Annotated in this window: 60 protein-coding genes (2 of these 60 cut by a window edge); 41 read left to right on the top strand and 19 right to left on the bottom strand. The window is 37.0% G+C overall.

Annotated features, from left to right (window positions below):
• The 3 genes from EV201_RS01420 to EV201_RS01430 all read left to right on the top strand — a co-directional run.
• On the top strand, nucleotides 1-588 hold the 3' portion of the coding sequence (locus EV201_RS01420; protein WP_130305619.1) for a hypothetical protein. 258 nt of this gene lie to the left of the window's left edge; only the last 588 of its 846 coding nucleotides appear in the window; its start codon lies off the left edge, out of view; it ends in the stop codon at nucleotides 586-588.
• Nucleotides 589-896: 308 nt separating this feature from the next.
• Nucleotides 897-1472 (top strand): type 1 glutamine amidotransferase family protein, encoded by a 576-nt coding sequence (locus EV201_RS01425; RefSeq protein ID WP_130305620.1) that lies wholly within the window; start codon nucleotides 897-899, stop codon nucleotides 1470-1472.
• Nucleotides 1473-1684: 212 nt separating this feature from the next.
• The gene (locus tag EV201_RS01430; protein ID WP_130305621.1) at nucleotides 1685-2407 is read left to right on the top strand and encodes an SDR family oxidoreductase; all 723 of its coding nucleotides are present in this window, start codon (nucleotides 1685-1687) and stop codon (nucleotides 2405-2407) included.
• Between the two features lie 128 nt (nucleotides 2408-2535).
• Here EV201_RS01430 and EV201_RS01435 read toward each other — a convergent pair whose 3' ends face one another.
• The 3 genes from EV201_RS01435 to EV201_RS01445 form a co-directional block, all read right to left on the bottom strand.
• On the bottom strand, nucleotides 2536-2937 hold the full coding sequence (locus EV201_RS01435; protein ID WP_130305622.1) for a (deoxy)nucleoside triphosphate pyrophosphohydrolase: 402 nt from the start codon (nucleotides 2935-2937) through the stop codon (nucleotides 2536-2538).
• 14 nt (nucleotides 2938-2951) lie between these two features.
• Entirely contained in the window at nucleotides 2952-4121 is a 1170-nt protein-coding gene (locus EV201_RS01440) for a DUF819 family protein (protein ID WP_130305623.1), read from the bottom strand.
• 132 nt (nucleotides 4122-4253) lie between these two features.
• Nucleotides 4254-5294 (bottom strand): ATP-grasp domain-containing protein, encoded by a 1041-nt coding sequence (locus tag EV201_RS01445; protein WP_130305624.1) that lies wholly within the window; start codon nucleotides 5292-5294, stop codon nucleotides 4254-4256.
• A 164-nt stretch (nucleotides 5295-5458) separates the two neighbouring features.
• Between EV201_RS01445 and EV201_RS01450 the strand changes: the two genes are divergently transcribed.
• A complete protein-coding gene (locus tag EV201_RS01450) occupies nucleotides 5459-5971 on the top strand; it encodes a DinB family protein (protein ID WP_130305625.1) in 513 nt (170 codons plus the stop codon).
• Nucleotides 5959-6675, top strand: coding sequence for an NRDE family protein (locus tag EV201_RS01455; RefSeq protein ID WP_130305626.1), 717 nt, complete (start codon nucleotides 5959-5961; stop codon nucleotides 6673-6675). Before EV201_RS01450 ends, EV201_RS01455 begins: the two co-directional genes overlap by 13 nt.
• 86 nt (nucleotides 6676-6761) lie before the next feature.
• On the opposite strand, the gene EV201_RS01460 is transcribed toward EV201_RS01455, so the two are convergent.
• Together EV201_RS01460 and EV201_RS01465 are read right to left on the bottom strand one after the other, a co-directional pair.
• Nucleotides 6762-8420 carry a phosphoenolpyruvate carboxykinase (ATP) gene (locus tag EV201_RS01460; protein WP_207224361.1) on the bottom strand — a complete coding sequence of 553 codons (1659 nt, stop codon included), beginning with the start codon at nucleotides 8418-8420 and terminating at the stop codon, nucleotides 6762-6764.
• Nucleotides 8421-9231: 811 nt separating this feature from the next.
• On the bottom strand, nucleotides 9232-9750 hold the full coding sequence (locus EV201_RS01465; RefSeq protein WP_130305627.1) for a DUF6155 family protein: 519 nt from the start codon (nucleotides 9748-9750) through the stop codon (nucleotides 9232-9234).
• 103 nt (nucleotides 9751-9853) lie between these two features.
• Between EV201_RS01465 and EV201_RS01470 the strand changes: the two genes are divergently transcribed.
• From EV201_RS01470 to rimO, 7 genes are all read left to right on the top strand, one after another.
• Nucleotides 9854-10360 carry a hypothetical protein gene (locus EV201_RS01470; RefSeq protein WP_130305628.1) on the top strand — a complete coding sequence of 169 codons (507 nt, stop codon included), beginning with the start codon at nucleotides 9854-9856 and terminating at the stop codon, nucleotides 10358-10360.
• A 194-nt stretch (nucleotides 10361-10554) separates the two neighbouring features.
• Nucleotides 10555-11160: a MarC family protein gene (locus EV201_RS01475; RefSeq protein ID WP_130305629.1), complete on the top strand. Its 606-nt coding sequence runs from the start codon at nucleotides 10555-10557 to the stop codon at nucleotides 11158-11160.
• A 255-nt stretch (nucleotides 11161-11415) separates the two neighbouring features.
• Nucleotides 11416-11658, top strand: coding sequence for a 50S ribosomal protein L28 (rpmB, locus tag EV201_RS01480; RefSeq protein ID WP_129254293.1), 243 nt, complete (start codon nucleotides 11416-11418; stop codon nucleotides 11656-11658).
• Between the two features lie 12 nt (nucleotides 11659-11670).
• The gene (gene rpmG / locus EV201_RS01485; protein WP_125032072.1) at nucleotides 11671-11853 is read left to right on the top strand and encodes a 50S ribosomal protein L33; all 183 of its coding nucleotides are present in this window, start codon (nucleotides 11671-11673) and stop codon (nucleotides 11851-11853) included.
• A 9-nt stretch (nucleotides 11854-11862) separates the two neighbouring features.
• The gene (locus tag EV201_RS01490; protein ID WP_125032073.1) at nucleotides 11863-12015 is read left to right on the top strand and encodes a DUF4295 domain-containing protein; all 153 of its coding nucleotides are present in this window, start codon (nucleotides 11863-11865) and stop codon (nucleotides 12013-12015) included.
• Nucleotides 12016-12230: 215 nt separating this feature from the next.
• Nucleotides 12231-13181, top strand: coding sequence for a signal recognition particle-docking protein FtsY (gene ftsY / locus EV201_RS01495; protein WP_130305630.1), 951 nt, complete (start codon nucleotides 12231-12233; stop codon nucleotides 13179-13181).
• A 278-nt stretch (nucleotides 13182-13459) separates the two neighbouring features.
• Nucleotides 13460-14758: a 30S ribosomal protein S12 methylthiotransferase RimO gene (gene rimO, locus EV201_RS01500; RefSeq protein WP_130305631.1), complete on the top strand. Its 1299-nt coding sequence runs from the start codon at nucleotides 13460-13462 to the stop codon at nucleotides 14756-14758.
• 507 nt (nucleotides 14759-15265) lie between these two features.
• On the opposite strand, the gene EV201_RS01505 is transcribed toward rimO, so the two are convergent.
• Nucleotides 15266-15568 carry a Dabb family protein gene (locus tag EV201_RS01505; protein WP_130305632.1) on the bottom strand — a complete coding sequence of 101 codons (303 nt, stop codon included), beginning with the start codon at nucleotides 15566-15568 and terminating at the stop codon, nucleotides 15266-15268.
• Between the two features lie 216 nt (nucleotides 15569-15784).
• Between EV201_RS01505 and EV201_RS01510 the strand changes: the two genes are divergently transcribed.
• Both EV201_RS01510 and EV201_RS01515 read left to right on the top strand, forming a co-directional pair.
• Nucleotides 15785-17824, top strand: a complete 2040-nt coding sequence (locus EV201_RS01510; protein WP_207224362.1) for a M3 family metallopeptidase — start codon at nucleotides 15785-15787, stop codon at nucleotides 17822-17824.
• A gap of 376 nt (nucleotides 17825-18200) precedes the next feature.
• Complete coding sequence (locus EV201_RS01515) at nucleotides 18201-19115, top strand: YitT family protein (RefSeq protein WP_130305633.1); 915 nt, start codon at nucleotides 18201-18203, stop codon at nucleotides 19113-19115.
• Between the two features lie 81 nt (nucleotides 19116-19196).
• Here the strand turns inward: EV201_RS01515 and trpB are convergent, their stop codons facing one another.
• On the bottom strand, nucleotides 19197-20405 hold the full coding sequence (gene trpB, locus EV201_RS01520) for a tryptophan synthase subunit beta (RefSeq protein WP_130305634.1): 1209 nt from the start codon (nucleotides 20403-20405) through the stop codon (nucleotides 19197-19199).
• Nucleotides 20406-20755: 350 nt separating this feature from the next.
• Between trpB and EV201_RS01525 the strand changes: the two genes are divergently transcribed.
• The 3 genes from EV201_RS01525 (at nucleotide 20756) to EV201_RS01535 (ending at nucleotide 22491) form a co-directional block, all read left to right on the top strand.
• Entirely contained in the window at nucleotides 20756-21181 is a 426-nt protein-coding gene (locus tag EV201_RS01525; protein ID WP_130305635.1) for an N-acetyltransferase, read from the top strand.
• A 133-nt stretch (nucleotides 21182-21314) separates the two neighbouring features.
• Complete coding sequence (locus EV201_RS01530; protein WP_130305636.1) at nucleotides 21315-21989, top strand: spondin domain-containing protein; 675 nt, start codon at nucleotides 21315-21317, stop codon at nucleotides 21987-21989.
• 109 nt (nucleotides 21990-22098) lie between these two features.
• Entirely contained in the window at nucleotides 22099-22491 is a 393-nt protein-coding gene (locus tag EV201_RS01535) for a DUF302 domain-containing protein (protein WP_130305637.1), read from the top strand.
• Between the two features lie 54 nt (nucleotides 22492-22545).
• On the opposite strand, the gene EV201_RS01540 is transcribed toward EV201_RS01535, so the two are convergent.
• Both EV201_RS01540 and EV201_RS01545 read right to left on the bottom strand, forming a co-directional pair.
• Nucleotides 22546-23172: a YqaA family protein gene (locus EV201_RS01540; RefSeq protein ID WP_130305638.1), complete on the bottom strand. Its 627-nt coding sequence runs from the start codon at nucleotides 23170-23172 to the stop codon at nucleotides 22546-22548.
• 194 nt (nucleotides 23173-23366) lie between these two features.
• Entirely contained in the window at nucleotides 23367-23660 is a 294-nt protein-coding gene (locus EV201_RS01545) for a hypothetical protein (RefSeq protein WP_130305639.1), read from the bottom strand.
• Nucleotides 23661-23918: 258 nt separating this feature from the next.
• Between EV201_RS01545 and EV201_RS01550 the strand changes: the two genes are divergently transcribed.
• From EV201_RS01550 to EV201_RS01600, 11 genes are all read left to right on the top strand, one after another.
• Nucleotides 23919-24746 (top strand): adenine nucleotide alpha hydrolase family protein, encoded by an 828-nt coding sequence (locus EV201_RS01550; RefSeq protein WP_130305640.1) that lies wholly within the window; start codon nucleotides 23919-23921, stop codon nucleotides 24744-24746.
• Nucleotides 24747-24765: 19 nt separating this feature from the next.
• Complete coding sequence (locus EV201_RS01555; RefSeq protein ID WP_130305641.1) at nucleotides 24766-25710, top strand: universal stress protein; 945 nt, start codon at nucleotides 24766-24768, stop codon at nucleotides 25708-25710.
• Between the two features lie 220 nt (nucleotides 25711-25930).
• Nucleotides 25931-27181, top strand: a complete 1251-nt coding sequence (locus tag EV201_RS01560; RefSeq protein WP_130305642.1) for a sensor histidine kinase — start codon at nucleotides 25931-25933, stop codon at nucleotides 27179-27181.
• Between the two features lie 22 nt (nucleotides 27182-27203).
• Entirely contained in the window at nucleotides 27204-27857 is a 654-nt protein-coding gene (locus tag EV201_RS01565) for a response regulator transcription factor (protein WP_130305643.1), read from the top strand.
• A 222-nt stretch (nucleotides 27858-28079) separates the two neighbouring features.
• The gene (gene nhaA / locus EV201_RS01570; RefSeq protein WP_130305644.1) at nucleotides 28080-29414 is read left to right on the top strand and encodes a Na+/H+ antiporter NhaA; all 1335 of its coding nucleotides are present in this window, start codon (nucleotides 28080-28082) and stop codon (nucleotides 29412-29414) included.
• A gap of 184 nt (nucleotides 29415-29598) precedes the next feature.
• Nucleotides 29599-29991: a DoxX family protein gene (locus EV201_RS01575; RefSeq protein WP_130305645.1), complete on the top strand. Its 393-nt coding sequence runs from the start codon at nucleotides 29599-29601 to the stop codon at nucleotides 29989-29991.
• A gap of 3 nt (nucleotides 29992-29994) precedes the next feature.
• Entirely contained in the window at nucleotides 29995-30573 is a 579-nt protein-coding gene (locus EV201_RS01580) for a TetR/AcrR family transcriptional regulator (RefSeq protein WP_130305646.1), read from the top strand.
• An 11-nt stretch (nucleotides 30574-30584) separates the two neighbouring features.
• Nucleotides 30585-31226, top strand: a complete 642-nt coding sequence (locus EV201_RS01585; protein WP_130305647.1) for an NAD(P)H-binding protein — start codon at nucleotides 30585-30587, stop codon at nucleotides 31224-31226.
• A 99-nt stretch (nucleotides 31227-31325) separates the two neighbouring features.
• Complete coding sequence (locus tag EV201_RS01590) at nucleotides 31326-32318, top strand: NADP-dependent oxidoreductase (RefSeq protein ID WP_130305648.1); 993 nt, start codon at nucleotides 31326-31328, stop codon at nucleotides 32316-32318.
• Nucleotides 32319-32369: 51 nt separating this feature from the next.
• Nucleotides 32370-33530, top strand: coding sequence for an iron-containing alcohol dehydrogenase (locus tag EV201_RS01595; RefSeq protein ID WP_130305649.1), 1161 nt, complete (start codon nucleotides 32370-32372; stop codon nucleotides 33528-33530).
• A gap of 65 nt (nucleotides 33531-33595) precedes the next feature.
• Nucleotides 33596-34279, top strand: coding sequence for a type 1 glutamine amidotransferase domain-containing protein (locus tag EV201_RS01600; protein ID WP_130305650.1), 684 nt, complete (start codon nucleotides 33596-33598; stop codon nucleotides 34277-34279).
• A 79-nt stretch (nucleotides 34280-34358) separates the two neighbouring features.
• On the opposite strand, the gene EV201_RS01605 is transcribed toward EV201_RS01600, so the two are convergent.
• A complete protein-coding gene (locus EV201_RS01605; RefSeq protein ID WP_130305651.1) occupies nucleotides 34359-36485 on the bottom strand; it encodes an ATP-binding protein in 2127 nt (708 codons plus the stop codon).
• Between the two features lie 381 nt (nucleotides 36486-36866).
• On the opposite strand from EV201_RS01605, the gene EV201_RS01610 reads away from it, so the two are divergent.
• The 8 genes from EV201_RS01610 to EV201_RS01645 all read left to right on the top strand — a co-directional run bounded on the left by EV201_RS01610 (nucleotide 36867) and on the right by EV201_RS01645 (nucleotide 43501).
• On the top strand, nucleotides 36867-37430 hold the full coding sequence (locus EV201_RS01610) for a lipocalin family protein (protein WP_130305652.1): 564 nt from the start codon (nucleotides 36867-36869) through the stop codon (nucleotides 37428-37430).
• A 129-nt stretch (nucleotides 37431-37559) separates the two neighbouring features.
• Nucleotides 37560-39359 carry a DAK2 domain-containing protein gene (locus EV201_RS01615; protein ID WP_130305653.1) on the top strand — a complete coding sequence of 600 codons (1800 nt, stop codon included), beginning with the start codon at nucleotides 37560-37562 and terminating at the stop codon, nucleotides 39357-39359.
• A gap of 10 nt (nucleotides 39360-39369) precedes the next feature.
• Nucleotides 39370-40146, top strand: coding sequence for a DUF1295 domain-containing protein (locus tag EV201_RS01620; RefSeq protein WP_130305654.1), 777 nt, complete (start codon nucleotides 39370-39372; stop codon nucleotides 40144-40146).
• Nucleotides 40147-40149: 3 nt separating this feature from the next.
• Nucleotides 40150-40890, top strand: a complete 741-nt coding sequence (locus tag EV201_RS16475; RefSeq protein ID WP_207224363.1) for a peroxiredoxin — start codon at nucleotides 40150-40152, stop codon at nucleotides 40888-40890.
• Nucleotides 40890-41489 carry a glycerol-3-phosphate 1-O-acyltransferase PlsY gene (plsY, locus tag EV201_RS01630; RefSeq protein ID WP_278043098.1) on the top strand — a complete coding sequence of 200 codons (600 nt, stop codon included), beginning with the start codon at nucleotides 40890-40892 and terminating at the stop codon, nucleotides 41487-41489. Before EV201_RS16475 ends, plsY begins: the two co-directional genes overlap by 1 nt.
• A gap of 18 nt (nucleotides 41490-41507) precedes the next feature.
• Nucleotides 41508-41969 carry an SRPBCC family protein gene (locus EV201_RS01635; RefSeq protein ID WP_130305656.1) on the top strand — a complete coding sequence of 154 codons (462 nt, stop codon included), beginning with the start codon at nucleotides 41508-41510 and terminating at the stop codon, nucleotides 41967-41969.
• 390 nt (nucleotides 41970-42359) lie between these two features.
• Nucleotides 42360-42971 (top strand): NUDIX hydrolase, encoded by a 612-nt coding sequence (locus EV201_RS01640; protein ID WP_130305657.1) that lies wholly within the window; start codon nucleotides 42360-42362, stop codon nucleotides 42969-42971.
• Nucleotides 42972-43135: 164 nt separating this feature from the next.
• On the top strand, nucleotides 43136-43501 hold the full coding sequence (locus EV201_RS01645) for a group I truncated hemoglobin (RefSeq protein WP_130305658.1): 366 nt from the start codon (nucleotides 43136-43138) through the stop codon (nucleotides 43499-43501).
• Nucleotides 43502-43558: 57 nt separating this feature from the next.
• Here EV201_RS01645 and EV201_RS01650 read toward each other — a convergent pair whose 3' ends face one another.
• From EV201_RS01650 to EV201_RS01685, 8 genes are all read right to left on the bottom strand, one after another.
• Entirely contained in the window at nucleotides 43559-44290 is a 732-nt protein-coding gene (locus tag EV201_RS01650; RefSeq protein ID WP_130305659.1) for an AAA family ATPase, read from the bottom strand.
• A 155-nt stretch (nucleotides 44291-44445) separates the two neighbouring features.
• Nucleotides 44446-45126 carry a dethiobiotin synthase gene (gene bioD, locus EV201_RS01655; protein WP_130305660.1) on the bottom strand — a complete coding sequence of 227 codons (681 nt, stop codon included), beginning with the start codon at nucleotides 45124-45126 and terminating at the stop codon, nucleotides 44446-44448.
• 58 nt (nucleotides 45127-45184) lie between these two features.
• Nucleotides 45185-45958: a malonyl-ACP O-methyltransferase BioC gene (bioC, locus tag EV201_RS01660; RefSeq protein ID WP_130305661.1), complete on the bottom strand. Its 774-nt coding sequence runs from the start codon at nucleotides 45956-45958 to the stop codon at nucleotides 45185-45187.
• Nucleotides 45959-45976: 18 nt separating this feature from the next.
• Nucleotides 45977-46642 carry a DUF452 family protein gene (locus EV201_RS01665; RefSeq protein WP_130305662.1) on the bottom strand — a complete coding sequence of 222 codons (666 nt, stop codon included), beginning with the start codon at nucleotides 46640-46642 and terminating at the stop codon, nucleotides 45977-45979.
• Between the two features lie 37 nt (nucleotides 46643-46679).
• Entirely contained in the window at nucleotides 46680-47807 is a 1128-nt protein-coding gene (locus tag EV201_RS01670) for an aminotransferase class I/II-fold pyridoxal phosphate-dependent enzyme (RefSeq protein ID WP_130305663.1), read from the bottom strand.
• 52 nt (nucleotides 47808-47859) lie between these two features.
• Nucleotides 47860-49146: an adenosylmethionine--8-amino-7-oxononanoate transaminase gene (bioA, locus tag EV201_RS01675; RefSeq protein ID WP_130305664.1), complete on the bottom strand. Its 1287-nt coding sequence runs from the start codon at nucleotides 49144-49146 to the stop codon at nucleotides 47860-47862.
• Between the two features lie 82 nt (nucleotides 49147-49228).
• Entirely contained in the window at nucleotides 49229-50527 is a 1299-nt protein-coding gene (locus EV201_RS01680; protein ID WP_130305665.1) for a dicarboxylate/amino acid:cation symporter, read from the bottom strand.
• A gap of 152 nt (nucleotides 50528-50679) precedes the next feature.
• Nucleotides 50680-51408 (bottom strand): pseudouridine synthase, encoded by a 729-nt coding sequence (locus EV201_RS01685; RefSeq protein WP_130305666.1) that lies wholly within the window; start codon nucleotides 51406-51408, stop codon nucleotides 50680-50682.
• Nucleotides 51409-51668: 260 nt separating this feature from the next.
• Here EV201_RS01685 and EV201_RS01690 point away from each other — a divergent pair, with 260 nt between their 5' ends.
• From EV201_RS01690 to EV201_RS01700, 3 genes are all read left to right on the top strand, one after another.
• Nucleotides 51669-52751 (top strand): hypothetical protein, encoded by a 1083-nt coding sequence (locus tag EV201_RS01690; protein ID WP_130305667.1) that lies wholly within the window; start codon nucleotides 51669-51671, stop codon nucleotides 52749-52751.
• A 116-nt stretch (nucleotides 52752-52867) separates the two neighbouring features.
• Nucleotides 52868-53320, top strand: coding sequence for an IS200/IS605 family transposase (tnpA, locus tag EV201_RS01695; RefSeq protein ID WP_130305668.1), 453 nt, complete (start codon nucleotides 52868-52870; stop codon nucleotides 53318-53320).
• 808 nt (nucleotides 53321-54128) lie between these two features.
• Complete coding sequence (locus EV201_RS01700) at nucleotides 54129-54389, top strand: cysteine-rich small domain-containing protein (protein ID WP_130305669.1); 261 nt, start codon at nucleotides 54129-54131, stop codon at nucleotides 54387-54389.
• A gap of 350 nt (nucleotides 54390-54739) precedes the next feature.
• On the opposite strand, the gene EV201_RS01705 is transcribed toward EV201_RS01700, so the two are convergent.
• A complete protein-coding gene (locus tag EV201_RS01705) occupies nucleotides 54740-55372 on the bottom strand; it encodes a hypothetical protein (protein ID WP_130305670.1) in 633 nt (210 codons plus the stop codon).
• A gap of 976 nt (nucleotides 55373-56348) precedes the next feature.
• On the opposite strand from EV201_RS01705, the gene EV201_RS01710 reads away from it, so the two are divergent.
• Both EV201_RS01710 and EV201_RS01715 read left to right on the top strand, forming a co-directional pair.
• Complete coding sequence (locus EV201_RS01710) at nucleotides 56349-57167, top strand: Hachiman antiphage defense system protein HamA (protein WP_130305671.1); 819 nt, start codon at nucleotides 56349-56351, stop codon at nucleotides 57165-57167.
• Nucleotides 57157-57671, top strand: partial view of a DEAD/DEAH box helicase gene (locus EV201_RS01715; RefSeq protein ID WP_165389557.1) — the start only. It continues 2611 nt past the right edge of the window; only the first 515 of its 3126 coding nucleotides appear in the window; it begins with the start codon at nucleotides 57157-57159; its stop codon lies off the right edge, out of view. Before EV201_RS01710 ends, EV201_RS01715 begins: the two co-directional genes overlap by 11 nt.

Below are 57671 nucleotides of genomic sequence, written 5' to 3' on the forward strand. Positions count from 1 at the left end.
AGTAATGCATACTATACAAGCCTCAATGCAAAAGGAGGTGAATGTGTTGATTCTTTGTTTGTAGCACAAGAATGTAATTGTGATAAGGTTAGAGAGAGCATTACCGAGTATTATTGTAATGACAGTGTTTTTGCAGGAATCTTCAATACGGCTTTTTCATCTTATTATATGAATAAAACGGAAACTAAACAAAAAAAGACTTGTATTGGAATAGACAGCTTGTTGCAGATTTCTTTTGCATATATTGATATTGCCGGATATATTCCGGATAGAGGTTTTGCTTTTCACTTTGGATGTGGAGCACCACCTTTTGCTTACAAACTAGAAAATAAAGTTAACTTTTTAATTGCCGGATTCTGTCAGGAAGCATTGAATGATCCAAAGTTGCGAAAGGTACATCTTCAAATCATGAAGAGTTTAGGTGAGAAGATTGAAGCTGAAGAAGGGAGTATGAAAAATCCGGATGAAATATGTAAAAAGTATGAAAAAGAGCTTTATAGAATGCTTATAGAAGATGGAACGCTTAAAAAAACGCTCTTAGAATATTACGAAACCAGAAAAGATATTGAGCCCTTTGAAATTATTTAGGAATAAGATGAAATTGTTTCGCTTAGTAACTTCATTATCATGCCCCGCTACCGCACGATTTTATCGTGTGGTAAGTAATAAAAATAATAAATTTTAGTAGTTAAAAGTAAATTGTAGGTTTACTATGAGTCGTAATTATAAATGTCATCATTCGGAATCCATTACCCCAAACCCATGAAGGCGCTTAAGTTAGATCTCCTTTAGGGGACTTAGGGGTCGGGAACTGAGCTCAGCGAAACTCATCGTTCAGAACATTAAAAAATAAAGCGAAAAATATTAGATTAGCTTAAAATATAAAAGAGATTGTAATGAATAAAATACATGTATTCCTTTTTGACGGTTTTTCAGATTGGGAAATCTCCTATCTGACATCAGAAATTAATAAGAGTGAAGCGTTTGAATTGGTATACTTTTCCAAAGATGGGAATCCGGTAATTTCAATGGGAGGATTACAGATTATGCCAAGGACATCGCTTGCAGACTTGAAATCCAATGATGTTGATTTGTTGATCTTACCCGGAGGAACAGCTTGGGAAAAAGGTGAAAATAAAGAAATAGAAAAATTGACGATAGAGCTATTTGAATCAGGAAAACCCCTTGCTGCAATTTGTGCTGCAACCGCTTTTCTTGGACAATTGGGGCTGTTGGATCATGTGAAACATACCAGTAATGATTTAAATTATTTAAAAGCCGTTGTGCCAACATATCGCGGAGATAAAATGTATCAAAACGTATTGGCATTTACGGATGAAAATATTATTACTGCCAATGGAATTGCTCCCATAGAGTTTGCGAGAGAAATTTTTAAGACGATTGATTTGTATTCAGAAGAAAGAATTGAAAAGTGGTTTCAATTGTTTAAAAACGGCGTTTGGTCTGAATAAATAAAGCACCTCCTTTTAGTGTGTGATTGATTTGTCTCCACTTGGTTTCGCTTATATCGTGTGGGAGTGGAGCATATTTCGTGAATATAGACCAAGCGAGCCTGAATATGCGATTCTCGTTTCGGATAAGAGTAGAGGAAAGCTTTAGATGAGGCTTGTTTCAAAATTCAGAATTAATGTATTTTTGCAGAGAAGCTATTTAAGATAAGAATATGAAAACCAAAACAGCATTAATTACAGGATCGGCCAAACGAATAGGAAACGAGTTAGCTCTTCATTTGGCGAAGCAGTCGTGGAGTCTGGCACTTCATTACAATACCTCGAAAGGGGAGGCGATGGCTTTGAGAGATTACCTTAAAGCCCTTTATCCTAATCAGGTATTTAAGGTGTTTTGCTGTGATTTGTCTGACGAGCTTGCTTGTGAATCTTTAATCTCAGAGGTCAGTGAGGAATTGGGTCAGATTGATCTGTTGATTAATAATGCTTCTGTTTTCACTCCAGCTTCGATTAGAGATACAGGTTTAGATCTGATCAACGAACAGATGAATATCAACTTTAAAGCGCCCTTTATTTTAATGCGTGATTTCGCGAATATCTGTAAAAGGGGAGTCATCGTAAACTTTCTGGATACACGAATAAGCAAGTATGCATCTGACTATGCGGCTTATAGTTTGTCAAAGGTTGCCTTATCTCATCTCACTCAAATGGGCGCTTTGGAATTTGGACCCGATATTAGAGTCAATGGTATTGCTCCGGGTTCAACAATTGCTCCACCCAATGCTGCTGCCAATTACTTAGAAGACCGGGCTGCTAAAACTCCCATGAAAGAACCCGGTGGTATACAACCCATACTAAAGTCGTTGGATTATATCATCGACAATAACTTTCTTACAGGGCAAATATTATACTGCGACGGCGGTGAGCAGCTGATTTAGTAATAACTTCGCTTTCAAATGAGATTTTGCGTTTCATGAGCTTTGTGAATGAACTAAACTTCATTTTTAGCGATCTTGTGCAAGTAGATAAAATGATTAAAACACTCAGGCGGTATTGATTTGTTGCCTTATTTGTAATGGCTTGTGAGTTTATCAACAATGGGCAGGTCAGCTTCGGCCCAATCGAGTTTTTGCATTTTATCTATGTCGAGCCATTGTATCTGTTGATGTGCTAAAAGTTGAAAATCGCCCTCTGTGTGATTTACAAAGTAGGCTTTTAGCTTGATGATTTTGTCTCCATAGTCGTGCGTATTCTCACACAGAAATTTCCCGCAAGTCGATTGAATTGCAAATTCCTCAAAAAGTTCTCTTTCCAGGCATTGCTCGGGACTTTCGTTCGGTTCAATCTTTCCACCTGGGAATTCCCATTTACCACCCTGTTCGCTGCAGTCTTTTCGTTGTGCACAAAGAAAGCGATTACCCTTTCGGATAATCGCGGCTGTAACTTCGATGATTTTTTTCGACTTCATATTTAAGATGTCTGCTAGCTTAGAAATACGGCTATGGAAACACCTACAAATGTGCCAATAATATAACCTAAAATCCCTACGAGAATTCCAGGAGTAATGAGTTTCTTTTGTCCCATTGAGGCAGCCATTGGCGCTGCAACTGATGGTCCCATAATATTAGCTGCCGAAGAAATAACCACTTCGTAAACGTCGAGTTTGAATAGTTTTGCCAGTGCCAGTAAGAAAACGAAATGAAACATCATGATAACGATATAGAATGCCAGAATAGCAGGTCCAATTTCGAAAATTTGATGAATATTCGTTGCGGCACCAATTACGGCTAAGAAAATATACATCATCCAGATACCAATTGAGAAAGCTGTATTTTCTAATGCTTTCAGTTGTTTTGGGAAAAGGTTGGCAGCCAATACTGCAAATAGCGTAATAAGTAGAATACTTAAGTTAATGTCGGTCTGAATCAATCTCTCTAAATACGGAGCGATAAATGTTCCTGCCCCGGCGATAAGTGCCGCAATGAAAACAGAAACAGCAATGCGTTCCAGAGTCATAGGGTATTCATTCTTCTGACTGCCTTCATTAGAGTCGATTTCGTTCTCTTTTTTTGGTTTGACAAAGAAACGCGATAGAAACACCAAAGAGGGGGTTAGGAATAAGAAAAGTGTGTATAAATTCGAAACCAAATTATCCACGGCGATTGTGGCTGTAAACATTGGGTTTGTGCTGAAATTTAAACTTTCTGCAGCTGCAATAAAATTGACACTTCCTCCGATCAGTGTGGCTGCAATTACGCCAGCTGTATTCCCACTATCAGCACCCAAATCAATTAACGAAACGGCAAGGAAACAGCCTAAGACAATTCCTATAGCTCCGATAATATAGGCTAAAAGTAATTTCCCGCTTTCCTTCACAATTTTCGTTAGGTTTGAACTAAACAAAAGCATGGGGATGGAGATGGGAATAAAATAGGTGAAGACCATATCGTATACCTCAACTTTGACATTGGGGTTCGATGCAACGGGAAGAACACCCAACATGGCTAATATTGACATGGATATCATGGTAACCAATATACCCGATAGTTTTCCAAACCATTTTTTGTGTTCAGAATAGATACCAAAAGCTGCGGCACCTGCTACAATAAAAAAGAGAATAAAATGACTGTCGGGAGAGATAATTGAATCCATAATGTGTTTTTAGAAATTGAGCCGCAATTTAGTAAAATTGTATTTTATTGGGCAGGAATTTATTGTTTTTGTAAAGTAGATCGTTTTTATTGAATCGTTGCTAAAACGATTTGCAGTAAGGAGCAGGTCCGTTTATTTTTTTCCAAAGAAATGATGAAACAAGCCTTTTATTAGAATAGAAAAAGGCATGGGTTTTATACCAAGCGCTCTGTTTGCCCGACTAATTTTATAAATCAGGTTCATGTGTTTTATAATTTCACGGTAAGCTTTAAATAAGGAATAATCTGGATCGTAAATATGAGCCGGTTCCGAATTGGTTCCGTTAATCTCTAATACTTTGATGTTTTCACCCTCGTACAAGTCTCGGATACTGTTGACTTTAATATCGAAACGACCATAATAGAATCCGTCTAATGGCTTTGAGATTTCCCTGAAAACCTTTACCAATTGATCGTTTATCAGATGAGTGCCATCCAGAAATGTGGTTCCCCGACAATGGTTTCCTATGGGTTCTATTTTAAAGGTGATGCCCTCAGGTATAATCAGGTTCCATTTGTTTGAATATTTGGCTTTTAGATATTTCAGACGTGATTTAGCTCTGAAATTTTTGGAAACCAACTTGCCGAAAGGATCTCGTCCATTACCTGTTATGCTCAGAAATTCTTTCATAACCACAGAGCTGATGCCATCTTGTGTGCTGTTTGGAAATCGATGATAGAAAATACCCAATTCGATGGGATAATCAACAAATTCCTGAATGATTAAGTCCTCAGTAATGATTTTTAGATAGTTTTTCAGAGCAAGTTCATCGTCGATCTTCTCCACACCACGTCCACGTTCTCCAATATTGGGTTTTGCAACAATAGGGAAAGCGATGTCTTTTTCCTGCATCAAATGAATAATCTCATCGGCGGAAGTATCTTTCTCAGTAAAAAAGTCTTTTGTATGGTATTGGGGAGACAGAGAGTTGAGTAGTTTGGTTTTATCTGTTCCATATGCTCCTCCAAATGCCATTCCAGGATTTGTTGTTGTGAAATAGCTAAAAGATCTGCTTTTTAAGGCTAAAACAAATCCATATAAAAACATGGGGGCATAGAAAAACCATGATGGCCAAAATTCAAATTTGATCCATTTGAGAATAAATTGCGGGTAGTATCTTTTTTTTCGGGGCATAGGTTAGATTTTGCTACTTAAATATATAAGAAATATGCATATTCCAGTGATGATGGTGTAAAAAAGATCTGAAAATCTTAAATGTGCAGTGAGTTAAAATTCATCTGGATAGAATTCTATTTTTTGACTTGATTTTAATATCTTGTTTTAGAAAAAAAAAGTCTATGCAAATTATAAACGCTTCTAAAGAAATATGCGGACAGCTATTTCATCTGTGTGAGAATTTAAAAAGGGACGAGTACTCTAATTGTTCGTCTCTGTTGTTAGGCAGTTCAATAGGCAAGCACATGCGTCATATTATTGAATTCTTCGATATATTAAGAGAAGGTTCTGAAGTTGGCGAAATCAATTACGATACGCGTGTACGATCTGGTCAAATAGAAAATGATCCACTGGTAGCCAAGGATAGACTGGCTTTAATTATAGCCTGGTTAGAAGAACTATCAGTGAACAAAAATTTAAGCTTGTATCTTAATTTTGATCAAGATAGCAGGGCCGTTAAACAAGTCAAGTCGAATTTGATGCGTGAGTTGGCTTATAATTTAGAACATGCTATTCATCACATGGCACTGATACGCATTGCACTTAATCAGCAATTCCCAGATGTAAGGGTTGACGCAAATTTTGGAGTTGCCTATTCAACAATTCGTTATAACAAAGACCAATGTGCACATTAAGTTATATTCCAATTGATGATAATGACTTTATTCTCACAACCAATAGAGATGAAGATCCAGGTCGGGTTGCTATCAACCCTCAAAAACACATGCATAATGGCTTTGAATTGTTTTATCCAAAAGATTCAAAGGCTAAGGGGAGTTGGATAATCAGCAATTGCAAAGATACAACTCTTTGTGTGCTTAATGGGGCTTTTAAAAAGCATAAACGTAAGGCTAATTACAGGCAGAGTAGGGGCCTGATGCTTCTGGATTATTTCAGTTATCTCAATCTTGATGATTTTATTGAAAATTATCCCTTTGAGGGTATTGAGGCTTTTACTTTAATTGTAGTGGGATCTGATACTGGATTTAGGTTGACTGAGCTAATTTGGGACGAAAAGGAATTATCTGTTAGAGAATTAGATCCTTCTGCTGCTCATATCTGGTCATCAACAACTCTGTATACTGAGGCGATGAAATTAGAACGGGAAAGGTGGTTTCGTGACTGGTTAAATAGTGAAAGGGAATTAAATCCGGATTCAATATTGAAATTTCATAAGACAGGGGGGGCTGGCAATATGGAGTATGGTTTGTTGATGAACAGACGAAATGTTGTCAGGACAGTTAGTATCACTCAGGTATTGGGGGGTGTGAAAGGTCACTGTATGCGATATTTTGATTTATTAGATGAGGAAGCTTGTAAGAATCATTTAGGAGTATAATACGTGTATTTCGTTTATAAAAAAAATGGCTATCGAAATGAATCGATAGCCATTTTGTGTTTTAATCCTGGATAAATCAGAAATGATTATTTTCCTGGACACTGAGCAATAATAGCTGCATCGATATCTTGCTTGCTATATGCTTTGTCGTAATTCTCAGAGAATTTCTTTGCAAGGTTCTCCGCAGTAGTCTTGTAAGCCTGCTGATCTTCCCAGGTATTGATAGGAATCAACATTTCACTAGGAACGTTAGGACAAGATGTAGGTACATTTACATGGAATAACTCATCCATAACATACTCAACCTTATCTAGCTCACCATTAAGAGCTGCATCAACCATTGCTCTGGTGTACTTTAATTTGATACGAGATCCGGTTCCGTATGATCCGCCGCTCCATCCAGTATTAATTAAGAATACATTGGTGTTATGCTCATCCATCTTAGCACCAAGCATGTCTGCATAAATATTTGGATTACATGGCATAAATGGCTGTCCGAAGAAACGAGAGAAAGTTGCCTGAGGCTCAGTAACTCCGGTTTCAGTACCCGCTAATTTTGAGGTGTATCCCATCAAGAACCAAAGCATTGCTTGTTCTTTCGTTAATTTTGATACTGGAGGCAATACGCCATAAGCATCAGCTGTTAGGAATAAAATTGTTTTAGGGTGACCAGCTGTAGACTCTGGCTTAATATTACTTAAGAACTCAAGAGGATAAGATGCTCGTGAGTTAGGCGTGAATCTGGTATCAAAGAAATCAATCTTCCCATTAGGATACATCATTGCATTCTCAATAATCGCACCATGTTTCTTGTAATCTGCATTGTGCATAACAGCATCCCAAATCTCTGGTTCGTTCTTACGCTCCATATCAATCATTTTGGCATAACAACCGTTTTCAAAGTTGAAAATACCATTGTCGCTCCAACCGTGCTCATCGTCACCTAAAAGGGCACGATTAGGATCAGCAGAAAGAGTTGTTTTACCAGTTCCTGAAAGACCAAGTAGTAATGCAGAATCTTTCCCTTTACCTTCATTTGCTGAGCAATGCAATGGCAATACTCCATTAAAAGGAAGTAAGTAGTTCATTACGGTAAACATCAATTTCTTCATGCTACCTTGATATTGAGAACCGTAAACAATACCTATTCTTCTATCAAAGTCAACAACAACACAAAGTCCAGATGTTTCTCCGTTTGGTAAGTCACGTACCAGACCTTTGTAGCGGTCTTTATCTAATTCGTCGTTAGGAAGAGCGATCAGTTGAAATTCCTGGTCCGCAAAAATCGATTTTTGAATATCTTCAGGTACTGGTCGAAACATATTATCGATGAAAACCTGGTTAAGAGCTTTATCAGAAATTGTTTTTACTGGCAAGGCATATTTAGCATCTGCACCGATTACGCGGGTAGTGGTAAATACAGTTTGTTTGCTTTGAATTGTTTTTAAAGCATCTTCATAAATAAGTGCAAACGTTTGCGGATTAAGGCCGATATTATTAGGTGATGTCCAGTCAATATTTAATTCACTTTCCGGATTTCTAACAATATATGTGTCTTTAGGGCTTCGGCCTGTCGAATTTGATGGTGTCCATGTAGCAAGTGCACCATTAGGTGTTACAATAGCATCTTTGTTTTCGACAGCTTTTGTAATTAAATCTTCTCTTGAAAGATTATCTCTAACATCCTGATGTTTTTCTAAAACTTTCTTTAGTTCTTCAATCATGTTAATTTCAATTGTACTCATCATATTTTTTTTAGTTTGGAGTCCCAAAACTATGACGAGATATTTAACTATCCTAATATGTAAATCTATTTTTTGTATTTATTTTTTATTTATTCTCATTGATATTTAGTAGGTTTACCGTGGGAAAGAAGTTATATATCTTCCTGATATAGTAGCTTTTCCCAGGTTTTCAGTTTTACTTTCCATCCTTACTTCTTTATTATCAATTGTTTCGGACTAGCTTATCTTTTAATATTTATATATTAAAGAAAAAAAGTGTTAATGTTGAATTGTGCAAACGATTCCGTAAAAAAGAGGTTAGATTGAAAAATGGATGAGTTTTTTTCTAACGCATAAAAAAAAAATATCGTTTATAAACGACGCTTTTTTTTCATTTTTTGAATTTATAATTTACGAAAAAGTGAGGAGTAATACAAAAGGCAGAATAATCATGGGGAAGTATGTTTTTCTAATCTGATTTTTTTAAGAAATCTGATCTGAAAAAATGGTTGGGAGAAAAAACAGAACTGGGAAAAATAAAATGCCCATGTTTTAGGGGAAACATGGGCAAATAATTCTAAAGGATTAATTAACCTACTAACCAAGCTTTCGCTTGCAATCATTTAGTTTGCAAATCCTATATTTCTGTATAGAATTTCCGAACTAAAGTTAGAAATATTATTGAACTATATGCATGATCTTGAATTTATTTTTCTTGTTTATAATGATTTTATAAAAAGAATAAACTTATAAATGATCAATTAATCATGTATTATGGTTCTTTTGTCTCTTGTAAAAGTCCCTTTGTCTTGTAATCTTAATAATGTGGATGTTAAATAATATTTGCCTGCTTAAACAATTTTTCAAAAGCCACCCTGTTAAACCACCCCTGATTCAAACTTTCATTTGTAACCGTTTCAATTCGGGAATAAAATTCTTTTGTTAGACCATTTTCTGACGTATAATTGATGACTTCCTCAAATGATTTTAGCATGCTTTTGCAAAAGGCATCTGGAATATTTTCCTTTTCTGAAGAAAATGTCTGAGCTATTTCGAGATTATAAAGCATGATGTCGGCAATGCAGGAGGGTTCAACACCTAAACGTTTAAAATGACGAATATAGTTTTGGGCAACAGAACGTCTGCATTTAGCTCTTCTTTTTGTATTAGGGAAGTATTCTTTAGATATTTTAAACTTGCATTCTTCAATGAGCTTGTTCTCGTTTGGATTAAAAGCGAAATCATAATATTCTTTAACATCCTTAAAACGTGAATAGAGTTCTGTAATTTGATCTTGTAGTTGTTCTTTATTCAGATCATGCAAATAAAGTTTTAAATCGCGTTTGCTCATAAAATTCCTGTTTTATTCAATTGTATTTACTTCCACTTAACAATTGATCATTGGTTTGTCAAAAATAAGTAATATTGTAATAAGTAATATTAAGCTATAGATAATGGAGCAGGAAAATATCTCTCGATTGGAGATTTTAGAGAATATATTGGAATTTTATAGAGTTCAGCCCGGTATGAATAAAGATGGTAAAATTGAAAAAGTAGAGTCATATTTATTATTAATGCACTCTATATACAGTGATTCAAAAAATGAACTCGAGGAGTTGGATATAAGCGATGTGGATTTTCTTGAAAATACTTTTGATTGTTTTAATGGGTATTTAAATGCTCTTGGGGAAGAGATAAATAAGATTTTTGAAGAGGATGTTTTTAAACTAATGCCCATTCCTATTTATGGGTTTTCTATTATTCTGCCCATTCATTGTATAGAAATGATAAAGAATTGGAATAAATCAGAACAGGATTATTGGCAAATTGGTGATGAGTTATCCAGACTTGACGAATGGGTTGAGTCTGATTTGTTTTTTGAAAACTTTCTGGCCTTGATTGAAAAGTTGATGTTGAGAATTAATGCAAAGCTTGTGATTGCAATTGAAGACTTGATTTAGAAAGTGTATTGAATTGTTGTAATTTTAACAGAATTAGATAAAAGTGTATTATATTTGCACGCATTTTGAGAAAATAAGATGCTTTAACCCGGTTTAATTGAGTGTCATTTTAAACAATATGGGGTGCCATTTTTCAATTTGTAATTAAAAATATGTTTCATCCTGATACGAGTCAGGGCTAAAAAGAGAAGAGTATGCATTTTAGTTTTATCGAGATCGTTTCTGCTTTCATGGTATTGTTTGCTGTTATTGATATTATTGGAGCCATTCCAATTCTTGTGGATTTGAAGAAAAAAGGGGGTGAAATTAAGGCACTAAAAGCAAGTGTTGTTGCCCTTGTCGTATTAATTGGATTCACGTTCTTGGGAGAGAAATTATTAGGGCTTTTTGGTGTGGATATTTCGAGTTTTGCCATAGCCGGTTCGTTTATTCTATTTATAATGGGGGTAGAGATGGCCTTGGGTATTGAGATTATTAAATATGATGGTCCTTCCGGAGTGTCTATTGTTCCGATTGCATTTCCTTTGGTTGCGGGAGCGGGATCGTTTACTTCGGTTGTTGCGCTTCGTGCAGAATATGCTCTTGAGAACATCATAATCGCCCTTGTTTTGAATTTAGCCATTGTTTATATCGTGTTAAGGTCGACTTCTATAGTGGAACGCTTTTTAGGAGAAGGAGGGATTCATATCCTTCGAAAAGTGTTTGGAATCATCCTGTTAGCCATTTCGGTTAAACTCTTTATGACCAACGTTGCGGTTTCAATAAAGACACTGATTCCTATGATAAAGGAAGTTTTATAGAAAATAGGCTTGAAATATTTCCGAATTATAGCTTGTAAATAGGGATTTATGCTAACTTTGTCCGCTCAAATAATTTGAAGAAAAAAGCTGTGTGCTACTTTATTATTGGACTTTCTCGATGCTACATGTCAGTCGGAAAATAAAATTTGCTATTTCACTGTAAAAAACTTACAAATAGATTTGAATAATTCGAAAATTATTGCGTATTTTGCGCACTGTTTGAAAAGCATTTAAGGAAAAAAAATAATCTGGACTATGTCAAGAGTTTGTCAAATTACTGGAAAGAGCGTAATGGTGGGAAATAACGTTTCTCACTCAAAAAGAAGAACTAAGAGAAGATTTTATCCAAATCTATTCGATAAGAAGTTCTATCTTCCTGAGGAAGATCGCTGGATTGAATTAAGAATTTCTGCTGCCGGTGTACGTCTAATTAACAAATTAGGTGTTCAAGGTGCTTTGAAAAAAGCTCAAGAAAAAGGATTTATTAAAAATTATTAAAAGGCATATAAAATGGCTAAAAAAGGTAATAGAGTACAAGTGATTCTTGAGTGTACTGAGCATAAAGATAGTGGAATGCCTGGAACTTCAAGATACATTACTACTAAGAACAAAAAGAATACTCCTGATCGTATGGAGTTGAAGAAGTATAATAGAATTTTGAAAAAAGTTACTCTTCACAGAGAAATTAAATAATATTAAGTTATGGCTAAGAAAGTAGTAGCATCCCTACAAAAAGGTGAAGGTCGTGGTTACGCTAAAGTAATCAAGATGGTTAAGTCACCTAAGACAGGAGCATATTCTTTTAAAGAAGAGATCGTTCCTAACGCTAATGTTAAAGATTTCTTTGCTAAATAGTAAAGAGTTTCTATATCGATTTAAAAGCTCCTCATAATTGAGGAGCTTTTTTTATGCATATTTTTTGTGTGATTATAGGCTTAGTAAGGCACTAGATTAAGTTTAGTTTTGATTCGCAAACTAAATGATGCTTGCTGTCAAATAAAAAATTAATTATAAAATTCAAAGCAGTGTATTTTTTTGTAATTTAGCGGGCCTAAACTGTATAATAGACTATGGGATTATTTGGCATTTTTTCAAAATCGAAAAAAGAAAACCTAGATAAAGGACTTGCAAAAACGAAGGAAAGCGTATTTAAAAAGCTTTCCAGAGCAGTTGTTGGTAAATCGAAAGTTGATGAAGAAGTATTGGATGAATTGGAAGAAATTCTGATTTCATCAGATGTAGGGGTTGATACAACTGTTCGAATTATTGAAAGGATAGAAAAACGTGTTGACGAAGATAAGTTTTTAGGTACATCTGAGTTAAATCGCATTCTTAAAGAAGAGATTTCTGCGCTTTTACAAGAGAACAATAAAGGAGAATATGATGCCTGGGAATTACCAAAATCTGATAATCCATATGTAATTATGGTTGTTGGTGTGAATGGCGTAGGTAAAACAACGACTATTGGTAAGCTGGCTCATCAATTTAAACAATCAGGACGTAAGGTGATGTTAGGTGCAGCGGATACTTTTCGTGCGGCTGCCGTAGATCAATTACATATTTGGGCCGATCGAGTTCAGGTCCCTATCGTCGATCAGGGGATGGGAGCAGATCCTGCTTCGGTGGCATTCGAAACACTTACAAAAGCTAAAAATGATGGCGTTGATGTGGTGATTATCGATACAGCCGGACGTTTGCACAATAAAATTAACTTGATGAATGAGTTGAGTAAGATTAAACGTGTGATGGATCGTGTCATTCCTGGTGCTCCGCATGAGATTCTTTTGGTATTGGATGGTTCTACTGGTCAGAATGCATTTGAACAAGCCAAGCAGTTTACTTTGGCAACTGATGTGAACGCTTTAGCCATCACCAAACTTGATGGTACAGCTAAAGGTGGTGTTGTGATTGGTGTTTCCGATCAATTTAAGATTCCGGTGAAGTATATTGGAATAGGTGAGGCGATGACTGACCTTCAGGTTTTCAACCGTGATGAATTTGTAGATTCGCTTTTCAGTTAGACTGAATAGAATATATAAGGAAAGACTCTTACTACAAGTAAGGGTCTTTTTTGTTAAAAGCGGATGAGTACTCAATAAAAAAAGGAATAATTGAATTGAAGCTATTCGTCTGAATTTCTTTTCACTTCCTCAAAGATCCATGTTCGAAATACATGCAAAGAGTGGGAAAGCCCTTTTTTTTGTCTTATTTTTGTGCGCTAAAATAGAATGGAGTAAGCAATAATTACGCTGATCTTTTTATTTATAATCCGATATCAACACTCTCATATCAAATAATCATGAGCCAAAATAAAATCAATATCGTTAGTTTAGGTTGTTCTAAAAATCTGGTAGATACCGAACTTTTGATGAAGCAGTTGGATGCGAACCAATTTGTGGTAAGCTGTGACGAAGACAATAGCGATGCCCGTACTATTATTATTAATACCTGTGGATTTATCGGCGATGCTAAAGAAGAATCTATCGATATGATTTTGCAATATGCCGATGCCAAGAAAGAGGGACTTATCGATACCCTTTTTGTTATGGGCTGCTTGTCTGAGCGCTATCGCGACGATTTGGCTGTTGAAATACCTGAGGTTGATAAGTTTTTTGGCAAGTTCGAATGGAAATCGATTGTTAAGGAACTTAACAAAGACTATAAGCCTGATTTCTCGAACATGAGAATGATTACCACGCCCAAGCATTTTGCTTATTTGAAGATATCAGAGGGCTGTAATCGTGGCTGTTCGTATTGTGCGATTCCAATTATTACCGGGAAGCACATTTCCCGTCCGGTTGAAGAAATTGTTGAAGAAGCAACTAACCTGGCTGCTGGCGGTGTGAAAGAGTTTTTGGTTATTGCTCAGGATCTATCGTATTACGGGCACGATTTATATGGCAAATCGATGTTGGCTGTGCTGATTGAGAAGCTGTCAGAAGTAGAAGGTTTGGAGTGGATTAAGTTGCACTACGCTTATCCAACACAATTCCCCTATGATATTCTTAAGGTGATGCGCGAAAATCCAAAGGTGTGTCGTTATTTGGATATTGCACTTCAGCATTCAAGTGATAATATGCTGTCTTTAATGCGTCGGGGAATCAATCGTGAGCAAACGGTTGAATTAATCAATCGGATTAGAGAAGAAGTTCCAGGAATCACTTTGCGTACAACCATGTTGGTTGGGCATCCTGGCGAAACGGAGGCTGATATGGAAGATTTGAAAGCATTTGTTCAGGAAATGAAGTTTGAGCGTTTGGGTGTTTTCCCTTATTCAGACGAGGATGATACCTATGCTGCTATTCATTACACTGATGATATACCTCAAGAGGTTAAAGAGGCACGTAAGGATGAAATTATGGAGCTTCAGCAGGAAATTTCGCGCCAAGCGAATCAGGCTAGAATTGGTGAAAACATGAAAGTGATTATCGACCGCAAGGATGATGATTTTTATTATGGACGTACTGAGTTTGATTCTTACGAAGTTGATCCAGAGGTGCTCATTTCAAGTGAGAACTTTGACCTTAAAATAGGTGAGATGTGTGAAGTTGAAATAACCGATGCCGAAGATTACGATTTGTTCGCTGTTGTTATCTAATTCGCTACTAATTGTACTGATTATTGCCTGACCATAGTTTGTCGGGAAAAATATATAAAGCTTTTGCCTATTTTCTATAATGGAAACAGGTGAAAGCTTTTTCTTTTTCATCCAGTGGATGCTAATTATCAGATAAAACTTCAATTTTATTCATTCGATGTTCTTCAGGGGAATAGAGAACTTGTGAAAGGGAAGCCTGAAATAGAGCGGGGGAATTGTAAAAACCTCTGAGGGAAGGCTGAAAATGATAAAGGGAATGTGGAAAACCTTCAGGGGAATGGCGAAAACGACAAAGGGAATACTGAAAACCATCAGGGGAATGCTGGAAACTTAAAAGGGAATGGCGAAAATGGCTTTTTTTCTTGATCTTATATGGTGAAATTTGGTTGAAAATAATCTGATGTAATAGAAGTAGGGTTTTATAACAGTAAGATAAACTCCCAATCTATGCCAGATACAGGAGTTTGTTTTAATGATGAATATCTGCTTAAACCTTACGGATTATTTTTAAAAAGAGTAATCGATTGCTTTTTTATCGATCGCCATTTCTCTAATAATATGGGCTGCTTTTACGTGTTCGGGATGATTCATGTATGCGGGTAGAGCCTCAATATTCTCCAATACCACATTCACAACAAAATCGTAGGATGACTCGCCTTGTAACTCATCAAATCCAATTTGCAGGAATTTAATTTCAGGCACTCGCTTATCGAGTCCATCAAAAACCTCTCTGATTCGTTTGTAATAATTCTCTTTGACCTCTTCGGACTCAAAGCTTTTAAACTTAAAAAGGGCTATATGTTTAATCATGTTTAAATTATAAAATGAATAGGATAGCCTAAAGTTAGGGGATTTGACTGAATGACGGTTCTTTTTTTGTTTTTTAATGCATTCGAAACTAGTTGGACTGAGATTGATCTCGCATTTTCTGGTTAACCTGAATCAGATATTTCCTATATTTGTTACTCTTTGGGAAATGTGGACTTTTCACTTCTCTCAAAACTTATTTATAAAAAGAAAATTAGAATGAAGACAAAAAATATAAACCCTTTATTGAGACCTTTTGATACGGTTCACCATACGGCTCCTTTTAGTCAAATTGAAATGGCGCACTATATGCCTGCTTTTGTTGAGGGGATTAAGCTTGCAAAAGAAGATGTTGATCAGATTGCGAATAATCCTGAGGCTGCCAGTTTTGAAAACACCATTGAGGCTATGGAATTTATTGGCGAATTACTGGATCAGGTCTCTTCTGTATTTTTCAATCTGAACCATGCGGATACGTGTGACGAAATGCAAGCATTAGCACGTGAAGTATCGCCTCTCTTAAGCGAATTCTCCAATGATATTGTTATGAATGAGGCTTTGTTCGCAAGAGTTAAGGCGGTTCATGATAATAAGGAATCATTGAATTTGAATGCGGAACAAAGCATGCTTTTGGATAAGCGATACAAATCATTTGTACGTTCCGGTGCGAATCTTGAAGACGACAAAAAGGCGCGTATTCGGGAAATTTCAAAAGAGCTCTCTCAACTCACTCTTCAGTTTGGGGAGAATGTATTGGCAGCAACCAATAATTTTGAACTGAACATTACGGATGAAAAAGATTTGGCGGGCTTGCCGGATGGTATTTTGGAAGCTGCAGCAGCTACCGCAAAAGCAAAAGATAAGGAAGGTTGGGTATTTACATTGCAATTCCCATCCTATGTGCCTTTTATGCAGTATGCCGACAATCGCGAATTGCGTGAGAAGATGTTCAAGGTTTATTCGTCGCGTTGTTTTAACGATGCGTTCGATAACCAGGAAATCATCAGAAAAATCGTGGCTTTGCGTTTAGAGAAAGTGAAACTATTCGACTATCCAAACTATGCTCAATTTGTTTTGGAGGAGCGCATGGCTGAGACTCCCGGCAAAGTGGTGAATTTCTTAAATGAATTGCTTGAAGCATCTATGCCAAAGGCGAAAGAGGAATTTGAGGAATTGCAAGCCTATGCTAAAAAAATTGGAGCTGATTTTGAGCTGCAACGTTGGGATTGGGCTTATTATGCTGAGAAATTGAAGACCGAAAAGTTTCAGGTGAATGATGAATTGACCCGTCCTTATTTTGAATTGGAGCGAGTGAAGCAAGGAATCTTCGATTTGGCTACCGCTTTGTATGGGTTGAGTTTTAAACTAAACACTGAAATTGATAAGTATCACGGTGAAGTCGATGTTTATGAGGTGTTTGATAAAAAGGGAGATTTCCTTTCTGTATTTTATGCCGACTTTCATCCTCGTGATTCAAAACAAGGGGGTGCCTGGATGACTTCCTATCGTGAACAGTTTATGCAAAATGGGAAGGATAATCGTCCTCATATTTCTATTGTGTGTAATTTTACACGTCCAACTGCAACCAAACCCTCTTTACTAAGCTTTTCAGAGGTGACAACTTTTTTACACGAGTTTGGTCATGCTTTGCATGGTATGCTTTCTCGTTGTATTTATCCTAGCTTGTCGGGAACTGGTGTGTATCGCGATTTTGTAGAACTGCCATCTCAGTTTATGGAGAATTACGCCTACGAAAAAGAGTGGTTGGATAAGGTTGCAGAACATTACGAAACAGGTGAAAAAATTCCTGCAGATTTGGTGCAGAAAATTATCGATAGTGGTAATTTCCATTCAGGATATGCTTTTGTTCGTCAGATCAGCTTTGGCTTGAATGATATGGCTTGGCATTCTATTGAAAAGCCAATTGAGGATTCTGTATCAGAATTTGAAACTGAGGCTATGCAGGCTACAGAGCTTTTCCCAAGACTTGAAACGTCTTGTATGAGCCCTGCGTTTTCGCATATTTTTGCAGGTGGATATGCTGCAGGGTACTATGGTTACAAGTGGGCCGAGGTACTCGATGCTGATGCCTTTGCTGCTTTTAAAGAAAAGGGCATATTCAATTCAGAAATGGCTGATGCTTTTAGAGTTGAATTACTTGAAAAAGGAGGAAGCGAACATCCGATGAAACTTTATAAGCGATTCAGAGGACAGGAACCTTCTATTGAGCCTTTGTTGAAACGCAGTGGTTTAAAATAAAGATTGTTCGATATACAAAAGGGCTTCAGTTATGAACTGAGGCCTTTTTTTTGTCCTAATCTATGACATAAATTAAGAGATATTTGATTTGTGTATGCCATTGATGCCGTAATGCATTTAATTTATGACGAATTTATGATTTGTAAAATGAATTGAATCTCATAAAAAACAGGATGTAAAGAGGTCTTTTCATGTTGAAATAAACAATCGTTATTTACAATAGCCATCTCTTAATAAAATACTGTTTTTCGACATGTTATTTTCTTTGTGTAAGTGCTTGTTATTATGCGGAAGCCGATTATTTTTGTCGCCGATTTTAAACATCTCTAAACATTGCAGATACTGGAATGTTTAGTTACTAAAAACAACACTAAGAATGGCTTTTATTACTAAAGAAAAATTTTTGTCAAACGAATGGCTTTCTGCCTACGCTTACCTTATTGTAGGTAGTATCATTTTTGCTGTTTCTGACATTTTGTTTGTAGTTCCCTACAAACTGGCACCTGGAGGTGTTTATGGTATTGCTACGGTTTTAAACACTTTGTTTAGCTGGAAAATTAGTTATTGTACTTTTGCCATGGAGATTCCGTTGGTTATAATTGGTACAATTATTTTGGGTCCACGATTCGGAATTAAGACAATTGTAAGTATCGCTACGATTCTGATTACAGTGTGGTTCATGGAAACTTACGTTTCAGTTGGTTATCCTAAGGTCATTCTTGATCCAATGTTGAACAGTATTGTAGCTGGTGTATTTTATGGTATCTCAATTGGTTTGATCTTTAAGTCGCGTGCGACTTCAGGGGGGTCTGATATTGTCGCCATGATTTTAGCTAAGTTTACTAAAATGTCATTGGGGAAACTGGTTATGATTGTTGATGGTATTATTGTTTTGTTTACACTTGTTCAGCCAACAGAAACAGGTGCAATTGGATGGGAATTTGCCATTTATTCACTAATTATTATTTATATCGAAGGTAAAATTATCGATATGGTTGTAAGTGGAGCTAGTTACCACAAAACTGTGATGATTGTTTCTGATCACTTTGAATCAATAGCTGACAAAATTAAGAATGATCTTAAGCGTGGTGCTACGATTTTTCAAGGAACAGGAGCTTACTCAGGTGAGGAAAGAAAAATGGTTTATTCTGTAATGAGCCGTCGTGAGCTTGAGATTCTGAAACTACACATCAAGGAAGTAGATCCAGAAGCGTTTGTTAATGTGACTGAGGCTAATGAAATTATTGGAAAAGGATTCCAATCGTTGAATGATGAAGATGCGGGACATTAGACTCGTTATAATATTTCAGAAAATGGCGACCAATAAGGTCGCCATTTTTGTTATCCAATAGAATCAGTTTAAGCATTTCGGTTATTCAGGTAAACCATAAGTTTCAATTACATAATCAAGATCTTTATCACCTCTACCACTTAGATTAACCAATATAGATTGTTTTGGATTGGACTTAGCTAACTTTATAGCATAAGCTATGGCATGTGCCGACTCAAGAGCTGGAATAATACCTTCCAATCGACTTAATTCAAAAAAGGCGTCAATACATTCCTGATCATTGATATGATGATATTCTGCTCGTTCTAAATCTTTAAGCATAGAGTGCTCGGGTCCAACACCAGGGTAGTCCAAACCACTGGCAACAGAATAGACAGGAGCCGGTTCACCAGCCTCATCTTGCAACATATAGCATTTGAAACCATGAATAACACCTGGTTTGCCAAGAGTCAGTGTTGCAGCATGTTTTCCTTCTTTATCTATGCCATGTCCTGCAGGTTCTACGCCATGAAGTTTAACGTTTTTATCATCAATAAAAGCAGAGAATATGCCCATAGCATTACTGCCACCACCTACACAAGCAACAATATTGTCGGGTAATTCACCTGTCATTTCTTCAAATTGATCGCGGGCTTCAATTCCCACAACACGTTGGAATTCGCGAACCATCATGGGGAAGGGGTGTGGACCAACGACAGAGCCAATACAGTAGATGGTATTGACTGGATCTTGAAGGTAGGCCTGAAATGCAGAATCAACAGCTTCCTTCAGCGTTTTTAATCCATGACTTACAGGGACGACGGTCGCACCAAGTATTTTCATGCGCATGACATTGGGATGTTCTTTTGCAATATCAACTTCTCCCATATGAATTTCACACTCCAATCCAAAGTAAGCAGCAGCTGTGGCTAAGGCAACCCCGTGTTGGCCTGCACCCGTTTCTGCAATAAGCTTCTTTTTCCCCATATATTTTGCCAATAAAGCTTCACCCATGCAGTGGTTTAATTTATGGGCACCGGAATGGTTTAGGTCTTCACGCTTTAAGTAGATGCGTCCGCCGTATTTTTCTGATAAACGGTTACAATAATACACTGGTGTTGGACGCCCCTGAAAGTGCTTTCGGATGCTTCTGAGTTCCGAAATAAATTCATGCGATTTACTAATTGAGTAATAGGCTTCGTTTATGCGTTTCATTTCCTCTTCGAGGGCTGGAGGAATAAAGCTGCCGCCAAATTCACCGAAATAACCTTTTTCGTTAGGGTAATTTTTAAAATAGTTTTGAAATGTCATGGTATTTTGATTTAATAATTAGAATTCTACAATTGGGTGTAAAAAAAAAGACCTGCGAGAAGCAGGCCTTTTTAGTATATGAATTATGTGTATATGGCTAACCCTTCTCGATATGATTTATTGAGAAGTTCCACCAAAAATTATTTTGTGTCATATTTGTTTTCATGCAACAATGTTATCGCATTTTTTATTTATAAACAAGTGTTGTCCGAAAAAAAGTCTGAATGAGATTGAATTCCAGCGCTAGTATTCGTATCTTAAAGAGTTGATTTTTCAGAGTTTAAGATTTAATTCTAAGAAAGAAAAGAATTTGTTTGCTTAAGTTTGAATTTGGAGAGGAAAATATAAAGATGATAAGAAAATATAAGGACAGTGATATTGATGCAATATTGGAGGTTTGGTATCAGGCTTCACGAATGGCTCATCCATTTCTAGATGCTGATTTTATGGGAATGGAGAAGCGGAAGATTCGGGATGTTTATATTCCCAATACCACAACCTGGGTTTACGAAAAAGATGATGTCATTTTGGGATTCATTTCCATGATGGGAAATGAAGTGGGGGCTATTTTTGTCAGACCCGATATGCATGGAAAGGGGATAGGTCGTAAACTGATGGATTATGTCGCAACTTTTTTCGATGTGATGGAAGTTGAGGTCTTTGAAAGGAATAGAGTCGGAAGGGCTTTCTACGATAAATATGGATTTAAACTTGTTGAGACGTATATACATAAAGAAACAAGTAACAAATTGCTTCGTTTGAAATATCGAAAATAGGGCTTAGAATGTATGGTCAGTTTGTCTCATATCTTTATAAGAATTTTTATTTAAATCGACTGATTAAGTCTGGTTATGCTATCGGGTAATGATTATCTTTGGTAACAAAATAAAATTTTAATCAGAGAATAAGATGATATTGAAGAACAGCATTTTTTTGTTTTTAGCATTACTATTGATAAGTTGTAGTAAGAGTGACGGTCCAATTGAATATGGGATTGAAACTGAAGCAACTTATACGGTTACATTTAAGATGAATTGGAATAGCACCGATTTTCCAAAGGATTATCCTTCCAATGCTCACTTCTCTCCTTTAATTGGTTGGTCTCACCCATCAACAAGTGGTTTTTTTAAAGTAGAGTCAGCAGCTTCAGAAGGAATTGAAGCGATGGCTGAAACGGGCGCAACTGATCTTTTACAAACTGAATTGGAAACCAAAATCGCGAATAACGAAGGTTTGGCCTTTGTTGTGGGAGAGGGATTAGCAAGTGGTACCGGTGAAATAAAAGTTGAAATAGCTGTTAATGCAGAAAACCCATCTATAAGTTTGGTGTCGATGCTTGCACCGAGTCCGGACTGGTATGTGGCTGCGCTTAATGTGAATTTGTATGATGGAAGCCACTTTGCAGCCACTAAAACGATAACAGCCAAGGTTTACGATGCAGGAACCGATAGCGGAATTACATTTGCATCGGATGATCTTAATACAGATCCTCAGGGAACAATCTTGTTATTTGTGGCTGATCCTTTGGGAGATGGGACTGATTTGTTAGCTGATATTGCAACGGTGACTTTTACTAAGAACTAGTTTTAGTTTATTCGTAATTCTTTGGGTGAGTAAAAAAGCTTTAAAGTATCTGGTAACAACCAATCATTTTTAGATAAATATGTTTTAATAGAATATAAAAATTGATGTAATGAGCTACTATTTTAATAAGGTTTTGAAAACAAAGAATTTTGATGAAGCTGTTGAGCAGGTAACTGATGAATTGAAAAAAGAAGGTTTTGGTGTTTTAACTCAGATTGATGTTAAAGCAACGCTTAAAAAGAAAATTGACGCTGATTTTAAGAAATATGTGATTTTGGGCGCATGTAATCCGCACTATGCTCACAAAGCTCTTCAGAGGGAAGATAAGATCGGTGTATTTCTGCCTTGTAATGTTATTGTCGAGGAACATGAAAGTGGAGATGTTGAAGTCTCAGCTGTTGATCCTATTGCATCAATGGCAAAAGTAGAGAATGATAGTTTAGGTGAAATTGCTGTTGAAATCCAACATAAACTAAAGCTTGTTATTGAAAATTTAAAGTAGTTAAGTCTTTTAAACAAACAACGCCCAATCATACGATTGGGCGTTGTTTGTTTACTAGCTTCCCATCAATGAGAAGATGGCAAGGGCATATAGATAGAATCTTAGAAATCGAAATAGTCCGAACATGAGATATTTTTTGAAGTCATAATTAATGATGCCTGAGGCTATACTAACCATAGAAAAAGGTATTGGAAGTAGCGCTCCTACAATAATTAGAAAACCACCCCATTTTCGAATATTACTAATGTGTTTTGCCATTTTGGATTTCATGGCAGCTTGAACTTTGGGAATGGTAAGTATACTTTTCCCGATAAAATAAGAAACACAACCTCCTAAATAGGATAATAGGGCTAATAATGACAGGTACATAAATGGATTATCCAGGGTCTTAACCCATGCAATAAATAGTTCAGGAGGAATTAAACCTAGAAATGATTCAGAGGCAAAAAACAGAGAAAACAGACTGACTGAGGAATAGTTTTCTGTTATAAATTCAAAAAAATACTTGAAATCGATGACAAATTTGTCGAGTATAAAAAGCCCGCTTATAACCAGGATAAATGGCAGAATTGCTTTCCTGATATTTTCCCAAATAAAAGAATAGAATCCTGTATAGGCATAATATTGATGAATGAGTTGAAGTTTATTTTTTCGATTCTTATGTGTGGATTGTGATCTCATTATTTTCTCTTTTGTAAAAATTGATGTTGTGAAATGTAAGTCCAGAGAAAGAAGGACTTACTGGTGTTCTTACACATTAAAGCACAGAGCTCTATATATGGGATGATGCCCATAGTCGCTTATAGGAGATTAATCAGAACCTGGATTTAATTGATAAAGCCAATCGTCCAATAATCTTAAATCATAGTTCAGTATTACTTTATTTTAGGAGGAGGTAAAATGATAATATTAGGCCGGCTGAAGATTAGCACTTGGCTACAAAAAGTGGCTGGAACTTTTGATGTGAAATACTTAATGGGTTTTAAGTAGGGTGAAGTTCCCCATGAATCACATTCCTCAGTTTCATCATCAAAGGAAGTTTGATCTGTATCAGAAATAGGGGTGCTCAAATGCTCTTTTTGTTGAAATTCCATTACCATATTAAGTACGGTAGGTCCTCCAACAAGAAGTAAAACAATTAGTATAAGACGAATGCTAAATTTCTTCATATTCTTTTCTGATCACGTAAATGTAAATAAAAAAAGGACCCGAGAAATACTGTGTGAGAGTCGGATCAGGTTTCACATAGGTGAATAATATTATAGGCTCCTCTTAAGTGTTGATATATAGTTGATTATGATGTGAAAGGGTAGTTGTTAAATTATTTTAATAGCCTAAAATGTAGGGTTTTCCCCCATCTGATTTAGGACTTGTCCTGTTTTCTCGAGATGCTTGAGCGCATACATTTGTCACATAAAAATTGTGATATGCAAACAGAGAAAGTTGACCGATCTATAAAGAAGAAATCGAACATTTTGATTTTAGCTGACTATTCAGAAGGGAATAGGGCAGCTATTCATTTTGCAATGCGATATCTCTACCGCCCGGGGTCGTTGATTTATTTTATTCAAACATGGGAAAAACCCAATTTTGGTTCTTCTATGGTTCGCGATTTGTCCCCCATGCTTGAAAGTATAGCTAAGAGTGAACTGGAAGGTTTGAAAATGCACTTGCAAGAACGATACTCTATGCCTGATGATCAAATTTGCCTGATAACCTATGAGGGAAATTTGTCCGCTTTTTTCAAAACGGAACAGTATCAATCTATGGAATGGCAAGTTGTATTAGGATCTCGTAATTATGAAAGTCTATTTACAAGCAAGGATAGAATGACAGAACTGGTAGATCAGGTGTCACAGGATTTGTTTGTATTATCCGGATTTGAGAATGATTATGCTATATCCGAAATTTTTATTCTTGCAGATACACCTACAATGGCTTCTCCCAATTTATCACTGCTAAAAAAAATAGCTATTAGTGAGAATCCCAATGTTAATGTTTGTTTGTCTCGGTTATATGGATCACCGGAAGATAAAGAACTGAGGCAGCAGGCAATAATTGATAGTTGTAAAGGAGCCAGATTGACCTTTTCGCAGGTTGATCATAGTGTTAGTCAGAAAGAATTGAAGGCGTTTTCGAGGGGTGGAAAAAGTAAGTTAATTATTCTGGAAAGGAACCCCAAAAGGAGATTACAAAGTGGACTTAATGCCTGTTTGGATTCTTGGTTATTGAAAAGTAAAGGTATTCGTATTTGAAATTATTAGTGAGATTGCTATGAAAGATATTAAACTGGAACGTATTCTGGTACCTGTAAGTTTGAGTGGAGATGGCGAAGATGCTTTGAAGCAAGCTGTCTTTTTCAAGAAAAAAATGGGATCTAAAGTGACATTGATTCATGTAACACCAGCAGCTTCAAATTTAAAGAGCCTGGTTCAAACTGAACTCAATAAACGTCTACAGGCAAGGGCTATGGTAAGGTTGATCCGATTTGCTAAAATTCAATTTAGGGGTAGGATTCCTGACTATGTGAATTTGAGAGTTGAAATTGGTCAGCACGTTTCAAAAATAATTGAAATTGCCAATAAAGAGAGTTACGATCTGGTCATTATTCGAAAAAACGAACGAATAGAGGGGCTTGTTGGAAAACTTAAAAAACATAGTGCGGATAAAATTGTTCAGGAAATTAATTGTCCTGTTTTGTCGGTAAAAGACCGATGGACATACAGAGGTGTTCGAAATATTTTGGTTCCAATTGATGTCAGACGTCAATCGAGAGATTTATTGAATTGGTCCGTTTATTTAGGAAAGAAATTAAATGCAAAAATCACCTTAATTTCAGTATTAAGTGTGAAGATTGAACTTGAAAAGAGTTTAGCTTATAAAAAGGCCAAATTGCTTGAACGTTCAATTCGTGCAGAAGGCATCATTTGTGAAGCCAGAATATTTGAAAATGAGGGCGAGGACAAAATAGAGAGCCTTTTGCAATATGCCAAGCATGAAAAGGCAGACTTGGTATTGGCGCAAGGTGCACAGGAAGTTTTGTTTGGTGATTCAGAGTCAGAGAATTTTACGTCCAGATTGTTGCATGATTCAATAAAGCCGGTTTTAAGGTTAGAGTCCCTTAGGTCTAGCTACCTAAAAGGCTTATTAGGTGCTCAGATACCTCTTAAGTTGAAGTCAGAACGACCTGTGTCAGATTTGATTGAGCTTGAATCATAAGGGATTGAAACTATCATAAAGGTCAATTAACCGAAGTAATGGTATGCGATAGTTTGGGGTAAATCGCTGTTATTGATCATGGGGGAGACTTCCTTTATTTGTAAAAGGAAGCTTTCCCTATTTTGGTTTTAAAAAATCTTTTTAAAATAGGATTAGAGCTGATTAATAATTGTAATTTTGTTTAGAGTCGTGTAAAATACAATCCTAAGAATTTTAATAAATGCTTTCAAAAAAGAACTTTCGTATAAAACAAAAGGTTATTTCCATTTTGCTATTATTTAGCATTTTTGCCTTTGCCGGGATTATATACACCTTTCGAATTAGTTCAATAATAGATGCCAGGCATATCAAGTTGGTTGAGTATTCTGAGAATGTAGAGGTTGAAGTTTTTAATGGTAGGATTCAGATGGATAACGTTCTGATTCAGAAAGATAGCTTGGCTTATGTTGGAATTAGAAAGAGTTTTGATCAGGCTATTTTATATGTTAATCGATTGGCCGATATTGCTAATAAAACGAAAAGGGATGTACCCGACAGTAATCAGATTTTTGAACAAAAGTTGTCCGAAACGAAAGAGTCGATAGAGCATTTGGATCAACTAATTATGTCGGGACATTATCTTAAGCAGCAAAGTTTGGATAGTACCATGTTGAGGGCTTATCTTAATTTTAATCGCATATTTACTGAGTATGAAAAAACCCTTCAGAATTATATCAATGAGAGCAATTCAAGGCTTAAAAAAAAGATATTCCTTCTGCTGGGAGCTATCTTTATTATTCTATTGGTGAGTTTGTTGCTTATAGCCAGATTAATGGATTCCCTGGTGAAAGCGGATAGACAAATTCTCAGCAATACCATGGATGTGGAACAAAGAGAACGACGACGAATTGCCATGGATTTACACGATGGTTTAGGTGCAATTCTTTCGAGTGTGGGCATGTATAGTAAAATTCTCCAGAAAGAACTCGATGATAATAAGCAAGCCGGTGAAAAGCTGAAACATATCACAAATTTGTCTAATCAAGCCTTACAGGCAGTTGGTGAGATTATTAATAATTTGAATCCTTCTATCCTGAATCGGTATAATATTGTTGAATCATTGGAGAGGTTATGTTCCAAAATGAACAGTATTGGGGAAATGAAAGTTGAATTTGATAGCCGTGAATTTTCTGGTGAAATGACCAAGAGTAAGGAGGTGATGCTTTATCGCATTTCAGGCGAATTATTAAATAATAGTTTGAAACATGCCAATGCTGATCATGCCAGAATTCAGCTTTCTCGAATTCGGGGTCATGTGATTCTTTCGTATCATGACAATGGTATTGGTTTTGAAATAAGTAAATTAGCCATGCATGGTAATGATAAAATGGGACTATCGAATATTATTGAACGGGTTGAGTCTATAGGAGGGCATTGTGTTCTGGAGAGCTCGCCGGGGAATGGTTTTACGATAAGAATCGAATTTAATTAGGGGAATTTTAAAGAGCAATAAGATGGAAAAGATAAAGATAGTTTTGGTAGACGATCATAAGATTTTTAGAGATGGGTTTCGTCTTTTGTTGCAGAGTTTCCCTTATGTAGAGATTATTGGGGAGGCATCAAATGGACAGGAATTTCTCGATTTACTAAAAACACAGGTCCCCGAAATTGTCTTTATGGATATTAATATGCCTCAGGTTGATGGGGTTGAGGCCAGTAGACGAGCCGTTGAGCAATTCCCTGATATCAAGATTATTGCTCTTACGACCTTTCTCGATGAGGATTATCTTGAACAAATGCTTATGGCAGGGGTAGAGGCTTATATGCTTAAGAATTCGGAATTGGATGAATTTGAAAAAGCGATTATGAAAGTTCATTCAGGTGGGAATTATTTCTCGGATGAAATTGTTAGCCTGTTATCGGATAAACTGAATCGTTTTAGAAAACGTAAGAAGGAACAAGCTGTTTTACCCGTATTCACCGAGAGAGAAAAGGAGATAATTGATTTGATTTGTAAAGGCTATGGTAATAAGGAAATTGCTGAGAAAACATTTTTAAGTACCAAAACCGTTGAAAAGCATAAGAGTAGTCTTTTTCAAAAAACCAATACGTTCAATACGGTTAATTTGGTCATTTATGCCTTCAAGAATCAGATTGTAAATCTGTAATGAGGAATTCATTATATTTTTATAGTGAGGAAGCAATTTTTAAGCAGGCTTGCTTTGAAAAGGCCTTTCGAAGTAGGGGTTTCCCCCTTTCGAAAGTTCGTTTAGCCTAGTAATTTTGCCGTGTACAGAGTGAGCATCCTTTTTATTTATCTCACGAAACAATTTGAAATTTCATCAAGTTACACTGTATAGAAAACTGATTTTGACTAAAAAAGAATAATAATGATACAATTTTTAAAAAAGAAGTTACCTCTCGATCGAATAAAAGATCCACTCGTTGAATTTGTTAAACTTGAAGCATTTGGAGGGATTGTTTTAATGACTTTCACTCTTTTGGCCTTGGGTCTGGCAAACTCAATTTTTGGAGATGCTTTTATAGCCCATTGGGAGAAGTATTTTGGGGTACATTTTGGCGACTGGGAGCTGAGTAAAACATTAATTCATTGGATTAATGATGGCTTGATGGCTATTTTCTTCTTTGTTGTAGGACTGGAAATAAAAAGGGAAATGTTAACCGGAGGGTTATCTTCGTTAAAAAATGCAACCCTTCCCATTTTTGCAGCTGTAGGTGGTATGTTGATACCTGCACTCATTTATGTTTTCTTTAATAGAGAAGGTGTAGGCACTCATGGTTGGGGAATCCCCATGGCTACTGATATTGCTTTTGCCTTGGGTATTTTGATTCTACTGGGTGATAGAATTCCAGTTTCCTTGAAACTTCTCTTAACTTCAATTGCAATTGTTGACGATATAGGTGCTGTTATTGTGATTGCTTTGTTTTACACTTCTGAGATCGATTGGATGTATCTGATTTATGGAGGAGGGATATATGCGCTATTATGGGGGTTAAACATGTTGAAAATAAGAAGTATACCCGTTTATTTATTACTGGGGCTTTTGCTCTGGTACGTTTTATTAAAATCAGGTGTGCATGCTACTTTAGCGGGTATCCTTTTGGCATTAACGATTCCTGCTCGCGCCAATTGCAATGTAATTGAATTTGTCAAGTCAGGCACTTCGTTGCTAACACAGATGAGTAAAATTCCAGATAAGAGTACTGTTGCTGAGAAGGATAAGCATGTTCAGTCTTCGATTGAAACAATAGAGGACAATTGCAAGGAGGTTATTTCTCCGTTGCAGCGTTTGGAGCATGCACTGCATCCTTGGGTAGCTTATTTTATTGTGCCTTTATTTGCTTTCGCTAATGCAGGTATTTTTATCGATCATCAACTTTTAAATCAGGTTTTCGAACCCATATCTTTAGGAATTATATTGGGGCTTTTTCTAGGTAAACCTCTTGGTATATATCTTTTTGCCTTTGTGGGGGTTCGTTTGGGCTTTGCTCAGAAACCGATTGATGTCTGTTGGACACAAATCTTAGGAATTGGTTTCTTGGGTGGAATTGGTTTTACCATGTCATTTTTTGTGTCACAATTAGCCTTTAGCGATGCTGCTGTATTGAGTCTTGCTAAAGTAGCTGTTCTGATTGCTTCAGTGCTGTCAGGGGTAATCGGCTTTTTAATTCTAAAATACTTTTCTAACAATCAAACGAATTAATTTCAGATCAAGTTTAGTTTTTCAAGTTTAGTTTGTGGGCCGGGACGTCAGTTTCGGCCCTTGTTATATGAATAAATGTAAAAAGAGTAAAAAATAAAAGTGAACGTTCATTCATTTTTAAAATATTTCTCTATATTTGTATCGGTAAAGACAAAGAGATGTATTAAAAAATAAATAAAGATTAATGAAGAATCGTTTAAGTAAGATATGGGTGGCTGTGAGAATTCTATTTGCCATTTTCATGATAATGGGTGGGGTGCAGCATTTTCTAAAGCCAGACTTCTATTTGCCATTTGTTCCAGGATTTTTACCATTTCCAATGGCGATAATATACCTATCGGGTTTAGTTGAAATTTTGTTGGGAGCTTTACTTATTTTTTCAAGATATGCTAAGATTGCATCTTTGGGAATATTTATTCTGATGCTTGTGTTCTTGCCGATTCATCTTTGGGATGTGTTTGCTGATGCACCTGCAATAGGGAGTCATAAGGCCGCACTTATTCGTTTACCCGTACAATTCCTTTTTATGGCAATAGCCTGGAAAATTTATCAAGTCTCAACAAAGAAACAATTATAAAGCATGGCAACACGAGTAAAAAGTATGGATAAGCGAAATGCCTTATTAAAAGCCACTTTAAGCTTGGTGAATAATAATGGTTTTCATGATGCGCCCATGTCTAAAATAGCCAAGATGGCTAAGGTTTCACCCGCAACCATTTATATTTATTTCGAAAACAAGCAAGATTTGATCAATCAGCTATACATGGAGGTTAAAATGGCCTTTACACAATATGCTTTTAAAGGGTATCGTCCTGAGATGCCTGTGAAGAAAGCTTTCGATCATATTTGGCACAATATAGCAGACTACAAACTTAAAGAAGTTGAAGAAGCCTGGTTTCTATCCCAGTGTGATAACACCATCATGATTGATGAGACTAGTAGAGAGGAAGGTTTGAAACAATTGCAACCTCTTCTTGATTTATGGGAAAGAGGCCAGAAGGAGGGAATTATCAAAAAGATGTCACCCTATTTATTATATGCCTATACCATTTATCCTTTGGCTTTTTTAATGAATAATCAAAAACGGGGGTATTATCAGTTGGATGATAAGAGCCTGGAACAAGCTTTGCAGGCGGCCTGGGATAGTATTCGAATTTAATGGATTGAATAATGGGAAAAACAGCAATTATATTAGGCGCCACCGGGCTGACAGGAAAGCTGCTCTTGAATCGTTTACTGGCCGATGAAAGCTATGAAACGGTTAAAGTGTTTTCACGAAGAGCTATGGGATTAGAACATCCTAAATTGGATGAGTATGTAGGCGATCTTTTTAAACTTGAACATTTTCAGTCCAATTTTACGGGGGACGAACTGTTCTGTTGTATAGGAACCACAGCTAAGAAAACCAGTGATAAAGCCATCTATAAGCAGATTGATTATGGTATCCCTGTTGCAGCTGCAAAACTTTGTAAGCAGAATGGTATTGAAAATTTCACAGTTGTATCTGCCTTAGGGGCAAATGCCAAAAGTTCGGTTTTTTACAACAGAACCAAGGGGGAGATGGAAGAAGAGGTTTTGAAACAGAAGATACAGCACACTTATATACTAAGACCTTCCTTAATTATTGGGCATCGAAATGAGAAGCGATTGGGTGAAGCCATTGCTTCGTGTTTTATGAATTTGATTCAGGTGTTTTTGGTAGGTAGATATAGAAAATATAGAGCTATTGAAGCAGAAACAATTGCTTCTGCGATGCATCAGTTGAATCAAACGAAACCTGAAGATCAGATTTTTGAATCAGACCGGATATAGGAATTAGGAAAAAGTATATAGATAATGATGACGTAAAGTCAGAACTTTTTTTGCTATAATAAAGAATGAACATTCATTAATAAAATAAAAAACGAAGATATGAAAACCATAAAGTTGAATAAAAGACCAGTTGGTACACCTCAGTTATCCGATTTTAAATTAGAGACTGAAGAAAAACCTCAAATAAAAGCAGGCGAAATGCTTTTAAAGGCAACTTATATCTCAGTTGACCCTTATTTGCGAGGACGTATGAGCGATGCAAAATCATATATCGCTCCTTTCGAATTGAATAAGGCTATGAGTTCAGGTATGATTGCCGAAGTGCTTGAATCGAATTTAGATAATTTCAGCAAAGGCGATTTTGTTTCAGGTATGCTGGAATGGAAAGAATACCAAAGCTCCAATGGTGAGGGACTGATTAAGGTGGATGCTCATCAGGCGCCTCTATCAGCATATTTAGGCGTGTTGGGAATGACAGGTTTAACGGCTTATTTGGGTTTGACTGAAATTGGAAAGCCTAAAGCCGGAGAGACTGTTGTGGTTTCGGGTGCGGCTGGTGCAGTAGGCAGTATTGTAGGACAAATTGCAAAACTCTTAGGTTGTCGTGTTGTGGGTATCGCTGGTAGTGATGAGAAAGTGGAGCAGTTGAAGTCGGAATATGCATTCGATGAGGCGATTAATTACAACAGTACAACGAATATGAGTCAGGCTATTGCTGATGCTTGCCCCAATGGTGTGGATGTGTATTTCGACAATGTGGGAGGTGAAATTTCGGATGCTGTGATGCTTAATGTGAATCGTTTTGCCAGAATTATAGTGTGTGGTGCCATCTCACTTTATAATGAAACCTCGGTGCCTATGGGGCCTCGTGTACAGCCTATTCTGATCAAGAATTCTGTTTTGATGCAAGGTTTTATCGTTTCCAATTATATGGAAAAATTTGCTGAAGCAGTTCCTCAATTGGCCCAATGGCTAGGAGAAGGAAAATTAAAATTCACAGAAACGGTTGTAGAAGGTTTTGAGAATACACCTCAGGCATTTATCGACCTTTTTGAAGGTAAGAATAAAGGCAAAATGATTGTGAAAATCTAAGTAGATCATCTTATTGATGGTGAATTCTTATCAATTATTAAATATAAAAAAATGAATCATTTCGAATATAAAAACCCAACCAAAATCATTTTTGGTCAAGACAAGATTACTGAATTGGCAAAAGAGATTCCTGCAAAGGCAAAGGTTCTGATTCTTTATGGAGGAGGAAGCATTAAAAGCAATGGTATTTACGATCAGGTTAAAACTGCTTTGGCTGATTTTAATGTGATGGAATTTGGTGGAATTCCTCCAAATCCTGAGTACGCTGTTTTGATGGATGCATTGGATTTCATTAAATCGAATGAAATAAACTTTCTTTTAGCTGTTGGAGGGGGATCGGTTATCGATGGAACGAAATTTCTTGCGGCTGCAGCTTACCATGAAGGCGAAACACCCTGGGATATTTTAACGAGTAGAAAACCGGTAATGAAAGCCATGCCTTTTGCTTCTGTATTGACACTTCCGGCAACGGGTTCGGAAATGAATTCCGGAGCTGTAGTAACCCGAAATGAGACCAGGGAAAAGCTAGCTATGGGTGGCCCTGCATTATTCCCTCAGTTCTCAATTCTCGATCCTCAGGTTATTCAATCCATTCCTGAGAGACAAATTGCCAATGGTTTGGCAGATGCTTTTACGCACGTTTTGGAGCAATATCTGACCTATCCAACTGATGTTTTATTGCAAGATCGATTTGCTGAGAGCATCCTGCAAACTCTGATTGAAGTGGCACCAAAGATACTGAAGGATCCGAGTGATTATAAGGCTGCATCCAATTTTATGTGGAGCTGTACTATGGCCTTAAATGGTCTGATTTCACAGGGCGTGCCTTCCGACTGGGCAGTGCATGCAATGGGCCATGAATTAACCGCTCTTTTTGGAATCGATCATGCCCGCACCTTAGCCATTATTGCCCCTAGTCATTACAAGTACAATATGGGAAGTAAAAAAGAGAAGCTGGCTCAATACGCCGAGCGAGTTTTTAACATCAGCGATGGCAGCATCGATGAGAAAGCACTTGCAGGTATCGATGCTACAGAATCGTTCTTCCATTCTTTGGGAATTCAAACAAAACTCTCAGAGTATACACAAGATTATAAAGGAACATCAGAATTAATTTCCGAACGCTTTACCGAACGTGGCTGGATGGGAATTGGTGAGCGAGGCAGTTTAAGTCCAGGTGATGTGGCGAAAATTGTCGAGATGGCTTATTAAGAGTTGGTGTTGACAGTAATAATTAATTATAAAATTTAATTCAGATGTTATTAAAAACAGGAATCATGAATATTCTATTTGTATTAACCTCTCATTCGCAAATGGGAGATACAGGACATAAAACAGGTTTTTGGGTTGAAGAATTTGCCAATCCATATTACGCGCTTCTTGATGCAGGAGCGAACATTACAATTGCGACCCCAAAAGGAGGGGCTGCCCCAATCGATCCAACTTCGGATTTGCCACAGAACAGCACGGAAGATACCCAACGATTTAAGAATGACGCAGCAACTCAGAAAAAGATCAATGAAACTCTGGCTTTAGCCGATATTAATTTTGAGGATTACGATGCGGTATTTTACCCCGGAGGTCATGGACCGCTTTGGGATTTGGCAGAGGATCCTATTTCAGCAAAGCTGATTCAGGATTTTGATGCGGCTAATAAACCCATTGCCTTTGTGTGTCATGCACCGGCTGCATTGCGCCACGTTAAGAATGCTGAAGGCGACTATCTAGTGAAGGGAAAGAAGGTCACAGGCTTTAGCAACGAGGAAGAAGAAGCGGTTCAGCTAAGCGCGATTGTTCCATTCCTGGTTGAGGATATGCTAAAAGCGAATGGTGGTATTTATTCAAGAGGCAAAGTATGGGAAGCTTATGCCCTTGAAGACGGCAACCTGATTACAGGCCAAAATCCAGCCTCATCGGCTCTTGTTGCTGAAATATTATTGAAGAAATTGCAAAAGAAATAAGTCGATTTGACTTTTTTATAAAAGGCCACAGTTTGAGTTTATCTTAAGCTGTGGCTTTATCTATAACTGGCCATGGCTTTTAGTCAGCACTTGCTGTAACAAGTGAGAATTTAAATGTAGTCCCTTTTCCTTTTTCACTTTCAACCCAAATCTGGCCATCGTTTTTTTCAATGAATTCCTGACATAGGATCAGTCCTAATCCAGTACCTGTTTCTTTATGGGTTCCAAGGCTTGATTTGCTTTTGTCCAGTTTGAAAAGATTATTCATTTGTTCTTGAGTCATGCCCACACCGTTATCGTGGATAGAGATAATGATATTTTCATCCTTTTCTTCACTGGATATCTTTACCAAGCCACCTTCATTGGTAAACTTTAGGGCATTGTTAATCAGGTTTACAATAAGGGTTTTAATCATAAACCGATCAATGATGACCTTCGATTTTACATCTACTGTATTGACAATTGAAATGTTTTTGAGTTTTGCTGTAGCTTCGTGTGGTTCGATACTTTCTTTGATTAATAAAGAAATGTCTTCTTCTTGTTTCTGAATTTGAAGACTGCCTTGCTGTATCCTGGCCCAGGTTAATAGGTTGTCTAGCAGATTGAATGCACTCTCTGAAGCTGTATTTAAATCCTGAATGAAATTCTTTCGATCTTCGTCGCTAAGGTGATCATAGGATGAAGATAATAAGTTGCTAAGACCAATCAGGGCATTAAAAGGTGACCTTAAGTCGTGTGCGATGATTGAAAAGAATTTGTCCTTGGTTTTATTCAGAATCTCCAATTCCAATTTCTGAGCTTCGATAATCTGATGAGACTTCTTTTTTAGTCTACCCCTGTTGAGTAAGATGAAAATTAGACTGATAACAATGAGGGTGATGACAATTAAGAAATCTCTAATTTGATTTTGTTTCTCTATTTGTAGTCTGTTGAGAGAGATATCCTTTCGTAGCGATTCATTTTCGATCTGCTTCTGCCGGGTCTCGAATTTTGTCTGTAATTCTGAAATTTGTTGCTGACGCGATTCATTGAAAATGCTGTCTTTTAAATTCAATTCTTTTTGTTTGTATTCCAGAGCTTGTTCAAATTGATTTCTTTCAGAAAAATAGTAGCTATAGGTTTGGTATAAATCACTTTTATTATAGTTGATATTGTATTCGTTTGCCAGGCTTAGGGCTTCATCCAAATTGTATTTAGCCTGTCTGAAGTTTGAGTCTTCTATATTGAGTTTTGCAAGTAGAATTAAATTAACAATAAGCTGATTTTGGGATTGGTTCTGCCTGTTTAATCCGGTTGCTTTTTTTAAGTATTTTAATGCAAGTTCATTATTGTTAAGAAAATAATTAGATTGTCCCAAATTGGTGTAAACCTGGGCAATATAAAGTTTGTTGTTCAATTTTAAATAAGCGGGCAGAGCTTTTTCAAAATACACCAAAGCTTCTTTATGTTTTCCCATACGGCTGTAGCAAGACCCCATATTATTTAATGCTGAGGCATAGGCTATTGTTACATTTGTGGTATCAGAGCTGGTGATTACTTTTTCAAAATATTCTATTGCCTTATCCAGTTCTTCGTTGTACAGGAAGGTCGTTCCAATATTTAAAGATAGATTAATGAGTTTATCCTTCATCTTTAAACTATCTGCCAGATGGTAGGCTCGTGTAAATTTTTCCAGCGCCTCTTTATATTTGCCCTGATTTAAATAATTGGCAGCAATTGTGTTGAGGCATTTCAGCTGTAATTTGTTGTCCACATATTGTATGCTTTGTTCATAAGCCTGATTTAGGACTTTTAATGAACTATCAGATTGCCCTGTAGCGTAGAGAATGTAGCCTTTGTAATACTGAGATAAAGTCTTTTCTTTATTCAGACCTTTGGATTCGGAGATGTCTGTTGCTTTTTTATTGTAGGCAATGGCAGCATCGAGTCGGCCTGTATTGATGGCAGCATAAGATAAAAAATTGAGAGCATTAACACGTGTGCTGTCTATTTGAAAATGTTCAGCCAATGAGTCTGCCTTTTTGGAATAGGCTATGAGTTGATGTGTATCCTTATAAAAAACGTCCTTAGCCAATAAGAGGTATATATAAGCCTGATCTTTTTCATCAGATTTATCTAAAAGATTTTGTAGGCTATCCATTTTGTTTTGCCCAAAACTGAACTGCGTAAGAAGTAAGAAAAATATAAGTAGATGACGATGTTTCATAGTTGCTGATTTTTAGAAGTTTTGATCTCAAAACCTTTTGAATAGTCTATTTTATCAGTATAGATAAGCAATATATATCGAATCAAAGTACAAAAAATAATAGGATTTGAAATAGATTGTGAGATAAAATGTTCTTAAAGATTTTAGGCAGAAATATTTCGTCGAATATAAAAGTTTCTTTTAGTCTGGTAAGGTGAAATCTACAATAAACCTTAAGATTGAGTTTGTTATCTATTTTTCAAGAGTGCGAAAAACAGATGCGTATCTGTCAGAGTTAGATTGATAATTTTATTTATCTGGTTGATGAAGAAGGATATATTTTTATTATATTTAAGATAATTTATTCATTATGTTATTTTATTGGTGCTGATTTTTTGCAATATGAGAAGAATATTAAAATGTCGTTCAATTATAATTGTTGTAATCCTTATTGGCATCGCTTTTACAGGATGTAAAACTCAGAAGCGAATGGTTGACAATACAGTAGTCCGGGAATTAGATATTAACAGGTACCTGGGCACATGGTACGAAATTGCAAGATTCGATCATCGTTTTGAACGAGGGCTTGTTGGAGTTACAGCGAATTACAGTATGCGCGATGATGGCAAAATACAGGTGATTAATAGTGGCTATAAAAATCGTTTAGATGGGGCGTTTTCAGAGGCAATAGGTAAGGCCAAGATTCCCGACCCTGAGAATGAGCCTGCCAAGTTAAAAGTGTCATTTTTCTTGTTTTTTTATGGTGATTACTTTGTTTTAGAATTAGATGATGATTACCAATGGGTCATTATTGGGAGCAGTTCAGATAAATACCTTTGGATTTTGAGTCGTACGCCTCAAATTGAGAAAGACTTGTACACAGCTTTGCTTGAAAACCTGAAAAGGCGTGGCTATGATATTTCGAAATTATTGAAGGTTGAGCAACAAACCAATATTAAAGATTAAGAGTGTTTTTATAGGGCTTGAATATGTTTTGATTCTTTGGTTTGGTTGTATCGTTGAGTTTGTTTTACTCTAAGTTTATTTATAGTGTTGGTTTGAGAGGGGCCAAATTGTTTAATTAAGATTATATGTATGTCTAAAATTGACACTTTTGAAATAAATGGAAAATTTCTTTACTATGCTTTTGTTGCTGGTGGAAATCAAATTCTTCAAAATCAAGTCGAATTAAATGCGATAAATGTTTTCCCTGTAAATGATAATGATACAGGGACTAATCTTGCTTCTACGGTTCGTTCAGTTATTGATAATATCAAACCTCATAAGTCGTATAAAACAACTGTAAATAATATTGCTGATGCCGCATTAACTGGGGCCAGAGGAAATTCGGGTGTTATCTTTGCCCAATTTTTACATGGCTTGAGTCGTGAAACTCAAAATAAAGCGAGTATTACCTTTTTTGAATTTGCTGAAAGTGTAAAGAAGTCGATCCCCTACATTTATGAAGCTATTGCCATTCCTATTGAGGGGACCATGTTGACTGTGATTAAAGACTGGGCAGAATTCCTGACTTGTAAGAAAGGGATCATTTCTGATTTCAAGAAAATAATGATAGATTCTCTGGTTGTCCTGGAGAAATCATTGGCTGAAACGACTTTGAAATTGAAGGCTTTAAATAAAACGGGCTTTGTTGATGCGGGAGCAAAAGGTTTTGTTCTTTTTGTAAAAGGGATTATTGATTTCATAAGCGATTGGAATATTCGGACTTTGAAAGTTGAATTAACTGAAACGATTTCTCTTGTTCATTCTGAGAAGATGACGGACGAAGAAATAACTCACCGTTTTTGTACCGAAGCCATTTTAAAGAATATCAATATTACTAAAAAAGAACTTCAGGAGATATTGACTGATCGCGGTGATTCAGTTGTTGTTGCAGGGTCGGAAAGTATTTGTAGAATTCATTTGCACACCAATCAACCAGCTGAACTTTTCCATCATTTGAAAGATATGGGAACGATCACATATCAAAAGGTGGATGATATGCTTCGTCAACACGAGGTGCTTACCAAACGTAAATGGAATATTGCTCTTGTTACGGATTCGACTTGTGATTTGTCGCAGGATCTAATCGATTATTATCAGATTCATGTAGTGCCTCTTAATTTAAATTTTGGCGATTATTATTATTTGGATAAGGTCACCATTCAACCCAATCGATTCTACGATTTGCTTGAGTCCAGTTCAGAATTTCCAAAAACATCTCAAATAAACGAACAGACATTTACCAATTTGTATTCGCATTTGGCTTCGCATTACGATGCTATTATCGCCTTACACCTAACCAGTGAGTTTAGTGGCACTTATTCGAATAGTTTAAAGGCAAGCGAGCGAATAAAAAAAGAATTTAATAAACCCGTTCATGTTATCAATTCGAAGAATTTATCAGGAGCACTCGGCTTATTGGTTCTGAAAACGGCTCAAAATATTGAAGCTGGAGAATCGCTTGAATCGATTATTGAATCGCTTGAGCGAGATGTTAGAACAACAAAAATTTTTGTCAGCGTAAGAGATTTAAAGCATATGATCAGGGGAGGACGCGTTTCCAAGCCCAAAGGTTTCATAGCCCGTTTGATTGGTTTAAATCCGATTGTTTCGATGGATAAAAATGGAAAATCACTTCTATTTGGAAAAACGTTTAGCCAACAAGCCAGTTTGAGAAAAATATATTCACATATAAAACGAATCGGACATGGAAAATCGGTTTGGAACTATATTATTCTTCACGCTCACAATCCTGAGGGGGGGCAAAATGCTGAGGACAAAATGTTTGAGATTACGGGAAAGAAACCCGTTTCGGTAATGGATATTTCTCCGGTAATTGGTATGCATGCAGGAAATGGTGCCATTGCCATAGCCGTGTTGTTTAATCACTAATTTGAAACCCATGTTAACTATCTTTTTACAAGGATCGCTTATTATTTTTATTCTGGTAACACTGCTATGGGTATTAAGTGTTATGCTAACAAATGCAAGTATTGTTGACCTGTTTTGGGGATTTGGTTTTGTAGTGGTAAATGCCTTCTATTTTTTGGTTTCTGAGGATTTTAATTTACGAAAAATACTATTACTGACTCTCGTGACAATTTGGGGTTTACGACTTTCCATTTACCTTTCGTGGCGGAATATTGGTAAGGGTGAAGATTTCAGATATCAAAAATTTAGGCAAGATTATGGCCCGAAACGCTATTGGTGGTTTAGTTATTTTCAGGTTTTTATATTGCAAGGTGCTTTAATAATGCTTGTTTCATTACCCTTAATGGGTACTAATCTTTGGGAACAATCTGATACGCTAATCTGGTTAGATTATTTGGGGATTGTGGTTTGGTGTATTGGTTTTCTTTTTGAGGCAGGAGGGGACTTTCAGTTGGCTAGGTTTAAAAAGAATCCTCAAAATAAAGGGAAGGTATTGAATACTGGGTTTTGGAAGTATACCCGTCATCCCAATTATTTTGGCGATTCGGCTGTTTGGTGGGCATATGCAATATTTTCAATAGCTGCCGGAGCTTATTGGCCTATTGTTGGTTCTGTTTTAATGACTGTGATTATTATTAAGATTTCCGGAGTTGCTTTGCTCGAAAAAACATTGAATAATACGAAACCTGAATACTATGATTACATTAAAAAAACGAGCTCATTTTTCCCTTGGTTCCCCAAAAAATAAATTATGCTTGATTATTTGAGTTCGAATATTTGGTTTGTGCTTTTCTTCGTTTGGGGGCTGCCCTTAGGTTTCTATCGAAGTAAGTTTCGTAAAATCGTATACCAAACCGATAGTTGGACAATCAATATCAAACCCGTTTTCATGAAAGAACTTAAAGGACTTTTCGGTAATATTTACCCCGATAATAAAAAATACAAGAAGTTTAGAAACTTCTATTTGTTTTATTTATCCATTTATTTTGTTTTGAGTACAAGCTTTGTAGTTTTTAAAGATAATCCTGAGAAGATGAAAAAAATTGAAATAGGAAGTTCAGTACCAGTTTTTGAATTAAAGGATCAAAACGGGGAGTTGTTTCAGCTTATATCCGTATTGGGGAAGAAAAATTTGGTGATTTATTTTTACCCCAAAGATGATAGCCCGGGTTGTACCAAGGAGGCTTGCGCTTTTCGAGATCAATTTGAAGTGTTTGAAGAAGCCGATGCTCTGATTATTGGAATTAGTGGGCAGTCGGTTGCGAGTCACCTGGACTTTGCAACAAAATACAAGCTGAACTATACGCTACTTAGCGATAAGGGAAACAAAGTGCGTAAACTTTTTGGTGTTCCTGGTAATTTATTCGGATTGATTCCCGGAAGAGTGACTTATCTCGTAAATAAGGAAGGGAAGGTGATTTATATGTTTAATTCTCAAATACAAGCTGAGAAACATGTTGATGAAGCCTTACGCATATTACAAGAATTATGATGAGTTTAAGTCATGAAATATTATTCGTTTTATTTTCCTATTTACTAGGAGCAATACCTATGGGTTATCTATTAACTAAGCGATTTGCAGGGAAGAATATACTCGAATTAGGTAGTGGGAATATCGGTTCAACAAATGTAAGGCGCATAGCCGGAAAAAGACTTTCGATTGTAACACAAGTTCTGGATATGATAAAAGGGCTTTTACCCATTGCTTTGTTTATGTGCTTTGATGATAAAGCGTCAGCTTCTTCAAATTTTATTTATTTTTTGGCTATAGCTGCGATTATGGGACACAATTTTAGTCTCTTTTTAAAATTCAGAGGAGGTAAGGGAGTTAATATTAGTTTGGGCGCATCCTTACTGCTTGCTCCTTATTCTGTTTTGATTTCGGTAATGGTGTATTTTCTTGTGAAATGGCAGTTTAAATATGTTTCGTTAGGTTCCATACTATTGGGAATTTCACTACCAATTACTGAACTTATTATTCACGGTTTAACATCCACATTTTATTATTTATGCATTTGTTGTTTTCTGATTATCATGATGCATATCAAGAATATTGGTCGTTTATTAAAGAATAAAGAACTCATTTCATAAGCCTTAAAACCTCAATATATGGGATTTTTTCAATTTCAGCGAGAACAGATCATTCATGCTTCCATGGACGAAGTTTGGGATTTTATAAGTTCACCTCAAAATTTAAAGAAAATTACTCCGGAGTATATGGGCTTCGATATTCGCACTCCCAATGCTGCAGACAAAATATACGAGGGAATGATCATTCGTTATACGGTTCGGCCCTTATTAGGTATTAATACCAATTGGGTTACAGAGATCACGCACGTCGTTGATAAATCGTATTTTGTGGATGAGCAGCGAGTTGGTCCTTATGCCTTCTGGCACCATCAACATAGAATTGTACAGACTGAAGAGGGAGTGTTAATGAGAGATATTGTCAGTTATAAACCTCCATTGGGTTTTCTTGGTAGCATTGCCAATTCACTATTCATTGAAAAAATGTTAAAACAGATATTTGATCACAGAACCAAAGTGTTTGAAAAATTATTTCCATTATGAGAATTTGGTCTTTACATCCTAAATGCCTTGATTCGGAAGGTCTGGTCGCTTTGTAGCGTGAAGCCTTTTTTAGCCCCGAATGTACCGGAGGGCAAAATGAAGGGGTGTATCAATCATCTACGACTCATGTGTTTTCTAAATTTACCCCATTCCTTTGCTTATATCATTCAATATTTGGCTGCAGTTTATGAGGAATCTCTAAACCGGGTATATAAATTTGACAAGGCAAAAAAAATGAATTGCAATTTAGACGTCCCCCTTACTACTGCTTGTCGATTTTGGAAACTTATAAGGAAATAATTTATCTTGCAGCCTCAGTATTTTGATAAATGTATAAATGAAAAAGAGAGAACATATTGCTTAACAGTTGCAAATCTAAAACGAATCATATTGGAAAATAATATTTTAAAAATTGCAAAGCAAATACAGGCTATTTCACAAACCGGAATCCGATTTACAAAGGATCATTTTGATAAGCAACGTTTTGAAGAATTACGGGAATTAAGCGTTCAGTTAGTGGCTCAAGTAACCGATGCAGAGATTGAAAAAATAAAAGGCTTATTTACTTGTGAAACCGGATTTCAAACACCTAAAGTCGATGTGAGGGCTGTTGTGATTGAAAAGGGGGAAATTCTACTGACTAAAGAAAATTCGGATAACAAATGGTCCTTACCAGGAGGTTATGCTGATGTGAATTATTCACCCAATGCCATTGCTGAGAAGGAAGTTTATGAAGAGACGGGTTTGCGAGTAAGAGCCAACCGAACCCTTGCAATTATTGATACCAATAAACACAATTTCCCCCCTCTTGAATACCATTTTTATAAAATTGTGATTTTGTGTGATAAAATCGATGGTGAATTACGGGGAAGTGACGAAACTCAAGAATCCCGTTTTTTTAGCTTTGAAAATTTACCCGAACTCTCAGTTAAAAGAAATACCTACGAACTCATTGATCTGATACGAGAGAAGCTAAAAGACAAGCAGACCTATTCTGACTAATCCAATACTTTTCCGTAATGGAAATGATGGAAGATTTTTCATCACATATCGATGGTGAAATTTTTATGCAAGGCTTCGTTTATAAATGTTTGATTGGGAGCTACCGTTGACTTTGGACAGAGAAAAGCTTATCTTACTGCTTATTCACTAAATGGAGGAAGAAAATGAGTGAAATCTTGTATGAGAGATTAGGAGGAACCGAAGGAATTACAAAGATCGCGAGTGATGCTGTAGACTTTCATTTCTCTAATCCGCGAATAGCAACCCGCTTTAAGAATGCGAAGGCCAGTGTAGAAGAAATGAAGCATGGTGCAGCAACTTTTTTTATTGTAGGGACAGGAGGTCCATCTGTTTATAAGGGGAAGGATATGATGGGTACACACAGGGGTATGAATATAAGCAATACCGAATTTGTTGAGGTTTTATCGGATGTATTGAAGGCGCTCAATAAGAATAATATTGCGCAGAGAGAGAAAGAAGAAGTACTCTATGTTCTTTTTAGTATGAAAGATGAGATTGTTTCAGTTTAGTTGATGTAAATTTTAAAATAAATCCCAAGCCTAAAGGTTTGGGATTTATTTGTGTTATTAATTCAGACAAGGATTTGTTTCCAGTTTGTCCTGTTTATTGAGTTCAGATACAATAATATTGTTCTTGACTGTTCGGAAGACAATATCCTGTGCCTCAGCATATGAAATATCGTATTGTCTGGTCATATGACGGTACTCTTCCGGATATTTTGAAAGTAGTTTATCGTAGAAATTGTCCAGCAATTCTTTGCTTGGATTTCTGAATTCCAATTTCAATTCGAAACGACGAAGCAGAGCCGAATCAATCATATCAATTTGATTTGTAGCGGCAATAATAATAGAATGCTTTGGCAAGGAGTCAATCAACTGCAGCATGGTGTTAACCACACGTTTCATTTCGTTACTATCGGTATTGTCGTAATCACGTTCTTTTCCCAGCGAATCAAATTCATCGAAGAATAGAACGGCTTCCTGACTTTCTACCAAACGGAAAGCCGAAGCAATATTGGCTGAGGTTTCGCCCAATTTTGAAGAAACAATACCACCCAGATTGATGACCTTGATTTTCTTTCCCAGTTTACGGGCAATAGCACGTGCTGTCATGGTTTTACCGCAGCCACTTTTCCCGTGAAGCAGAAGCTTATTACTTAAAGGGAGATTGTATTTCGATAGAATATCGCAATGCTCATATTCGCGTAAGAATTGATTGATTTCAGCACCAAGCTTCTCATCAAAAACGATATCCTCAAAAACGACATGACCCCTGTTGGGAACATATAATCTTTCCATTACTTATTGAGTTTTGTGTTGTTGTGTTTAGACTGCAAACCTAGTGTTTTTTCAGAATACGGTTTCAGTTTAACAACATCTTTTAACAAAATAGTCAAGTCATAAAAGTCTGAAAGGTCGAAATGTCAGGGATTATAAATCAGTACTTTTTTGATTTAGACTTGAAATAAAGGCGAAAAATCAACATAGGGTGATTCACCTATCTTGAATTCAGGAATTTCGACGATTGGACATTTGTAACCAAATTTACTTAAGTAAGTTCTGAATACCTCGATGGAATCCTCCAGAATCAGATCGCTGTTGTTAGGGTAGTGGTTGTAGATCAGCCCCTGAATGGGCAGTTTTCTATGATAGGCCAATTCTAATGTCATTAAAGTATGGTTGATGCTCCCAAGCTTTGATGAGGTGATCAGAATCAGAGGGTGTTTCTTTTCCTCAAGATAATCCAGAAGAGAATATTCCAGCGTAATGGGCACGTGAAGACCACCTACGCCTTCAATTAAAAGTGTTTCATACTGATCCTGAAGTTGCTTTGTTGAAGCATTTATGACATCCATATCGATTTCCTGTCCATCAATCTTGGCTGCCAAGTGCGGCGAAGCCGGATATGTAAATACGTAAGGACAAGTGGTTCCGTCCTTATCCACATCGTAGGGTTTAACTCCCATAATATCCCGATGAGCCAGTATATCTTCTGAAATACCAACGCAACCCGTTTGAGCAAACTTTTGGGTCATCACATTTACCTTTTTATTAAGAAGGTATTTTGCCATTAAACCCGTAGCGAATGTTTTTCCGGCATCCGTGTCAATTCCTGTAATAAAGTAAGTGCTCATTATAATTAGTGATTTACAATTTGTGATTGAGGATTCAAGTTGAATATCTTTATTTCCTTTAACCTTTAACCTTGACTTTCGGTTTTGCAATAAAATAGATGGGCTGGTAACTCAAGGGAACACCCAATTCGATACCAAAAAGATCCTTATAGCGTTCTTCAAAGTTTTTTAAATCGGTTTTGGTCCATACCTTTCCGGGTAAGCCATTCACGCCGGTTCGTTTCATATGATGCAGAACTTCGATCGGTTCAGGAAAATGTCGGGTGATGATTTCTTTCTCGCTCCAAATCACATCGAAATGTTTTTCGAGAAGTTTCAGATGTTCATTAAAGGACAGATAGTTAAGTCCACTGCCTTCAACAGCTCTAATTTCGCGGTAGTTTTCAGGGCCAAAACTGCTAAACGCCAGAAAACCATTTTTTGAAAGAGCGGTATGACATTTTTGAAGAAAAGCATCCAAATCGTGAAACCATTGAAAGGTTGAACCCGATAAAATGAGATCCAGATTTTGAGGCAATTCAGAGCTTTCAATATCTCCGCCCATAAATTGAATTTTGGGATTTAGAGCTTCCAAAACGGGGGCGTATTCTTCTACAATGTCGTTTGCCAGGTAAGTATCAGCATCGAAGAATTGGAAAAACTTTTCAGTTAATACAGCAGGTCCGCAACCGATCTCCAAAACCGAATGATGATGCTCAGGACAACGCCACCTCATCTCAGCAATCAAACGAGAAGCAATGGCTTCCTGAACAATAGCGTGCTTGCGATAGGTTGTGATGCTCTTCACAAATCCTTTCTGAACCTTATCTTTATTTATTTTCTGGTTGCTCACCCTTTATTTATTGACTTTTTAAGACTTTAATATCTCATCCCATTTATCCCAATGGTAAAAACAAAAATGAGGCAGGTCAAGAATCTGCTTGTTTGCTTTATTCTCCCAGGCTTTTTCCAGGTTATTAAATGGAAAAATTATATCTCGTGACGAAAGTAATACCTTATCGAAAATATCCCAAGTAATTGGCTGGCTCAAAATCATGTTTTGCAAACAGATCAATTCTTCCTTTTGATCTTCAACCTGACGTTGAGGTAGCTGTTGGGCAAAGTCTGCGTATCCTGAACGACCTCCGCACATGCGCATGAAAAATTTGTCGCGGCCTTTTTCGTTTAGCCCATCAATGGTGCCCTGAAATATGGCTGGCGGAATGCCTTGTTCCTCATCAATGGGGGAAAGACTACCATTAATCGCAAGCTGACTTCTGAAAAGGTTTTTATCTTCTTTAAACAGATGTGAACTGACGAATACACCCAACGACCAGGCAATCAGATGGCACTCCTTATAGGATTTAATTTCCTCCCTTAATTCCTGAACCTGGCTTAAATCACGATAATCGTAGCACATAAGGACGTCATATTCATTCGCCTTAATTTTAAGGAATGGCAGTTCGTCGCAGCCCCAACCGCTCATAAAGAGGATGAGTTTTGGTGAATTGTTTTTGTGTAAATATCTAAATTCCATTTCTTAATTGGCATTTGAATTAATTACTAATCGATAATCACGAATTGTATTTTGATTGTAAATTCTTAATCATGACTGGAAGTTCTTTTAAGTCTTCCCATTCCATATCAGCAGATAGTGATAGGCGAAGTCTGGCTGTGTTGGGTGGTACCGATGGGGGACGGATAGGGAAAACCAGATAGCCTAAGTTTTGTAGTTGTTCTGCCAGTTGTTTGCATTTTTCGCTATCACCAATCATGATGGGAATAATATTGGAGTCACCACCAGTTTGTATGCCGAGTTCTTGCAAAGCGGTTCTGAATTGGTTTGAAAGCTCTTGCAAATGCAAGCGCTCTTTTTGCATGCCAAGGCTTTGTTTTAGAATTTGAAGGTTCCAAGCAATACTGATAGGAGGCAAAGCCGTTGTAAAAATCAGCGAACGCATCTTATTAATCAGGTAATCTTTGATAATCGCATTGCAAATGAGATAAGCCCCTACCGAATTCATGGCTTTCCCAAAGGTGCCCACCAAAAGATCGATTTGTGAGAGACAGTTTTGTTCCTCGGCAATGCCCAATCCTTTTTCACCCCGGGTACCCAGGGCGTGAGCCTCATCCACATAAAGAAAACACTCGTATTTGGTTTTTATTTTGATGAGTTCGTGTAAATCGGCTATATCACCATCCATACTGAAAATGGATTCACTCACAATAAAAACCCGCTTGTAATTGCTGCGGTATTTTTTGAGTAAGCGTGTCAGGTGTTGGGTGTCGAGATGTTTGTAGCGATGGTAATCGGCATCACTCAGTTTTATACCATCGATAATACTGGCATGATTGAGTTTGTCGGATAAAATGAGATCGCCCTTTTGTGCCAGGGCAGGCAGAATCCCAATATTGGCATGGTAACCCGAGTTGAAGAAGAGAGACGGAGATCCAAACTGTTTTTCCAGTTCATCTTCAAGTGCCTGATAGGCCTGAAAGTTGCCTGTAAGCAGACGGGAAGAACCCGATCCCATACCTGTTTCAGCAGGAAGAGATAAGCCCAGTTTGGCAATGCCCATATAGTCGTTTGAGGACAGGTTTAGCTTAAACTGACTTTCGTCAATCTGTTTTAAATAACGCAGATTGCCTGTCTGGTTTAGCTTTTCCAGCTCGTCCTGATAGGATTTTAGAATATCGCTCATTATATCAAGGAAAAAGTATAAAGGTTAAAGTCAAGATATAGTTTAAACTGACCTACTGTTTTTTCACAACTTCAATCATGGCCTGACATAAAGTTCGTAAATCCTTTTTAGAAATAACGAAAGGCGGCATGATATAAACCAGTTTGCCAAAAGGACGCACCCAAATGCCGGCATCCACAAATTGTTTTTGAATTTGAGCCATATTCACTGCTTCTTTCATCTCAATCACACCAATGGCACCCAGTATTCTAACATCTGCCACTTGGGATAGCTTTTTGGCAGCCTTTAGTTCTTCACTCAGGATTTCCTCAATGGTATCAACCTTCTTTTTCCAATCCGATTCCAGTAACAAATTGACACTAGCCACACCCACAGCACAAGCTAAAGGGGTGCCCATAAAAGTAGGGCCGTGCATGAAACAACCGGGAGCACCTTGCGAGATCCCATCGCTGACTTTTGTGTTGGCAAGTGTTGCTGCAAAACTCATGTAACCACCTGTAATGGCTTTTCCCACGCACATGATATCAGGCGAAATACCAGCATGCTCGCAGGCAAAGAGTTTGCCTGATCGGCCAAAGCCTGTTGCAATCTCATCAACAATCAGTAGAATATCATGCGCATCACAAAGCTGACGCACTTCTTTTAGATATTGAGGGTGATAGAAACGCATGCCGCCGGCACCCTGAACGATGGGCTCCAATATGATGGCCGCTAATTCATTCTGATATTGCGTAATGGCTTCTTTCATTGGAAGAATATCTTTTTCATCCCAATCATCATAGAAACCGCATTGCGGTGCTGTAACAAAATGATTGATGGGTAGTACACCTGTGAAGATTTCGTGCATACCCGTAACCGGATCGCAAACCGACATGGCATTAAAGGTATCACCATGATAGCCTGAACGAATGCTCAGGAATTTGTTTTTTTTCTGTTGGCCTTTGGTAAACCAGTATTGCATGGCCATTTTCATAGCCACCTCAACGGATACAGAACCCGAATCAGCAAAGAAAACCTTATCCAATCCTTCAGGACTAAGGTCCACCAGTAACTTGGCAAGTTCAATAGCCGGTTTGTGGGTGATGCCTCCAAACATCACGTGCGACATGTCTTTGATTTGGTCTTTTACGGCTTTATTTAATACCGGATGATTATAACCATGCACGGCACACCACCAGGATGACATGCCATCGATAAGCTCTTGTCCACTATTAAGTTTCAGACGCACGCCATCGGCTGACACAACCGGGTAAACCGGTAATGGGTTTTCCATTGAGGTATAAGGGTGCCAAATATGTTCTCTGTCGAATGAGAGATCTTCGTGTGTAATTTCTGCCATTTTATTCTTCCATAATAATTGGCATAAAGCTAATGTTTATAGCCTTATTTTGCTGCAAACAGAACTATGTTTTTGAATCGTTTTAGATCTCTTTATTTTTCGGTGGTTTTTCTGCATCCCATTTCTCTACAACTGCAGCACCCACACTGTCGCCCCAAACATTAATGCTGGTTCTAAAACGGTCGAGTAGCCAGTCTATACTTAGAAGTAGGCCAATGCCTTCGATAGGTAAGTTGACGGCTCGCAATACGATAACCATAGTAACCAGACCAGCTTCGGGAATACCAGCAGCGCCTATTGCTGCAAGTGTTGCGGTGAGAATGACAATGATTTGTTGTATCCATGTCAATTCAATACCATACAGTTGTGCGATGAATATGGCTGCAACGGCTTCGTAGAGGGCAGTTCCATCCATATTGATAGTGGCACCCAGAGGCAGAACAAAGTTGCTGATCTTTTCTGAAACTTTATTCTCTTCGTGAACGCCTTGTAGTGTTAAAGGGAGCGTGGCTGTACTCGAAGCGGTAGAAAAGGCATTCAGAAGGGCAGTACCCATACCTTTCAGGTAAGTGGAGATTGATCGTTTGCCCAAAATTCGTAGTAGCAGACTTAAAAAAAGAAACCCATGCAGTGCGAGTCCCAACAGCACCGTCAGTGCATAAAGTCCCAGTGACAGGAGTTCGGGAATGAAAGCCTTAAAACCACCAGAATGGGCTATTCGTGCGGCAACTAAACCTAAGATCCCTATAGGCGCAAGGTACATCACCCAATGCACGAGTTTGAGTATGGCATCGTTCATGACGGAAAGAATCTGAATGCTTTTTTTTGCTTTTTTGCCCAAAGAAGAGAGGGCAGCACCAAAAAAGATGGAAAATAAAATGAGGGGTAGGATATCCATTTTTTCCATAGCAAGAAACAGGTTGTAGCCTATCAAGCCCTGTTGTTCTTTTTCTGGATTCCCCACCAACAGTTCTCTTAAGGCTGTAGAAATATCCGTAGTGATAAATTCCGTTTGATTGGGGAGTTCATTAACAGAGATGGTCTGATTGATGCCGGGTTGAATCAGGTTCACAAGAACAATACCGATACTTGCGGCAACAGCAGTTGTTATTAAATAATAGGCCAATGTTTTACTGCCAAGTGTGCCCAGTTGACTTAAGTTTTGAATGCGGGAGATCCCAACAATCATGGATAAAACCACAATGGGAACAACCAGCAGCATCAGGATATTGAGAAAGATCTGTCCGAAAATTTCGAGTTTGATACCGATGGAAGGGAAGAAGCCACCCAGAATAAATCCCAGCACGATTGCCGAAATAATCGCAATCAGCAGAATCAAGCTTTCTTTCGACGCTTTGGGTTTTGTAAGGGGCTTATCCATAAGGGGAAAATTATTGGTTTCCCTTAAAAGTTACGAATTTTTGTTTTTATACCTGTCAGGATCGTTGCCTTAAAAAAAAGAAACCTGATAAATAGAGTCCCTGCAAGCGACCATATTATCAGGTTATAAATATTTGTAATTGTTTAAAAGATCTATAAAGAAGCTTCCTCTGTTTTACTGGAATCCTCAATTAGAGCTTTCAACTCTTTCAGTTCGGGTCCGGTAAAGGAACGGTATTTTCCACGTTTCAAACTCCCCAGTTTGATGTTCATAATTCGAATGCGTTTCAATTCTTTAACCTCATAGTCAAGATAGTCGCACATGCGACGAATCTGACGATTTAAGCCTTGAGTCAGGATGATGTTAAAGGTGTATGCATCAATTTGTTTTACCTTGCATTTCTCGGTTACCGTATCCAGAATCGGAATTCCGTTGCTCATTCTTCGGATGAAATCAGGGGTGATCCGTTTGTTCACACGCACCACATATTCCTTCTCGTGATTGTTTTTCGCACGGAGAATTTTGTTCACGATGTCCCCGTCATTGGTCATAAAGATGAGACCTTCGCTGGGTTTATCAATTCGACCTACAGGGAAAATACGTTCAGGGTACCCAATAAAATCGATAATATTCCCCTTAATATTGGTGTCGGTTGTGCAGGTGATGCCCACCGGTTTGTTAAAAATCAAATAGATGTTGCCCACCTCTTTGGTAATCACTTCACCATCAACCGTAATTTTATCGGAAGCTGTTACTTTCAGCCCCATTTCAGCTGGCTGTCCGTTTACTTTAACTTTCCCTTCTTCAATCAGTCTGTCTGCAGCCCGACGTGAGCAGTAGCCTGTTTCGGATATGGCTTTATTGAGTCGTTTGTATTCCATTATTTAGTATCCCCGTAATTTTTTACAAAAAACGGACTATTACCGCTTCTTTGCAATTAATTCTGTGACTATTTCTCTTTGAAATATAAAAATCCTGTTCTCTTAGGAGAGTCAGGTGATGAGGTATTGGGTTGTTTGTCGTTTTCAGTTAATGTATTTTTTATAAAAAAATAAGATTGATTTTAGATAAACGATGTTTAAATTAAATTCATATGCTAACTTCGTTCTAGAATGAAAAATTTAAATTAAGATATCAGGTGATGAATAAATGCTTGGGAATACTAGCTGTTATACTAATGCTGGGTAGTAGTTCGATTAAGGCACAAGTTTCGAATAAACGATTTATGATTAAGTCGGGACATGTGGAATATAAACTTGAGGGCATGACTAAAGGGACTCGTTCCATTTGGTTTGATGATTATGGGCGTTTGTATCGTGAAGAGATGAAAGCAACTACGACGACTAATATGTTTGGAATGAAAAGTGTGGAAGACGAACATACACTTGAGATTGTGGATGGTGTAGATTCTTATGATCTAGACCTGATTAATCAAACGGGAACCAAACACAGTTTCAAATTGCCTGCAGAATTTAAACAGCTTGTTGAAGGCCTGGATGATCAACAGAAAAAGCAATTAGCACAAGAAACTTTAAATGCTTTTGGAGGTGAAAAAAAGGGAACCGAAAAATTTATGGGGCGCGAGTGTGAGGTGATTAAGGTTATGGGGTCTACTCAGAGCATATACAAAGGCATTTCACTGAAAACAAAGTCTGAGATTATGGGGCTTATATGCACTGAAACAGCAGATTTATTCGAGGAGAATATCCAGGTTGCTTCAAGTTTGTTTGAAGTGCCTGAGGGGATTGAAATGATTGATTTAAATCAGGAAACCGATGCTATGGATATAGATCTTTCTGATGATATGATGGATGAAGATTCGGATGAGGAGGTTGTACCACTAAGTTATTCCTTTCAAAAGTTTGAAATGGCAATTGATAAGGTGGAATACCAAAGCTATAAAAAAAGCATGTGTATGCCATTGGAAGGCCAGTATATGGCTGCTTTTATGAAAGGTTTGGAAGAAAGTTTTATGATTGCTGCCCTTTCCAATCAAGGGTTTCATTCTGAGATGTTAAAAATTGAGTCTAACGAATACGAACGCTTCGAGAAGAATGGAAGAGAGATGTATTTTGGCAAGATGAGGGATGAGGAATCAGGTGATGAAGACGGGAATGTTTTGTTTATTGAATACCCCCAATACGAAATGGTGATCTCAATCATGAGTCCATCGGCCATGTCGAAAGAAAATCTGTTGCGTGTGGCTGATCAGTTGAAATTCTGATTTAACAACAATAGAATCAGGTTATGAAAACAGCCCTAAGGCTGTTTTTTTTTAGTTTGATTTCAAATGGGATGAGGTGAGAATTATTTATTATCTTTAATAGAAAATTATTCGACATGCCTCAATCTCTGGTTCAAAACTATGTCCATATTTGTTTTAGCACGAAAGGTCGTTTGCCTTTAATTCAGGATTCAATTCAGGAAGAGTTGTTTGCGTATTTGGGAGGTGTTTGTAAAAATTTAGAATCGCAACCTATAATTGTTGGAGGAACAAATGATCATGTTCATCTGCTGGTGAAGCTTTCCCGTAAGATGGCTTTAATGGATTTGGTTGAAAAAGTAAAAACACATTCCTCGAAATGGATTAAATCGAAGGATCCTAAATTTTCAAATTTCTATTGGCAGCATGGTTATGGTGGTTTCTCAGTTAATCCCCGTCAGGTTGATCGCGTGGTTGCCTATATTAAAAATCAGAGAGAACATCATCGTAAGGTTTCATTTCAAGAGGAATACAGGCGAGTCTTAAGAAAGTATAAGATGAATTTTGATGAGCGCTTTTTGTGGGATTAGTTAGAGATGACTGCGCACCTTTGGCGCTCATAGCCTTGACGGACTATGTTGAGTGACGATGCACCTTTGGCGCGCATAGCCTTGACAGGCTATGTTATGTGATGATGCGCCTTTGGCGCTCATAGCCCTTGCTGACTATGTTATGTGATTGCGCACCTTTGGTACTATCGTATATGTAGCACCAAAGGTGCGGTGTTCTTTAGCCTTGTCATCTTGGACAAGGCTAAAGAGTATGCATGTTCGATTAAGCTCCGAAGGAGCGGAATCATCGGTGAGTGCTCGGGTGGTGATGTAATCAGTTTTTTTTATGCCTGTGCACCTTGGCGCGCATGGCCCTTACTGACTATGTTATGTGATTGCGCACCTTTGGTGCTATGGTATATATAGCACCAAGGGTGCGGTGTTCTTTAGCCTTGTCATCTTGGACAAGGCTAAAGAGTATGCATGTTCGATTAAGCTCCCAAGGAGCGGAATCATCGGTGAGTGCTCGGGTGGTGATGTAATCAGTTTTTTTTATGCCTGCGCGCCTTTGGCGCGCATGGCCCTTACTGACTATGTTATGTGATTGCGCACCTTTGGTGCTATGGTATATATAGCACCAAAGGTGCGTGTTCTTTAGCCTTGTCAGATAAGACAAGGCTAAATTGTATCGGCGTTTGGTTTAGCTCCGAAGGAGCGGAATCATCAGGAAGCCCCAGGTTGATAATAGGGAGGAGGTGCATTTTCGTGTATAACATACCGGATGCTTTGACGCAAATCTTTATCTTTACTCCCTATTATAAAAGACAACAAACCAGAATTGAATCTTATGTCAGAACATTATAAGTTTTTCCAGAATACCCAGTGCGAATATTTCCCTTGTCATAAAGTAGAAAATGAGGCGGATTTTAATTGTCTGTTTTGTTTTTGTCCCTTATACATGCTAAAAGATAAGTGCGGGGGGAATTTTAAATACACCAATGGTTTTAAAAATTGTGCCGATTGCACCATCCCTCATACCCGAAAATCTCATGAATACATGATGAGCAAGATGGGAGAAGTTTGTAAAGTTGCAAGCGAGAAGGAGTAATTTTTTGTGACCAGCTACTTTGCTGATGCCACCAATCTGACTCCAAATACCGATTATTATTTTAGACCTTACGCCAAGTATGCTGATGGCAGCACAAGTTATGGCGGCACCCATACAATTGTTATACGTACAAGAAGTTAGTTTTTTCTCCCTTTTAGGGGAGACACAGAGGGGTGTTTGAAACCTAATTCCTTGCAGCAGCCCAACGAGTAAGCTCACAATTGTATTTTTTTTTCGCTCAAGCCGTTGGACTTCAATTTTGTGAGCTCGTGAGAGAGCTTAAATTATAAAACAAGCCTCGCAGTGTTTTTCGCATTGCGGGGCTTGTTTCTTTTCGCCACTCATCATCATTATTCTATTGGACTCAGAACCACTCTAACAATTTCCGATTGCTTACCCACCTTTACACCATTGTGAATATAATAGGCATAGTATTCTCTAATCTCAGTCAGTTTGGGATTTTTGCGCGGACGGGTGTCATTGAAACCCGATGTTTTCACCGTGGTTTGAAAATCGTATTCCCCATCGTTGATTTTTCCGAATAGAATAATGCCATTCAAAGGATATTTTGTAAAGCTGATGTGGGGGATACCACCCACTTCTTTTACTTTTAAATCGGGTTTTTTATTGTTTGTCGACTCATTTTTGGTTTCGTTAACCAAACCCAGATCCAGTTGCGTTTCAGGACTAATACTTGGCATATCGTCAATTAGTTTTTTATACCCCCTCAAAGCTTTTTCAACCGGAGGATGCCCCTGAGTAAAGATAATTCGGGAATCATGAGCCGTTTGTTGGTCCATGTTTTTTTGCTCGTATCGCGACTTATCTCCCTGAAGTAGTTGAATTAAGTTTTCTGTAGCTTCTTTAGGTAAAACGCCATCAGCGACGAGTTGAGGTGCTTTATCGAGAAAATTATCTCGTTTTCTGGCAAAGCCTGTTTCACTGCTTTCAATGAAACTTTTTTTTACAGGTATTTGTACCATGTCTTCAAAATTTAAATTGAACGTATTAATCAGGATTGTATAATAAAGTTATTAAAGAAGTTTTTATGGAAATAAATTTTTCATGAAATAATTTAACTTTGAGCAACTTAACACCCCTTAAATACTGGGCTTGTAGAATGAAATTTTTTTTGTCTAACGAGGGGCATTTCAAGGTATTTTTGCCTGTTTTTTATTTTACATTTTGTAAATGCGCGTTTTGTTAAATTGTGAAAGGCCCGTAAACAGGGAAAATGCCAAGGATTAATGAAGATGGACAGCTTCCGTTTAGGCCCGTAAAAATAGGTGGTTGAGCACTTTTGGTAGTAATGCTTTGAAAAATGACGTTTTGCTCGTTTTAAATATTTAGTTAATTAATAGTATTTCTTAATAATCTCTATATAGCTTGGATTTATTGATGTTTTATTCAATTTGAGCTTTTTCTGAAAAAAACGCAGTGAAAGTCTTTTTTTTGAGAATTCCATTAATTTACAATTTGTAAAACGCAGTTTAGGATTTATAAAATGCATTTTAGGATTTGTAAAACGCAGTTTTGAAATTAATTTGGGTCATTTTGGAGCTGTAAATTGACCAAACTGAGTCGATTTTGCCTCAGGACAATTTGTAACATGCTGTTTGAGAATTGTAAAATGCAGTTTGAAAATTGTCAGAGGGTCAAATTGAAAGCTAAAATGCTCTATATTTTCTGATTTTCCCCCTTCCCAATTTGACAAAAACGCTTTTATTATGAAGAGTGATTCTATTTTACATCCGTTTATAGTTTTACTTCCTGTCAGAATACTGTTTAATTCAGATAATTTTTAATTTTAGTGAGCCAAATTCATAGGTGTTCTTATCCCTCCAATTGGGTGGTGTAACAACACCTTTTCAAAAGATATATAAAAGAAATAACATCCATATTGATGTTATACAATTGTTAGGCGCAATTAAACCCTAAAACAACCATAAAATAATATATATGCCATGGAGCTCGGAACATACAAATTGGTTTTCAAGAATTGATTCTGATTTAAAATCTAAAGATGGAAAAGAGATTTGTCTGTTGGAATACAATCACGACCTAACTGATAAAGCCATATTATCAAAATGGGCTAAGCACTTTAGAAATCATTATTGTTTTGATAACGAAATTGATTTTTTGAGGGATGGAACAGGCTTGTCTAGGAAAGAATTTTTGGTTCAATTAAAATTCCCAACAGAAGCAAGAGGTTTTGGCCCAGGTATAAGGTCCGGAGATTTTAGTGAAATTTTAGTGGCTGATTATATAGAGTATATCTTAGGTTATTGGGTTCCACGTACACGCTATGGGAATAAAACAATTCGAGATGAATCAACTAAAGGAACTGATTTAATAGGCTTTAAGCTCTATGATGAAAATAAAACCCCCAAAGATATTCTTAAAATGTTTGAGGTTAAAGCTCAATATTCAGGCAACGAAGCTAATCCAAGATTACAGGATGCAATTGATGATTCTATTAAAGATGATTTAAGAAAAGCTGAATCCTTAAATGCTATAAAACAAAGGTTATTCGATAAAGGAAAAACTGAAGAAGCCCAAAAAATAGCAAGATTTCAAAACAAAGTTGATACTCCATATACTTTAGAATATGGTGTTGCAGCTTTATATTCGAATGATATTTATGATGAAGATGTCATAATAAATTCAGATACATCTGCTCATCCATTTAATTCAGCACTTTTCCTTATTGTAATAAAAGGAGATGATATGATGAAATTAGTGCATAAACTTTATGAAATTGCAGCTGATGAATCCTAGAACTCAATCATATAATTTACTTGGTGTAACACGTTCAAAGGCAAAAATGTTTGAATTTGATATTCCTGAACGCTATCATTTAGAGCTAACCCGTAATCCTTCTGAGTTACTATCCTTAACAATAGGGTTGATTGGAGATTATGGAAAGATAAAAAAAAGTGAATTAACTGAGTCTATTGTCAAAAATTACATGAAGAATTTAATTTTTTCTGCTCAATTCTTTGATTCATTTGTAGAAACTAGACTTGATGATAAAAATTCTAATTATTTTCTTTTAATTGGTGCTGCATCTTATTATTTGGCGGATTTTCAGGGGAACGCGAAAGTATTATCTAATAAAATAGTTGAGTCCGAACTTGATTTAGGATGTGAGGGGTTAGAACACCTACTTTATAATATCTTAAATGATTCTTTAGAATCCTATTCAGTTTCAAAATCCGCTTTTTTCTCTATCATTAATGATTTTAAAGCTCAATTAATATCATTTTTTACTAGCGGAAATAA

Source organism: Ancylomarina subtilis (genome assembly GCF_004217115.1).
Classification (GTDB): Bacteria; Bacteroidota; Bacteroidia; order Bacteroidales; family Marinifilaceae; genus Ancylomarina; species Ancylomarina subtilis.

Excerpts from the sequence above, each read along its gene's own strand:
- EV201_RS01425 (WP_130305620.1), top strand. The coding sequence starts at position 897 with ATGAATAAAATACATGTATTCCTTTTTGACGGTTTTTCAGATTGGGAA.
- EV201_RS01430 (WP_130305621.1), top strand. The coding sequence starts at position 1,685 with ATGAAAACCAAAACAGCATTAATTACAGGATCGGCCAAACGAATAGGA.
- EV201_RS01435 (WP_130305622.1), bottom strand. The coding sequence starts at position 2,937 with ATGAAGTCGAAAAAAATCATCGAAGTTACAGCCGCGATTATCCGAAAG.
- EV201_RS01440 (WP_130305623.1), bottom strand. The coding sequence starts at position 4,121 with ATGGATTCAATTATCTCTCCCGACAGTCATTTTATTCTCTTTTTTATT.
- EV201_RS01445 (WP_130305624.1), bottom strand. The coding sequence starts at position 5,294 with ATGCCCCGAAAAAAAAGATACTACCCGCAATTTATTCTCAAATGGATC.
- EV201_RS01450 (WP_130305625.1), top strand. The coding sequence starts at position 5,459 with ATGCAAATTATAAACGCTTCTAAAGAAATATGCGGACAGCTATTTCAT.
- EV201_RS01455 (WP_130305626.1), top strand. The coding sequence starts at position 5,959 with ATGTGCACATTAAGTTATATTCCAATTGATGATAATGACTTTATTCTC.
- EV201_RS01460 (WP_207224361.1), bottom strand. The coding sequence starts at position 8,420 with ATGAGTACAATTGAAATTAACATGATTGAAGAACTAAAGAAAGTTTTA.
- EV201_RS01465 (WP_130305627.1), bottom strand. The coding sequence starts at position 9,750 with ATGAGCAAACGCGATTTAAAACTTTATTTGCATGATCTGAATAAAGAA.
- EV201_RS01470 (WP_130305628.1), top strand. The coding sequence starts at position 9,854 with ATGGAGCAGGAAAATATCTCTCGATTGGAGATTTTAGAGAATATATTG.
- EV201_RS01475 (WP_130305629.1), top strand. The coding sequence starts at position 10,555 with ATGCATTTTAGTTTTATCGAGATCGTTTCTGCTTTCATGGTATTGTTT.
- rpmB (WP_129254293.1), top strand. The coding sequence starts at position 11,416 with ATGTCAAGAGTTTGTCAAATTACTGGAAAGAGCGTAATGGTGGGAAAT.
- rpmG (WP_125032072.1), top strand. The coding sequence starts at position 11,671 with ATGGCTAAAAAAGGTAATAGAGTACAAGTGATTCTTGAGTGTACTGAG.
- EV201_RS01490 (WP_125032073.1), top strand. The coding sequence starts at position 11,863 with ATGGCTAAGAAAGTAGTAGCATCCCTACAAAAAGGTGAAGGTCGTGGT.
- ftsY (WP_130305630.1), top strand. The coding sequence starts at position 12,231 with ATGGGATTATTTGGCATTTTTTCAAAATCGAAAAAAGAAAACCTAGAT.
- rimO (WP_130305631.1), top strand. The coding sequence starts at position 13,460 with ATGAGCCAAAATAAAATCAATATCGTTAGTTTAGGTTGTTCTAAAAAT.
- EV201_RS01505 (WP_130305632.1), bottom strand. The coding sequence starts at position 15,568 with ATGATTAAACATATAGCCCTTTTTAAGTTTAAAAGCTTTGAGTCCGAA.
- EV201_RS01510 (WP_207224362.1), top strand. The coding sequence starts at position 15,785 with ATGAAGACAAAAAATATAAACCCTTTATTGAGACCTTTTGATACGGTT.
- EV201_RS01515 (WP_130305633.1), top strand. The coding sequence starts at position 18,201 with ATGGCTTTTATTACTAAAGAAAAATTTTTGTCAAACGAATGGCTTTCT.
- trpB (WP_130305634.1), bottom strand. The coding sequence starts at position 20,405 with ATGACATTTCAAAACTATTTTAAAAATTACCCTAACGAAAAAGGTTAT.
- EV201_RS01525 (WP_130305635.1), top strand. The coding sequence starts at position 20,756 with ATGATAAGAAAATATAAGGACAGTGATATTGATGCAATATTGGAGGTT.
- EV201_RS01530 (WP_130305636.1), top strand. The coding sequence starts at position 21,315 with ATGATATTGAAGAACAGCATTTTTTTGTTTTTAGCATTACTATTGATA.
- EV201_RS01535 (WP_130305637.1), top strand. The coding sequence starts at position 22,099 with ATGAGCTACTATTTTAATAAGGTTTTGAAAACAAAGAATTTTGATGAA.
- EV201_RS01540 (WP_130305638.1), bottom strand. The coding sequence starts at position 23,172 with ATGAGATCACAATCCACACATAAGAATCGAAAAAATAAACTTCAACTC.
- EV201_RS01545 (WP_130305639.1), bottom strand. The coding sequence starts at position 23,660 with ATGAAGAAATTTAGCATTCGTCTTATACTAATTGTTTTACTTCTTGTT.
- EV201_RS01550 (WP_130305640.1), top strand. The coding sequence starts at position 23,919 with ATGCAAACAGAGAAAGTTGACCGATCTATAAAGAAGAAATCGAACATT.
- EV201_RS01555 (WP_130305641.1), top strand. The coding sequence starts at position 24,766 with ATGAAAGATATTAAACTGGAACGTATTCTGGTACCTGTAAGTTTGAGT.
- EV201_RS01560 (WP_130305642.1), top strand. The coding sequence starts at position 25,931 with ATGCTTTCAAAAAAGAACTTTCGTATAAAACAAAAGGTTATTTCCATT.
- EV201_RS01565 (WP_130305643.1), top strand. The coding sequence starts at position 27,204 with ATGGAAAAGATAAAGATAGTTTTGGTAGACGATCATAAGATTTTTAGA.
- nhaA (WP_130305644.1), top strand. The coding sequence starts at position 28,080 with ATGATACAATTTTTAAAAAAGAAGTTACCTCTCGATCGAATAAAAGAT.
- EV201_RS01575 (WP_130305645.1), top strand. The coding sequence starts at position 29,599 with ATGAAGAATCGTTTAAGTAAGATATGGGTGGCTGTGAGAATTCTATTT.
- EV201_RS01580 (WP_130305646.1), top strand. The coding sequence starts at position 29,995 with ATGGCAACACGAGTAAAAAGTATGGATAAGCGAAATGCCTTATTAAAA.
- EV201_RS01585 (WP_130305647.1), top strand. The coding sequence starts at position 30,585 with ATGGGAAAAACAGCAATTATATTAGGCGCCACCGGGCTGACAGGAAAG.
- EV201_RS01590 (WP_130305648.1), top strand. The coding sequence starts at position 31,326 with ATGAAAACCATAAAGTTGAATAAAAGACCAGTTGGTACACCTCAGTTA.
- EV201_RS01595 (WP_130305649.1), top strand. The coding sequence starts at position 32,370 with ATGAATCATTTCGAATATAAAAACCCAACCAAAATCATTTTTGGTCAA.
- EV201_RS01600 (WP_130305650.1), top strand. The coding sequence starts at position 33,596 with ATGAATATTCTATTTGTATTAACCTCTCATTCGCAAATGGGAGATACA.
- EV201_RS01605 (WP_130305651.1), bottom strand. The coding sequence starts at position 36,485 with ATGAAACATCGTCATCTACTTATATTTTTCTTACTTCTTACGCAGTTC.
- EV201_RS01610 (WP_130305652.1), top strand. The coding sequence starts at position 36,867 with ATGAGAAGAATATTAAAATGTCGTTCAATTATAATTGTTGTAATCCTT.
- EV201_RS01615 (WP_130305653.1), top strand. The coding sequence starts at position 37,560 with ATGTCTAAAATTGACACTTTTGAAATAAATGGAAAATTTCTTTACTAT.
- EV201_RS01620 (WP_130305654.1), top strand. The coding sequence starts at position 39,370 with ATGTTAACTATCTTTTTACAAGGATCGCTTATTATTTTTATTCTGGTA.
- EV201_RS16475 (WP_207224363.1), top strand. The coding sequence starts at position 40,150 with ATGCTTGATTATTTGAGTTCGAATATTTGGTTTGTGCTTTTCTTCGTT.
- plsY (WP_278043098.1), top strand. The coding sequence starts at position 40,890 with ATGAGTTTAAGTCATGAAATATTATTCGTTTTATTTTCCTATTTACTA.
- EV201_RS01635 (WP_130305656.1), top strand. The coding sequence starts at position 41,508 with ATGGGATTTTTTCAATTTCAGCGAGAACAGATCATTCATGCTTCCATG.
- EV201_RS01645 (WP_130305658.1), top strand. The coding sequence starts at position 43,136 with ATGAGTGAAATCTTGTATGAGAGATTAGGAGGAACCGAAGGAATTACA.
- EV201_RS01650 (WP_130305659.1), bottom strand. The coding sequence starts at position 44,290 with ATGGAAAGATTATATGTTCCCAACAGGGGTCATGTCGTTTTTGAGGAT.
- bioD (WP_130305660.1), bottom strand. The coding sequence starts at position 45,126 with ATGAGCACTTACTTTATTACAGGAATTGACACGGATGCCGGAAAAACA.
- EV201_RS01665 (WP_130305662.1), bottom strand. The coding sequence starts at position 46,642 with ATGGAATTTAGATATTTACACAAAAACAATTCACCAAAACTCATCCTC.
- EV201_RS01670 (WP_130305663.1), bottom strand. The coding sequence starts at position 47,807 with ATGAGCGATATTCTAAAATCCTATCAGGACGAGCTGGAAAAGCTAAAC.
- bioA (WP_130305664.1), bottom strand. The coding sequence starts at position 49,146 with ATGGCAGAAATTACACACGAAGATCTCTCATTCGACAGAGAACATATT.
- EV201_RS01680 (WP_130305665.1), bottom strand. The coding sequence starts at position 50,527 with ATGGATAAGCCCCTTACAAAACCCAAAGCGTCGAAAGAAAGCTTGATT.
- EV201_RS01685 (WP_130305666.1), bottom strand. The coding sequence starts at position 51,408 with ATGGAATACAAACGACTCAATAAAGCCATATCCGAAACAGGCTACTGC.
- EV201_RS01690 (WP_130305667.1), top strand. The coding sequence starts at position 51,669 with ATGAATAAATGCTTGGGAATACTAGCTGTTATACTAATGCTGGGTAGT.
- tnpA (WP_130305668.1), top strand. The coding sequence starts at position 52,868 with ATGCCTCAATCTCTGGTTCAAAACTATGTCCATATTTGTTTTAGCACG.
- EV201_RS01700 (WP_130305669.1), top strand. The coding sequence starts at position 54,129 with ATGTCAGAACATTATAAGTTTTTCCAGAATACCCAGTGCGAATATTTC.
- EV201_RS01705 (WP_130305670.1), bottom strand. The coding sequence starts at position 55,372 with ATGGTACAAATACCTGTAAAAAAAAGTTTCATTGAAAGCAGTGAAACA.
- EV201_RS01710 (WP_130305671.1), top strand. The coding sequence starts at position 56,349 with ATGCCATGGAGCTCGGAACATACAAATTGGTTTTCAAGAATTGATTCT.